This window comes from Halomonas sp. G15 (assembly GCF_021282295.1).
GTDB classification, from domain to species: Bacteria; Pseudomonadota; Gammaproteobacteria; order Pseudomonadales; family Halomonadaceae; genus Halomonas; species Halomonas alimentaria.
The window spans coordinates 1-57,671 of the sequence record NZ_JAJSPA010000022.1 but is presented as its reverse complement, the minus strand read 5'-3'; the positions used below and the strand labels follow the sequence as shown (position 1 = coordinate 57,671).

Below are 57,671 nucleotides of genomic sequence, written 5' to 3'. Positions count from 1 at the left end.
ATCCGGGCGCAGGGCGCGGCGCTGGGCTTCCAACGGCAGCCTGCCGTGCAGTTCCATCACGGCAAGCTCAGGCGCCCGGCCGGCGAGCTCCCGGGCCAGCCGGTGAATCTCCGCCACCCCGGGCAGGATCACCAGGGCATCGCCTGCCTGCGCCGTCATGGCCTCGAGCAGCGCCCGGGCCTGCTGGGGGGCGGTGTCGTCGCGGGCATTGAGGGCGCGGTGGCGAGTCTCGACGGGGTAGCTGCGCCCGGGGCAGTCAATCACCGGGGTCGCCTCCCCCAGCACCCCGAGCAGGGCCTCGACATCCAGGGTCGCCGACATCACCAGCAGGCGCAGGTCGTCGCGCACCGACTGGGCATCAAGCGCCAGCGCGAGGCCCAGGTCCGCCTCCAGGCTGCGCTCGTGGAACTCGTCGAAGAGGATGCCGGCCACGCCTTCGAGCAGTGGATCCTCCTGGAGCATCCGTGTCAGCACCCCCTGGGTGACCACCTCCAGGCGGGTGTGCGGGCCGACGCGACTCTCGCCGCGCATGCGGTAGCCGACGGTCTCCCCGACCCGCTCGCCCAGGCTCTCGGCCATGAAGCCGGCGGCCAGGCGCGCCGCTACCCGCCGCGGCTCCAGCAGCAGCAACCTCCCCTCGCGGGCCCATGGCGCCTCGAGCAGCGAAAGCGGCACCCGGGTGGTCTTGCCGGCGCCGGGTTCGGCCACCAGCAGCGCACGGGGATGATCGGCCAGGGCCGCCTGGATCGCGGGCAGACGGGACTCGATGGGGAGTGACATACGGCGCTTCAGTCGGTTGACGAGGCGCGCGGCCTGACGCCGCACCCCTTGAGGATCACCCGGGTCAAAAAGGCGGTGATCGACTCCACGTCGGCGTCGCTCAGCGACTCGCGGTCGGTGATGCCGAGCACCTGGGCCTCGAAGTCGGCGTAGTGCTGGGTGGCCGACCAGATCAGGAAGATCAGCCATACCGGATCCACCGGATCCATCAGGCCGCGCTCGGCCCACTGACGGAAGATCGCCGCGCGCGCCTGGACCCAGTCGCGCAGGTCGCCGCGCAGGTACTCCTGCAGGAAGGGGGCGCCACCCAGGATCTCGGCGGCGAACAGCCGCGAGCCTTCGGGGTGGCGCCGGGAGAGCTGCATCTTGCTGCGGATGAAGGCCTCCAGCACCTCGGCCGGGTCGTCGTCCACCGAGATGTCGTCGAGCAGGGCGTTCCAGCGCGCCATCATCCGCTCCAGCAGGCGAACGTAGAGGCCCCGCTTGCTGCCCATGTAGTAGAGCACATTGGACTTGGGCAGCCCCGCCTGCTCGGCGATGGTGGCCAGGCTGGCGCCTCGGTAGCCGTGGGCGGCGAAGACCCGCTCGGCAGCGGCCAGGATCTCGCGCTCGTTGCGCTCTCGGGTAGCGCCGTTGCCACCCTCCCCCCTGGGGTTCGCGGGGACATCGCCCTGGCTCATCAAGCGCCTCCTGGCCATATGAAAGGTTGCGGGGAGTTTGCCGCATGCCCCGGGACCTTGCAAAGCACCCATATCTGGACCATGCTGAGGTCATTCCTGACCGAATGGTCAAGATACTTCCCGAGACGAATCCCTGACGCGATCGACGGTCGCAACAACGAGTCGCAATCAAGAACAGAGACAACACGATGATCGACTTCCTGCTCAACGGGCAGCCCCGCCAGTGCGAGGCCTCGCCCGACACCAGCGTGCTCGAGCTCCTGCGCGACACCCTGGGCCAGACCGGCACCAAGGAGGGTTGCGCCTCCGGCGACTGCGGCGCCTGCACCGTGGCCATCGGCGAGCCCGATGCCGACGGCAAGACCCGCTACCACGCCGCCAACGCCTGCATCACGCCGGCCCAACAGCTACAGGGCCGTGCCCTGGTCACCGTGGAGGGGCTGGCCCAGGGCGAGACCCTGCACCCCGCCCAGGCGGCCATGGTCGAGCACCACGGCAGCCAGTGCGGCTTCTGCACCCCAGGCATCGTGATGTCGCTCTTCACCCTGCATGAAAGCCAGCGACGGGGAGATGGAGAGCGTCCGGCGCCCCTGACCCCGGAGCGTCTGGAGGCGGCGCTGGGCGGCAACCTCTGCCGCTGCACCGGCTACCGCCCGATCCGCGATGCGGCGCTGGCCATGGGCGACTATCCCGAGGCGCGCGCCGAGTGGCTCGACCTCGCCGTGGATGCCGCAGCCCCGCCGCAGGAGGCGGCGCCCGAGGCGGCCTTCGTCCAGCCCACGACCCTGGAGGCACTGGTCGCCGAGCGCCGCGCCCACCCCGAGGCGCCGCTCGTCGCCGGCGGCACCGACCTGTGGCTCGAGGTGACCCAGCGCCTTGCCCGCTTCCCGCGGGTGGTGGACGTCACCCGGGTGGCCGAGCTCGCTGCCCTCGAGGAAACCACACTCGCGGATGGCCGCGCCGGCTGGTGGATCGGCGGCGCGGTGACCTATGCGCGCCTGGAACCGCTGCTCGCCGAGCACTACCCGGCCTTCGCTCACCTGCTGCACCGGCTGGGCTCGGCCCAGGTGCGCAACCGCGGCACCCTGGGCGGCAACATCGCCAACGCTTCCCCCATCGGCGATACCCCGCCGGTGCTGCTCGCCCTGGGCGCGCGGCTATGGCTCGCCGGACCGAAGGGTGAACGCGAGCTGCCCCTGGACGACTTCTTCCTCGACTACAAGAAGACCGCACTGAACCAGGACAAGGAGTACGAAGGCGTGGTGATCCGCGCCATCTTCCTGCCCAGGCCAGAGGCGGGACGACACCTCAAGGTCTGGAAGCTCTCCAAGCGCCGCGAGGACGACATATCCGCGGTGCTCGGCGCCTTCGCCTGGCGCCTCGAGGAGGGCGTGCTGCGCGACGTGCGCCTCGCCTTCGGCGGCATGGCGGCGACCCCCAAGCGCGCCGCGGCCGCCGAGGTGGCCCTGGAGGGGCAGGCCCCCAGCGAGGCAGCCTTCGCGGCGGCCCGCGCCGCCCTGGCTGAGGAATTCCAGCCCATGAGCGATGTGCGCGGCAGCGCCGACTACCGCCGCCTCTCCGCCGCCAACCTGCTCGAACGCCTGCGCCTGGTGGTGACCGCCAGCGATCAGGACCCGACATCCACCAGCGCCCGGGAGGTGATGCTCGATGCGTACGCTCACTAGGCTTTCGACCCAGGCGCCCGAAGCCGCGCGGGCCAAGGCGCCCGATACTCGTCCCGGCGACCTCGATAGCGACGCCGCCGCGGCGCGCCGCGACCTCGAGGAGCGCATCCAGGGCTCGGGGCCGGTCGCCCGAGAGACCCTGGGCCAGGGTGGCGCCGGCAGCGCCCGTGCCCACGAAAGCGCCATCAAGCACGTCACCGGCCGGGCCGCCTATATCGACGATCTCAAGGTGCCGGCGGACTGCCTGCACCTGGCGCTCGCCCTCTCGCCGGTGGCTCATGGCCGCCTGACTCGCCTCGACCTCGACCGGGTCCGCGCCCTGCCCGGCGTGGTGGACGCCGTAGGCTTTCCCGACGTGCCCGGCCACACCGACATCGGGCCGGTCTTCCCCGGCGACCCGCTCTTCGTGGAGGAGGAGATCAGCTACGCCGGCCAGGTGCTCTTCGCGGTGGCCGCCGAGAGCCATCGCGCCGCCCGGGAAGCGGTGAAGGCGGCCCTTGATGCCGGTGTCGTGGAGGTCGACGAGCACCCGGCGAGCCTCGACCCGGTGGCCGCTACCGAGCGCGGCGAGTTCGTGCGCCCCACCCATGTCCAGGAGCGCGGCGACTGGGCGGCCAGCCTGGAGGACGCCGCCCTGACGGTGACCGGCGAGCAGTTCGTCGGCGGCCAGGAGCACTTCTATCTGGAGGGCCAGGCCTGCCTGGTCACCCCTACCGAGGACGAGGGCGTGGTGGTGCACACCTCCAACCAGCACCCCAGCGAGACCCAGAAGCTGGTGGCCGAGGTGCTGGGGGTGCCCCTGCATGCGGTCACCGTGGATGTGCGCCGCATGGGCGGCGGCTTCGGCGGCAAGGAGACCCAGGCCTCGCCCTGGGCCTGCATCGCCGCCCTGATCAGCCGACGCACCGGCCGTGCGGCCAAGCTGCGCCTGCCCCGCGGCGAGGACATGCGCGTCACCGGCAAGCGCCACCCCTTCCACAACCGCTACCGGCTGGGGGTGGACGCGCAGGGCGTGATCCAGGGCGGCGAGATCACCGTGATCGGTGACTGCGGCTACTCGCCGGACCTCTCGGATGCCATCGTCGACCGCGCCATGTTCCACGCCGACAACGCCTACTCCCTGGGCCAGGCGCGGGTCACCGGCCATCGGGCGCGTACCCATTTCGCCTCCAACACCGCCTTCCGCGGCTTCGGCGGCCCCCAGGGGATGATGGTGATCGAGGCGGCCATGGACGACATCGCCCGGCGCGTGGGCGAGGACCCGCTGACCATCCGCAAGCGCAACCTCTATCGCCAGGGTCGGGACGTTACCCACTATGGCCAGAGCGTGGAGCAGCTCGGCCTGCTGCATGAGCTGGTGGCGCGGCTGGAGGCGAGCAGCGACTACTGGACACGCCGCCGCGAGATCGCCGCCTTCAACGCCCAGAGCCCGGTGGTCAAGCGCGGCCTGGCGCTCACCCCGGTGAAGTTCGGCATCTCCTTCACCGCCCAGCACCTCAACCAGGCGGGCGCCCTGCTCCACGTCTATACCGACGGCAGCGTGCAGATCAACCACGGCGGCACCGAGATGGGCCAGGGCCTGCACACCAAGATCTGCCAGGTGGTGGCCCGGGAGCTGGGCCTCGACCTCGACGCCGTGCGCATCACCGCCACGCGCACCGACAAGGTGCCCAACACCTCGCCCACCGCGGCCTCCAGCGGCGCCGACCTCAACGGCATGGCCGCCCGGGACGCCTGCCTGAGGCTCAAGGAACGCCTGTTCGACTTCGCCGCCGAGCACTTTTATCAAGGGCATGCCCTCGACCGCGAAGGCATGCGCCTGGAGGATGGCCACCTGGTGGCGGGCTGGGGTGAGAGCGAGCGGCGCATCCCCTGGGGCGAGCTGGTGCAGACGGCCTATTTCGGGCGAGTCTCGCTCTCCGAGAAGGGCTTCTACGCCACGCCGCTGATCCACTATGACCGCCAGGCCGGCCAGGGGCGCCCCTTCTACTACTACGCCTTCGGCGCCGCGGTGGCCGAGGTGCGCGTGGACACCCTGAGCGGCGAGTACCGGGTGGAGGGAGTCGACATCCTCCACGACGTGGGCGACTCCCTCAATCCGGCCATCGACGTCGGCCAGGTGGAGGGCGGCTTCATCCAGGGCATGGGCTGGCTGACCAGCGAGGAACTTCGCTGGAACGAGGGCGGGCACCTGCTCTCCGACGGCCCCGCCACCTACAAGATCCCCACCTTCGGAGACCTGCCGCCGCGCTTCAACGTCGACCTGATGGAGGGCCACCCCAACTCCATGGCCAGCCTCTACCGCTCCAAGGCGGTGGGCGAGCCGCCCTTCATGCTGGCCATCTCGGTATGGTCGGCACTGCGCGACGCCCTGGCGAGCCTCACCGACTACCGCGAGTCGCCGCGGCTGGACACCCCGGCCACCCCGGAGCGGGTCTTGATGGCCGCCGAGGCGCTGCGCCGCCGCGGGGAGTCGACGCCATGAGCGCCCATGCCGAGAGCTGGCATGCCGCCCTGCACCGGCTGCAGCGCGAGGGGGTGCCCCACGCCCTGGCCACCCAGGTGACAAGCGCCGGTTCCACCCCGCGGGAGCCCGGGGCGCGGATGGTGATCACCGGGGATGCCGTCTTCGACACACTGGGTGGCGGCACCTTCGAGTGGCAGACCATCGAGGCGGCCCGGCAGCGCCTGGCCGCCGGCGAGCCCGGCATGAGCCTCGAGGCTTTCAGCCTCGGCGGGCGCAGCGGCCAGTGCTGCGGCGGCTTCGTCAACGTGCTGCTCGAGGTCTTCCCGGGCAGCCCCGTGACCCTGGCGCTGTTCGGCGCCGGCCACGTCGGCCGCGAGATAGTGCGCCTGGCCGAGCCCCTGGGCTGGCAGATCCTGTGGCACGACAGCCGCGATGACGCCTTCCCGGCCTGGGCCGACGAGATCCCGCGCCTGGAGTGCCGGCGCACCCCGGATCCAGCTGCCGCCGTGGCCGGGCTGCCCGCCGGCAGCCACGCCCTGGTGATGACCCACGACCACGCCGGGGACCGCGCCCTGATGGACGCCCTGCTGCGTCGAGACGACACGGCCTCGCTGGGCCTGATCGGATCGAAAAGCAAGTGGGCCAGCTTCCGTTCGCGGCTGTCAGACGCCGGCCATGACGCCGAGTCGCTGGCCCGGGTGCGCTGCCCGATCGGCATGTCGACAGGGGGGACGGGCGGCGACAAGAGCCCCTACGCCATCGCGCTTGCCACCCTCGCCGAGCTGCTGCCGCTGACCGCCAGCACCGATCGCCCCGACCAGCGCGGCCTGGACCCCGCCGTGCTGCGTGACCTGTTCTAGCCGGCGACCCCGAACGATCCACCGAGCCGCGACAACGATGGCCATCGGGCGCCGGGAATAGGCCGAAGAGGAGGTCATTTGCCAAGGATGGCAAATGTAGCGTCCAGGGAAGGATTCACAGCGCCTCCTCGAAGGCCTGTTGCCGGATGAGCCCGATGGCGGTAACAAACGAGCCCAAAAGATGACGAACAACGACTCGCGCGTGCTGCGCGCCGAACTGCTGAGCTTCGATGCCGACCCCGGCGACGACGATACCCCGGCACCGGGCAGCGTGCGCCACCACCCCGATGGCGCGGTGTGGATCGAGAACGGCCGACTCCGTGCCGTGGACGACTACGCCGCCCTGGCCCCCGACCTGCCGCAGGGCATCGAGGTAGTCGACCACCGCGGCAAGCTGATCACCCCCGGCTTTATCGACAGCCATGTCCACTACGTGCAGCTGGAGATCATCGCCTCCTACGGGCGCCAGCTGCTCGACTGGCTGAACGACTACACCTTCCCCGAGGAGCTGCGCTTCGCCGACCCGGACCATGCGGCGGCCCTCTCCGAGGCCTTCCTCGACGAGCTCCTGCGGGTCGGCACCACCACCGCCCAGGTTTTCTGCTCGAGCCACCCCGCCTCGGTAGACGCCTTTCTCGCGGCGAGCCACCGCCGCGGCCTCTGTATGCTGGCCGGCAAGGTCCTGATGGACCGCCATGCGCCTGCGGGGCTCACCGACGATGTCGTGGGCGGCATCCGCGACAGCGAGCGTCTGATCGGCGACTGGCACGGCAAGGGGCGCCTCGGCTACAGCCTGACCCCGCGTTTCGCCCCCACCTCCACCCGCGCGCAACTCGACGCCACCGGCGCGCTGCTGCGCAACGACGAGAGCCTCTGGCTGCAGACCCACCTCGCCGAGAACACCGGCGAGCTCGACTGGGTAGCCGAGCTCTTCCCCGGCAGCCGCGACTACCTCGAGGTCTACGAGCAGTCCGGCCTGGTGGGCCCGCGCAGCACCTTTGCCCACGGCATCCACCTCGACCAGGAGATGCGCGGCCGGCTCGCCGAGCGCGGCGCCAACCTCGCCTTCTGCCCCAGCTCCAACCTCTTCCTGGGGAGCGGCCTATTCGACCGCCAGGCCGCCCGGGAGATGGGGCTCAACGTCACCTACGCCAGCGACGTGGGGGGCGGCACCGACCTCTCGGGGCTCGCCACGCTCAAGGCCGCCTACCAGGTGGGCCAGCTGCGCGGCCAGCCTCTCACCGCCTGGCAGGGCCTCTATGGCCTGACCCTGGGTAACGCCCGGGCGCTCTCGCTGGATGACCGCATCGGCCGCCTGGCGCCGGGCATGGACGCCGACCTGGTGGTCCTCGACCCCGCCGCCACGCCGCTGCTGGCGCGGCGCACCGTGCGCAGCCGGAGCCTGGCCGAGACCCTCTTCGCGCTGATGATGATGGGCGACGACCGCAGCGTGGCCGAGACCTGGGCGGCCGGACGCCTACAGCACCGCCGCGACGACTGACTGACAAACTTCACTCACAACAACAACGGGTTCGACATGACAACCGAGACCTCCTCCCTGCCCGGCGAGGCGGCCACCGCCGCCTCAACCTCCGACGCCCCCTGGCTCGACCGCTTCTTCGGCGTGAGCCGACGCGGCTCCAGCCTCAGGACCGAGATCCTCGCCGGCATCGCCACCTTCCTGGCCTCGATGTACATCATCGTGGTCAACCCGGCGATCCTCTCCGAGGCGGGCATTCCCTTCTCCGCGGCGCTCTCCGCCACGGTGCTGATCAGCTTCATGAGCAGCCTGGCCATGGGCCTCTACGCCCGCAACCCCATCCTGGTGGCCCCGGGCATGGGCATGAACGCGCTGTTCACCTACACCCTGGTGCTGGGCGCCGGCCTCTCCTGGGAGGTGGCCCTGGGCTGCGTCTTCTGGTCCGGGGTGCTGTTCGCCCTGCTCGCGGTGTTCAATGTGCGCAAGGCGATCATCGAGGCGATTCCCGCCTCGCTACGCTACGCCATCACCTGAGCACGCCCCCTCCCACCACGCCGAAGGGCCGCCCGCGGGCGGCCCTTCGGCATTCAGGAGGCGTCGATCAGCGACGCTGCAGGGCCGCATCCACCAGCCGGAACAGCACCAGGGCGGCGAGCACGGCGACCACCAGCATCGGCAGTCGATAGTCCGCCCGGGTCAGGATCCACAGGTGAGTGGCACCCAGCGCCGCCGAGACGTAGACCAGGCGATGCAGCCAGTGCCAGGCGCGCTCCCCCATGACCTGACGCACTCGCCGGAAGGAGGTGAGCGCCAGCGGCACCAGCAGCACAAGGCCCACCACCCCATAGCGCACATAGGGCAGGTCCCACATGTCGTGCCAGATCCACTCCCAGGCCCAGTATTGTTCCAGCCCCATCCACGCCAGGGCGTGGGCGCAGAGCCAGGCGAAGGCCCATAGCCCCATCTGGCGTCGGGCGATCATGATGCCTACCCAGCCGGTGAGCCGGAAGGCGGGGCTGAAGGCGATGGTGGCCAGCAGCAGGACCAGGCCGGTGCGCCCGGTCAGGTGCACCACCGCCTCCTCGGGGACGACGCCGAGGTCATCCTGCCCCCAGCGCCAGGCGAGCCACAGCGCCGGCAGCAGGCCGGACGCCAGCACCAGCAGGCGGAACATCAGCACCGGGCCCTTGACGATCGACATGCGACTCCCCGTCGTCAGAAGTGCTCGTTCGGGTCCATACCGGCGTAGAGCCCGGCGACCTCCTCGGCATAGCCGTTGAACATCAGCGTCTCGCGCTTGCCGCGCTCGCCGATACGCCGCTCCCGCGCCTGGCTCCAGCGCGGGTGATCCACCTCGGGATTGACGTTGGCGTAGAAGCCATACTCCTCGGGGTTCTGCTCCATCCAGGCGCTCATCGGCCGCTCCTCGGTGAGGGTGATGCGCACCACCGACTTGATGCTCTTGAAGCCGTACTTCCAGGGCACCACCAGGCGGATCGGTGCGCCGTTCTGGTTGGGCATCACCTCGCCGTACATGCCTACCGCCAGCAGGGTAAGCGGATGCATCGCCTCGTCGATACGCAGCGCCTCGCGGTAGGGCCAGTCGAGGATCGAGCTCTTCTGGCCACGCAGGTTCTCGGGGTCATGGATCGACTCGAAGTGCACGTAGCGGGCCCGGGAGGTGGGAGCATGGCGCTTGAGCAGGTCGGCCAGCGGGAAGCCGACCCAGGGAATCACCATGGACCACGCCTCGACGCAGCGCAGTCGGTAGATGCGCTCCTCCAGGGTCTCACGCTTCAGCACATCCTCCAGCGCCAGGGTGCCGGGCTTGCCCACCTCGCCATCGATGGTGAGTGACCAGGGATCGGTAATCAGCTTGTGGGCATAGACCTCGGGATCACTCTTGCGGACCCCGAGCTCGTAGAAGTTGTTGTAGGCGGTGGCATCCTTGCGGGACGTAAGGGTCTCGCCACCGGCGAGTCCACGTGATGGCAGGTCACCCTCGAGCCTGTCGGCCAGGGCCTCCTGCCAGGCGTAGGCGCTGCTCGGCAGCAGCAGCCCCGGCGCCAACGCCACCGCCCCGAGGGCCGCCCCGCCCTGGATAAAGCGCCGTCGCTGGCGAAACAGCTCTCTTGGCGTCACCTCGGATTCGGCAATGGCGGGATAGCGGTAGCGGGCCATGGCATCTCTCCCATAGAAGGAATATCGCGCCAGCTTCCATGACCCGGCGTGACCGGTCCAGACGGCAATCCCTATCGGGGCAATTTCTTGATGCAGATCAAGCAACCCCCTTGTCCGACCGTTGTACTGGGTTGATTAGTATCAGGCCAGCTGCCTAACTGGCTGATAGAACGTTAAACATCGATTAACGGCTTCACTGCCTGACGGGTCATTACAGAAAGGGGAATCATCATGTACAACAAGCGCCTGCTGGCCACGGCCGTCACCATCGGTTCGGCCCTCGCCATCTCGACCCCGGCCCTGGCCGATGACGGCCTCGGCGACTATCGCGACCGCTTCGAACCGCTGCCGCACCTGCCGGCGATTCCGGCGGACAACTCCCTCACCGACGCCAAGGTGGAGCTCGGTAACATGCTGTTCTTCGAGCCACGCATCTCCTCCAGCGGGGTGATCAGCTGCGCCACTTGCCATAACCCGGCGCTGGGCTGGACCGACCGTATCCCGCGGGCCACCGGCCACGACGGCCAGATCGGCGAGCGCAACACCCCCACGGTGCTCAACTCCGGCTTCCTGGGCTCGCAGTTCTGGGATGGCCGCGAGCCGGACCTGGAGGGCCAGGCAGTCGGTCCCATCGAGGCCGACGTGGAGATGGCCATGGATCTGGATCAGGCCCTGGAGCGCCTGGAGGGGTTTGAGGTCTACGAGCAGAAGTTCGCCGCGGCCTTCCCGGACGATGAGGACCCGATCAGCGCCGATAACCTGGCCCACGCCATCGCCAGCTTCGAGCGCACCCTCAATACCCCGGACTCGCCCTTCGACCGTTACCTGCACGGCGATCTGGACGCCCTGAGCGACCAGCAGAAGGACGGCATGGTGGCCTTCGTGGACAACGGTTGCATCGCCTGCCACCGCGGCCCGGCGCTGACCGACAGTCAGTTCCACCGCATACAGGTACCCGGCTCCACCGATGTCGGCCGCTTCGACGTCACCGGCGAGGAGAGCGACCGCCATCGCTTCCGCACCCCGACCCTGCGCAACGTGGCAGTCACCTACCCCTACATGAACAACGGCGCCACCGAGACCCTCGAGGAGGCCGTGGCCATCATGGGTAAGGAGATGCTGGGTCGCGACTTCGAGGAGCAGACCATCGCCGACATCACCGCCTTCCTGCACAGCCTGACCGGCGAGCAGCCAGACTACGAGGTGCCGGCCCTGCCGTGACCCTGGCGCCGGGCTGTTGCGGCCCGGCCCTTGAGGAACATGGAATGCAACGCGGCCCCGAGGAGCTATCCCGGGGCCGCGTCGTGTTTCGCCACCGTGTTACACCACTCGTCGTGAGGTAGTGTGCGAGCCAGTGCCTACGCCTCGGCCAGCAGCCGGCGCAGCTCGTCGCGGCGCGCCTCGTCGACGAAGGCCGCCTCGATGGCGTTGCCGGCCAGACGGCGGAAGGTAGCCTCGTCCCAGCCGAAGGCACGCTGGCAGGCGAGGAAGTTCTCCAGCATGCCACCACCGAAGTAGGCCGGGTCATCGGAGTTGAGGGTGACATTGAGCCCCTCGGCGAGCAGGCGCGGCAGCGGATGATCCTCGAGGCGTTCGACCACCTTGAGGCGCACATTGGAAAGCGGGCAGACGGTGAGCACCGTCTGTTCGTCACGCAGCCGGGCGACCAGCTCGGGATCCTCCAGGCAGCGCACCCCATGGTCGATGCGACACACGCCGAGGTGGTCCAGCGCCCCACGGATATAGGCGGGAGGCCCCTCCTCGCCGGCATGGGCCACCCGCGGGATACCCAGGCACCGGGCCCGCTCGAATACCTCGGCAAACTTCTCCGGCGGGTTGCCCTGCTCGGCGCTGTCCAGCCCCACGGCGTCGAGCATCTCCCAGTAGGGGGCGGCCTCTTCCAGCACCTTGAGCGCCTCGTCGGCGTCGCGGTCGCGCAGGAAGGCCATGATCAGGGCGGTGGAGAGCCCCAGCTCCCGGGCGGCCTCACGCCGCGCCAGGGAGAGCCCCTCCATCACCACCTGAAGCTCGATGCCGCGTGCCAGATGCGCCTGGGGGTCGAAGTGCATCTCCACGTGGACCACCCCCTCGGCGTGGGCGCGGCGGAAGTAATCCATCGCCAGGTCATGGAAGTCCTGGGCGGTGTGCAGCACGCTCATGCCCTGATAGTAGAGGTCCAGGAAGGACTGCAGGTCCGAGAAGTCGTAGGCGGCGCGCACCTCCTCCACCGTGGCATAAGGCAGCGCGATCCCGTTGCGCTCGGCCAGGGCGAACATCAGCTCGGGCTCCAGCGAGCCCTCGATATGCAGGTGCAGCTCGGCCTTGGGCAGGCGGGTCAGGAAATCACGCATGGCTCGTCTCGCTCTCCTCGGGTCCTATCATCACATCCTGATAGAAAGCGGGCCGCCGCGCAAAGCCCCAGCCGTCAACGCCCTCTTGAGCGTATCAACGCCCTCATGGCAGCCGGCGCAGGGTCTCGGCCAGCGCCTCGCGCCGCCGCTCTCGCTCCTCCTCGGCGCCCTGGCGCTGATCCTCCAGCTCGGCAATGCGCTCCTCCTGGGCCTCGAGGTCGGCCAGGTAGCGCTGGCCGAGCTCATTGTCGGTGCCCACCGCCGCCAGGTTGTCGCGGATGCGAGCCTGGCCCTCTCCGGCCCGGCCCAGCCCCTGCTCGATACGCTCGAGTTCACGCTCCACCTCGGCCAGGGCCCGGCGACGCTCCAGCACCGCCTCCAGCTGCGCGGCGGTATCCCCCTCGGCGGCATCGCGCCACTCCACCAGTTGCGCCACTCCGGCATCGACCAGGGCCACGCTCTGGCGGCGAGTCAGCGTCTCCAGGGCCTCCACCTCGCCACTCTCGCCGGCGGCCAGGGTCAGTGCCAGGCGACGATGGTTCGGCGTGCTCTCGACCAGGGCGTCGGAGGCGAACTCCCACCCCTCGCGGCGCGGATGCTCGATCAGCACCTCACGGCTCTCGCGGGCATCGTTTTCCACGGCATAGCGGGTCAGGCGCCGGGACTGGTGGGTGACGCGCAGCGCGCCGTCGACGATCACCATTCGCTCGAGGCGCTCCTCGGGACGGGTGCTCTCCACCACCCGCACCTGGCGGTCGGCGGCAAAACTGGCCAGCCGCGACTCACCGGCCGGGATGCCAGGCAGGTTGACGTCCCCGACGTGGCCGACCCGCGCCTCGTAGACGGTCACCAGGCCGGGCGGAAGCCAGGCATCGGTGGTGTTCTCCAGGCGTACCGCAGCCACCGGATGGCGCTCACCGCGCTCGGGCTGGTAGAGCGACACACGCCGCGCGGGCACCTCGGCGTCGATATAGGGCAGCGACAGGGTGCGCCCGGCGGCGAGGTCGACCGCGTCGGGCAGCCGCCAGGTGGCGGCAGTCGCGCTCTCGACCACCTCGGGACGCGATGCCGGAGCCGCCGGCGCCGCCACGCTGCGGCTCACCGCCGCATCACCATAGGCCATCATGGATTCGGCCTTGGCACCCCCCAGGGAATCCATGGCACCCTCGTCGGGCCGCACCGGGGCGGTGGCATCGGCGCTGACCGGCACCTCCGGCCGGGACGCCCAGTAGCGCTCCAGCAGGCGCTGGGTCAGGGTCACCGGGGCGCCGCTGGAGAGGGTCAGGGCCACGTCATCCCAGTCGCTACCGCTGGCGTTCTCGACCACCGACCAGGCCTGCAGACGTGCGGCGTCATCGGCCTCGAGCAGAAGGCGGTAGGCGCTCTTCCATACCGGGGCGGCCACCACATAGGTCAGCGACACCTCGCGCTCGCCCTCGCCATCGAGCTCGATGGCGATGCGGCGCATCTCCTCGGTGCGTGCCCGACCGCTGACCTCGGCGGCCTCGCCCAGGCGTTCACGCAGGGCGCTATCCAGTACCTCCAGCCGCGCATCATCCCCCAGGCGCAACGTCGCCACGCCACCCTCGGCATCGAGCAGCGACAGGGTGCGTACGCGGTGCCCCTCCTCGTCGGGTTCGCTCTCCGCCACCCCCAGCACCAGCCCCTCGAGGCACTGACCACCGGAGCTGACCCGCACCTCCACGCCCTGCAGGGTCGCGGCCAGGCGGGCCACCGAACCCAGGTCATCGGGACCGAAGGGTAGCCGACGGAAGGTCTCCTCCAGGGTCGCCAGGCCGTCGAGGCTGAGGCCTCGGATGCGGCCACTCGGGTCCCGGACGACGAGGCTCTTGAGTACATCGTTGACCTGCTCGAGGGGCACCTCCAGGTAGAGGGTCCCGTCGCCGTCCAGGCGAGCGCTGCGCTGAACCTCGGCCAGGCCACCGGAGGAGAGGGTCACCGCCTCCACCGGCAGCTCCTCGGCCAGGACCGAGCCCAGTGGCCACACGGTGACCAGGGCGGCGGCGATGCGAAGCGTGGAGTGGCGGCGATCCCGCCGGGTGGCTGCGTCCCTGACACTCATGGTCGTCTCCTTGGGTAGGCCGATTCGAAAAAAACTGGTTCAGGTATAGCCTGCCAGCCGGCCTTCGACCAGCGTCAGGCGCCGATCGATCCCCGGCGGGTCGAAAGCCCCGTCATTCAGCTGGTGCACCAGGAAGATCACGCTGCGCCCAGCCAGCCAGGCATCCAGGCGCGGCTTGAGGCGTGCCACGGTGCCGGCATCCAGCCCGGCGAAGGGTTCGTCGAGCAGCACCAGGCCGGGGTCCAGCAGGTGCAATCTTGCCAGGGCGAGGCGCCGCGCCTGACCGCCGGAGAGGCGCCGGCCACCCTCGCCCACCCGTGTCGCAAGCCCTTCGGGAAGGGCCTCCGCCCAGGCCGCCAGCTCGACCCAGGCCAGCGCTGCCCACAGCTCGCCCTCCACCGCATCGGGCCTGGCCAGGCGCAGGTTGGCGGACAGGCTGTCATCGATCAGGTCGATGCGCTGGGTCAGCGCCGCCACGCGGCGACGCAGCTCGGCCTCGGGCCAGGCCGGGAGCGCCACCCCGCCCAGCCGGATGTCGCCGGCAGCGGGGGTGAGCTGGCGCAGCAGCAGCGTCGCCACGCTCGACTTGCCTGCCCCCGAGGCACCGCACAGCGCCAGCCTCTCGCCGGGCGCCAGGCGCAGCGAAAGCCCCTCGAGTGCCGCCAGGGGCGCCCCGGGATAGTGCAGCGAGACGCCTTGCACTGCGACCGAGAGGGGCCCGGAAGGTGGCGGCTCACCCGCCGTCGCTTCGGTCCTGTCTGCGGCCTGGCGCAGGCCGTTGAGCCTAGCTGCCGCGCCACGGGTGGCCCCCAGCCAGGTGAAAGCGGCGGGAAGCCCGGCCAGCGCCTCGCTCATGGCCAGCACCGCCAGGGGCATCATCACCGCCAGTGGCCCCGAGAGTGCCCCGGCCTGCCAGGCCATGGCGGCGAGCCAGAGCGCCGCGAGCGCCGCCGCCCCGACCAGCAGGACAGACAGGGCATTGCCCAGCGCCACCAGGGTGCCGAGCCGACGCTGGTCCCGGTAGAGCCCGGCCTCCAGGGTCTCGAGGCGCCGACGCTGAGCGTCCAGGGCTCCGTAGGCCTCGAGCTCCGCCAGCCCCTGCAGCTGTTCCACGAGGCGCCCTCTCAGCGCCTCGCGGTCCTCGACCTGGCGCCGGCTGGCGGCCATGCCCAGGCGCGCCTGGCCGACCACCAGCCAGGCCCAGCCGACCAGCAACAGACCACCCGCGGCGAGTCCCGCCGCCGGCGCCCACAGGGCGAGGAAGCCTGCCAGGCCGAGGATCGCCAGCAGCGCCACCGCGGCGGGTGCCAGCAGGCGCAGGAAGAGGCTGTCCAGGGCGTCGATATCGGCGGTCAGCCGGTTGAGCCAGTCGCTGGCGCGACGCTGCGCCAGGGCATGGGCGTCGAGGCCGGCGACCACAGCGAACAGTCGCCCGCGCAGGTCCGCGAGCAGGCGCAGCACCGTGTCGTGGTTGTAGAGCCGCTCCAGGTAGCGGGCCACAGTACGGGTCACCGCAAAGGTGCGGATGCCGCCCCCCGGCAGGTAGACATCCAGGCGCGCCGCCACGCCTGCGGCCAGCAGTAGCCCGGTCAGGCCGGTGGCGGTGATGAACCAGCCGGAGAGCGCCAGCAGGCCGATGGCGGAGACCAGGGTCAACGCCATCAACCCTGCCCCGCCAGACAGCCGTCCTCGATGGCGAGCCAGCATGGCCAGCCAGGGCGCGAGCTCGGCCAGCAGGCCTCGATGGCCCTCGCCGGGTCGACTCATGATGATGCTCCTGTGTCTGCCTCCAGTGCCAGGCACCGGTCGGCCAGCGCCATCAGCGCCGGATGGTGGGTGGCGATGACCAGGCAGCGGCCCTGCTCGGCGAGCTCGCCCAGCGCAGTGATGACCCGCGCCTCGGTCTCGGCGTCGAGGCTCGCCGTGGGCTCGTCGAGCAGCACCAGCGGGGCGTCGGAAAGGAAGATCCTGGCCAGTGCCAGGCGCTGGGCCTGCCCGCCGGAGAGCCCGGCGCCGCGCTCCCCCACGACGGTGGCCAGGCCTTCCGGCAGGCGTGCCAGCAACTCGCCCAGGCCAGCATGCTGCAACGCCGCGACCAGGCGGGTGTCGTCGGCCTCTGGGGCGGCCAGGCGCAGGTTGTCGGCCAGGCTGCCCTGGATCAGCAGCGGGCGCTGGTCCATCCAGGCGAAGGTCAGGCCCGGGGCCGTCCGCCTCCGCCCCTCGTTTGGGCCCAGGAAGCCGGCAAGCAGCTGCAGCAGCGTGGACTTCCCCCCGCCCGAGGGAGCGGTGACCGCCACCACCTCGCCGGGCACCAGCGTCAGGTCCAGGGGCCCAAGCACGCGGCCGCGTCCGGGGTAGTCGACGCAGGCGCCCTCGAGGCGCACCAGCTCCCCCGTCGGCGCCGGATCGGTCTCCTCGGACACGCCACGCAGCGCCTCGACATCCGCGTCGAGCAGCGCCACCAGGCCATCGGCCGCCCCCAGGGCCGCGGCACGGTCGTGATAGTGCTGGGAGAGCACGCGCAGCGGCTGGAAGAACTCCGGGGCGAGCAGCAGCACCAGCAGGCCGCTGTAGAGGGTCAGCTCGGGCGAGGGGCCATAGCCGATATAACCGAGCAGGCCGAAGCCGACATAGATCGCCACCACGGCGATGGCCACCGAAGCGAAGAACTCCAGCACCGCCGAGGAGAGGAAGGCCACGCGCAGGGTGCGCAGGCTGCGGCGGCGATAGTCATCGGCGGCGGCATGGACCTCGTCGGTCGCCTCCCGGGTGCGACCGAAGAGCTGCAGGGTGCTGACCGCCCGGACCCGGTCGATGAAGTGGCCGGAGAGCCGCGATACCGCCTCGAACTGCTCACGATTGAGGCGCTCGGCCCCCATGCCCACCAGGGCCATGAACAGGGGGATCAGCGGTGCCGAGAGCACCAGGAAGAGCGCCGCCAGCCAGTCGAGCCAGGCGACGACGGCGAGCACCAGCAGCGGCTGGATGACCGCGAGGAGACGCTGGGGGCGATAGCGCGCCACATAGCCGTCGAGGGCCTCCACCTGCTCGACCAGCTGGCTGGCCAGCGACGCCGAGTGGCGTGAGGCAAGCCCCGCCGGCCCCAGGCGCGCCAGATGGTCGAGCAGTTCGGCACGTACCCGATGACGCAGGGCCAGGCTGGCGGCGACTCCCAGGCGCTCCTGGGAGAACAGCGCCAGGCTGCGTACCCCCAGCAGCCCCAGCATGCCCAGCGCCAGGGGAGCCAGGTCGAAGACCGGCACCTCGGCGACTAGCAGTTCGCTGACGAAGCGGGCGAGCAGCGCCAGCTGCCCCAGGGTCGCCAGGGTGGCGGCCATCCCGGCGGCGACCGCCAGGCCGAGGCGAACACGCTCCGCGGCGGCATGCGCGGCCAGCCACCGGGACGCGTCCCCGGTGGCATTGCGGCGACCGGCCACCGCCTAGTGGTAGCCGTCGCCGGGACGGACCTTGCCGCGGAACACCCAGTAGGTCCAGGCGGTGTAGGCCAGGACGATGGGGATCACGAAGAGCACGCCGATCAGCAGGAAGAGCTGCGACTCGGGCGCCGAGGCGGCATCCCAGATCGTGTAGTTGGGAGGCACGATCACCGGCCACTTGCTGGCCACCAGGCCCAGGTAGGTGAAGATGAACAGCCCCAGGGTGGCGATGAACGGCTGGCCCTCCTGGCGACGGTAGACCGCCATCACCAGCCAGGCGGCACAGGCCAGAGCCAGGGTCGGCAGAATCCAGATCAGGTGGATATGGTTGAACCAGCGCTCGAACACCGCGGGGTCCACCAGCGGCGTCCAGAAACTGATCATGGCGAAGGCGGATAGCACCGCCAGCAGCAGGGCCGGGGTGATGCGATAGGCCCAGCGCTGCACCTCGCCTTCCGACTTGAGGATCAGCCAGGTGGCACCGAGCAGCGCATAGCCCGTCATCAGGCTGATGCCGGTGAGCACCGCGAAGGGGGTCAGCCAGTCGAGGGCACCGCCTACGAACACGAAGTCCTCCACCGGGAAGCCCTCGATATAGGCACCCACCACGGCCCCCTGGGCGAAGGCGGCCACCGCGGAGCCCCAGCAGAAGGCGCGGTTCCACCACACCCGGTTGCGCCGCGACTTGAAGCGGAACTCGAAGGCGATGCCGCGGAAGATCAGCCCGGCCAGCATCAGGAAGACCCCGATATAGAGCGCCGGCAGGTAGACCGAATAGACCAGCGGGAAGGCGCCCAGCAGGCCGGCCCCACCCAGCACCAGCCAGGTCTCGTTGCCGTCCCACACCGGGGCCACGGAGTTCATCATTACGTCCCGGGCCTCCTCGTTCGGCGCGAAGGGATAGAGGATGCCGAGGCCGAGGTCGAAGCCATCCATGAGCACATACATGATCACGCCGAAGCCGATGATCAGCGCCCAGATCACGGAGAGGTCGAAGGATTCCATGTCACTGCCTCCAGGTCGGTGCCGCATCGTCATCGAAGCGGGCGTTGGCTGCCGAGAAGGGACGCTTGGCGTGATGGGCCTCGCCGGAATCATCCCCAGATTCGGGCAACATGCCCTGGCGTACCACGCGGGTCAGGTAATAGAGGCCGCAGGCGAACACCACGGCGTAGACCGCCATGTAGCCGAGCAGGGTGAACAGCGCCATGCCGCCGGTAAGAGACGGAGTCACGCCCTCGGCATGGGTCATGACACCGTAGACCAGCCAGGGGGCGCGTCCGGTCTCGGTGACAAACCAGCCGGCCAGCACCGCGACGAAGGGCGTCACGCTCATCAAGCGCAGCGCCTGCAGGAAGCCGCGATGCTGATAGACGCGGCCTCCGCGGCGCAGCCACAGACCGACCAGGGCGACACCGATCATCAAGAAGCCCAGCCCCACCATGACCCGGAAGGACCAGAACACCAGCCACACCGGCGGCTGCTCCTCCGGCGGCACCTCGCTGATGCCCGGCACCTCGCCATCGGCATGGTGGGTCAGGATCAGGCTCGCCAGGCTGGGGATGCCGATCTCGAACCGGTTGCCCTGGGCCAGCTGGTCGGGCCAGGCGGCCAGCAGCAGCGGCACGTTGGGCCCGGTCTCCCAGTTGCCCTCCATGGCGGCCACCTTGGTGGGCTGGTGCTCCAGGGTGTTGAGGCCGTGGAAGTCGCCGATCACCGCCTGGGCGGGAGTCAGTATCAGCAGCAGCCACAGGCACATGGAGAGCGCCCGGCGGTTGGCCTCGACGTCACGGCCGATCAGCAGATACCAGGCGCTGACACCCGCCACCACGAAGCCACCGGTGACGAACGACGCCATCACCTTGTGCGAGAAGCGCCACGGGAAGGAGGGATTGAAGATCGCCGCCGCCCAGTCGGTGATATGAAAGCGGCCATCGATCAGTTCGGCACCGGCCGGAGTCTGCATCCAGCTGTTGGCGGAGAGGATCCAGAACGAGGAGATGAAGGTGCCCAGCGCCACCATGATCGAGGCGAACAGGTGCACCCCCTGGGGCACCTTGCCGCGACCGAACAGCAGCACCCCGAGGAAGGCCGCCTCCAGGAAGAAGGCCGTGACCACCTCGTAGCTGAGCATCGGCCCCATGAAGTTGGCGGTGGCATAGGAGAAGTTGCTCCAGTTGGTGCCGAACTGGAAGGACATCACGATGCCCGACACCACCCCCATGCCGAACACCACGGCGAAGACCCGCGTCCAGAACAGCGCCAGGCGGTCCCAGGCGGGATTTTCGGTCTTGTAGAAGAGGCCGTTGAGCACGGCGATATAGGACGCCAGGCCGATGGTGAACACCGGGAAGATGGCGTGGAAGGAGACCACGAAGGCGAATTGCAATCGCGACAGCAGGAGAGGATCCAATTCCATGACGCTTGCCTCGTTACGCAGGTAACTCGAGAAGGTCGCAAGGGATGCGGATGCGCCGCTGGCGCATTGTGCTTCGGGAACCGACAGCCGCCGGTACCGTGACGCATTCCTCCTGGACACCAAGGGGACAGGCAAAGCCTAGCAGGCCCGAGGGAAATGAGGAGGTGCTCCTTAAATAACCCGGACAGCTAAGCTTATTCCTTTCCCAAGACCAGCATACGCCTATTCGCCACTGACCGGACAGCGCTGGCAACGCTTTCCGGGGTGTCTCGTTGTCGCAGCCTGCCTCAGCCGGCACTGCCGCTGATCACCAGGTTCACCATCCAGCCGGTGTAGGCGATGAACATCGAGAGCAGCACCGCCCCCTCATAGCGGTTGATGCGTCCTTCGCGCCCCCGCCAGCCCATGGCGAACACGGCAAGCAGGACCGTCATGACGGTCATCAGGCTCCAGTCGCGCAACAGCACCTCACTGCCCACTTCGATGGGATGGATCACCGCCGCGAGGCCCACCACGCCCAGGGTGTTGAAGAGGTTGGAGCCGACCACGTTGCCCAGCACAAGGTCGTGCTCACGGCGACGCAGCGCGCTGATCGATGAGGCGAGTTCGGGCAGCGAGGTGCCCACCGCCACCACGGTCAGGCCGATGATCAGGTCGCTGACCCCGAAGCCCTGGGCGATGGCCACGGCCCCCCACACCAGCACGCGCGAGCTGATCACCAGCAGCACCAGGCCGACGCCGGTCCAGATCAGGCCGACCTTCAGGCTCATGGGGTGGACCTGCAGGCTCTCCTCGGTCTCGGCGGCCAGCGGGTCCGCGCCCTCGCCACGAGCCCGCCAGATGCTGACACCCATGAAGGCGGCCAGCAGCACCAGCAGCAGCCCCCCCTCCAGGCGACCGATCATGCCTCCCCACATCAGCAGTGCCGAGAGCAGCGTCACCGCCCCCAGCACCGGCAGTTCGCGACGCACCACCGAGGAGTGCACCGCCAGCGGTGAGACCAACGCCACCAGGCCGAGGATCAGGCCGATGTTGGCGATATTGGAGCCGTAGGCGTTGCCCAGCGCCAGGCCGGGATTGCCCTGCCCCGCCGCCAGCGCCGAGACCACCAGCTCAGGCGCGGAGGTGCCGAAGCCGATCACCAACATGCCGATCAGCAGGGGGGAGAGCCCCAGGCGCGCGGAGGTCGCCGCCGCACCATCGACGAAGCGCTCGGCGCTCCACACCAGCAGGACAAGGCCTGCCACTACCGCCACTGCGGGTAGGATCATCGTCTCGTTCCCGTTACATTCAGGTTTGCATGTTGGAATATGGTAGTGCCCGCGGGGACGTGTCACACTTTCCACCTGCCCACGGCCCGGCGAGTGTACGCCGGCGCCCGGCATCGAGTGAAGCCGAGCCCCTGGAGAGACGACGCCCCTTGGCCACGCCCCCGCTGCGCATCCGCCACCGCCTGACCTCCCCGCAGCTGCTGCAGGGCGAAGCGCCGCGGATCGAACGCACACCGCCGGAGAGTCGCGCGCGACGACGCCTGCGCGCCTGCGAGGAGTGCGACTGGGTGGTGGCACTACCGCCACTGCGTCCCGGCGAGAAGGCCGACTGCCCGCGCTGTGGGCATACCCTGGTCAAGCGCCATTTTCGCCCCGCCCAGCGCAGCATGGCCCTGGCCCTGGCGGCCCTCATGGCGCTGGGGCTGGCGCTCGCCTTCCCCTTCCTCAGCTTCAGCGTCGGCGGCATCGGCAATCGGATCGAGCTGAGCCAGACCGCCACTACCCTGATCGGCTTCCACCAGCCGGTGGTGGGTGGCGCCGTGATCATGACCATCGTGGTGCTGCCGGCGGTCTACCTTGCCGGGGTGATCTGGCTGCAGCTGGGCCTGCTGCGCGACGACCCGCTCCCGGCCAGTCGCACCATCGCCCGTTCGCTTGCCCACCTCAATCCCTGGATGATGGCCGATGTCTTCATCATTGGTGCCCTGGTCAGCCTGATCAAGATTGCCGGGATGGCCGACATCGACCTTGGGGTGTCGTTCTGGTCATTCTGCGCCTTTGCCCTGCTGCTGCTGATGACCACCCAGTCGCTGGATGCCGACTGGATGTGGTTCTCCCTGGCCGGTGAACCCCGTGCCCCGGAGGGCACCCGAACCGGGGAGACCGCCGCCCCCCAGCGACTCTCCGGCTGCCACACCTGTGGCCTGATCGGCCGCCTGGATGCCGACGGCCATGGCCGCTGTGACCGCTGTGGCGAGGCGCTGCATGCCCGCCACCCCCATAGCGTGCAGCGGACCTGGGCACTACTTGCCGGCGCCTCGATCATGTATATCCCGGCCAATGTCTATCCCATCATGACCACCACCAGCCTGGGCCAGAGCTCACCCTCCACCATCGTCGGCGGGGTGGTGGAGCTGATCCAGATGGGCTCCTGGCCGGTGGCCGTGATCATCTTCATCGCCAGCGTGATCGTACCGGTGGGCAAGCTGGTGGCCCTGGCCTGGCTGTGCCTGGTGGTTCGCCGCAGCAACGAGCTCAATGCGGCCACCCGCACCCGGCTCTACCGGCTCACCGAGTTCATCGGTCGCTGGTCGATGATCGATGTCTTCGTGGTCGCCATCCTGGTGGCACTGATACGCGCAGGCTCACTGATGTCCATCGAACCGGGGCCCGCCGCCCTGGCCTTCGGCGCCGTGGTGGTGATCACCATGGTGGCCGCCATGACCTTCGATCCGCGCCTGCTCTGGGACAGCCCGCTGCCGCGCAGCGAGCGATCGCCACGCACGTCCGCCCCCGATGGGCGACACCCGGAAGGAAACTCTGGATGAGTGAAGACACACCGCGTCACGACGACGCCTCCGACACCCTCGACCGCGCCAGGGCCACGCCCCAGGCGCGCTTCTCGCCGATCTGGATCGTGCCCATCGTGGCGCTGCTGATCGGTGCCTGGCTGGTATGGGACAACTACCGCAGCCGCGGCCCGCAGATCACCCTGACCATCGGCAACGCCGAGGGCATCGAGGCCGGCAGCACCCTGATCAAGACCCGCAACGTGGAGGTGGGCCGGGTCGAACAGGTGCACCTCTCCGAGGACCTCTCCACGGCGGTGATCACCGCGCGCATGGGCCCTGGCAACGAGGCGATGCTGGTCGAGGACAGCCAGTTCTGGGTGGTCAAGCCGCGTGTCGGTCGCGAGGGCATCAGCGGGCTGGGTACCGTGCTATCCGGCGCCTATCTCCAGCTGCAGCCAGGCGAGAGCGAGATCGAGTCCCGCGAGTTCGAGGTCAGCGACCAGCCCCCGGTGGCACCGGCCGGCGCCGCGGGCCTGCGCATCAACCTGATCAGCCAGCTGGGCAACTCGCTGCGTGTCGGCGACCCGGTCACCTACCAGGGCTACACCGTGGGCCGCGTCGAGGAGGCCACCTTCGACGCCACGACCCGTCGCATGCAGCATCGCGTGTTCATCGAGGCGCCCTACGACAGCCTGGTCACCGAGAGCACCCGCTTCTGGTCGGCCAGCGGCATCGACCTGCGCCTGGATTCCGAGGGCTTCCGGGTCAACGTCGAATCCTTCGAGGCCCTGCTGGGTGGTGGCGTCACCTTCGGCGTGCCCGAGGACCTGCCACTGGGCGGCACGGTGGAGGCCGACACCACCTTCAACCTCTACCCGGACGAGGACACCGCGCGCCAGGGTACCTTCAACCGTTACCTGGAGTTCGTGCTGCTGGTCGACGATTCGGTGCGCGGCCTCTCCAAGGGCGCTCCGGTGGAGTTCCGCGGGGTCCGCGTGGGCACCGTGGCCGCCGTGCCCTGGAACTTCACCGCCGAGCAGCCCACCGGTCGCGGGGGCTTCGCCATCCCGGTACTGATCCGCATCGAACCCCAGCGCCTGGGCATCGAGAATCAGGAGGTCGACATCGAGGAGTGGCGGGAGCGCTATGACCGCTTCTTCGAGCTGGGCCTGCGTGCCACCCTCAAGAGCGGCAACCTGCTGACCGGGGCGCTGTTCGTGGACCTCAACTTCCACCGCGACCTGGAGGACGACTACGCGCCGCTGACCTTCGCCGAACAGCGTGTCTTCCCCACCACCTCCGGCGGCTTCGCGCTGATCGAATCCCAGGTCACCGACCTGCTGGCCAAGCTCAACGACCTGGAGGTGGAGCCGCTGCTCGAGGGCCTGGATCGCAACCTGGCCGCCTCCCAGGCAATGCTCGAGGAGGTACGCAGCCTCTCCACCTCGTTGCGCGAAGTGGTCGAGGATCCCGGCACGCGACAGATGCCGGCCAACCTCAACGCCACCCTGACCGAGCTGCGCGGCACCCTGGAGGGCCTCTCGCCCGAATCCGCGGCCTATCAGGAGCTGGTCGGCGCCGTGGAGCGTCTGGAGCGGCTGATGCGCGACCTGCAGCCGGTGGCCCGGACGCTCTCCGACAATCCACGCGCCCTGCTCTTCGACAGCCTCGATGCCGAGGATCCGCTGCCCCGCGCACCGCGCAACGACTGAGCACAAGGAGACCAGGCGATGAAAGCAAGACGATGGATCGGCGTTACCCTGATGACGGTGCTGCTGGGCGGCGCCCTGGGGGGCTGCGCCAGCAGCACGCCGGCACCCGAGCGCTACACCCTGCCCGCCACTCCGATTCAGGACGCGGCCGGCGCCGAGGCGCGCCACCAGCTGCTGCTGGCGTCACCGCGGCTCGCCCATTACCTGGACGTGGATGGCATCGTCATGCAGGTCGACGACATCACCCTGGTGGAGGCCCGTGGGCACCAGTGGGCCGAGGCCCTGGGCCGCCAGCTGCAGCGTGCCCTGCGCGACCGCCTGGCGAATCGCCTGCCCGATACCCGGGTCATGCTCGAGGAGCCCGGGAGTCGTGAGGCCCAGGCGCTGCGCCTGGCACTGGAGATCGACCGCTTCCAGGGTCGCCATGATGGCCTGGCGGTGATCGGCGGGCGCTTCCGTCTGTATGCCCCCGATGGGAGCCTGCTCGCCATGCACAGCCTGGACGTGGAGAGCGTCCTTGCGGCCGACGGCTATCCGGCGCTGGTGCGCGCCCTGGGCCGAGGCTGGGACGAGGTGGCCGAGCGGCTTGCCGAGGTCATTGAGCAGGAGCGCCGGCAAGAGTAGCTGCGCTGTGGCCAGCGATCTGGCATAATGGCGCTCGCGGCACATCAGCGAGTCCCTCCTGCCGCGCCCTGACCCCCGAATTTTTATACGCCCCGGCCCGGGACTGGTCACGCGCGACTGCGTGACACGGCCGCGGCGTTCTGCGGAGACCGCATGACCTTTTCCGACCTCGGCCTGCGTGCCGAACTGCTGAGTGCCGTCGAGGCACAAGGCTATACCACCCCGACCCCGATCCAGCTCAAGGCGATTCCCGCCGTGCTCAAGGGCGGCGACCTTCTCGCCAGCGCCCAGACAGGGACCGGCAAGACTGCCGGCTTCACCCTGCCGATGCTGCAGCGCCTGGCCGACGGCCCGCGCCCCGGCAAGCGCCAGGTGCGCGCCCTGGTGCTGACACCGACCCGTGAGCTTGCCGCCCAGGTGGGCGAGAGCGTGGCCGACTATGGGCGCCACCTGACGCTGAAGAGCCACGTGATCTTCGGCGGCGTGGGCCAGCAGCCCCAGGTGGACGCGATTCGTCCGGGCCTGGATGTGCTGGTCGCCACCCCGGGACGGCTGCTCGATCTGCAGCAGCAGAAGCACGTCGACCTGTCGAAGGTCGAGATCCTGGTGCTCGACGAAGCCGATCGCATGCTCGACATGGGCTTCATTCACGACATCAAGAAGATCCTGCGCGTGCTGCCCGAGAAGCGCCAGAACCTGCTGTTCTCGGCGACCTTCTCCAACGAGATCCAGTCGCTGGCGAACAAGCTGCTCGACGATCCCGAGATGATCGAGGTCGCCCGCCGCAACACCACCGCCGAGCTCGTCGACCAGGCGATCTATCGCGTCGACCGCGAGAAGAAGCGCGAGCTGCTGGCCCACCTGATCACCGAGCACGACTGGCACCAGGTACTGGTCTTCACGCGTACCAAGCACGGCGCCAACCGCCTGGCCGAACAGCTCTCCAAGCAGGAGATTCCGGCCATGGCGATCCATGGCAACAAGAGCCAGTCCGCGCGCACCAAGGCGCTGGCCGCCTTCAAGACCGGTGACCTGCAGGTGCTGGTGGCCACCGACATCGCCGCCCGCGGCCTGGATATCGAGGAGCTGCCCCATGTGGTCAACTTCGAGCTGCCCAACGTCGCCGAGGACTATGTGCACCGCATCGGCCGCACCGGCCGCGCCGGCAGCGAAGGCCAGGCGGTCTCGCTGGTCTGCGTCGACGAGCACGGCCTGCTCAAGGGCATCGAGCGGCTGATCAAGCGCGACCTGGAGAAGCGCATCGAGCCCGGCTTCGAGCCCGACCCCAATGCCAAACCCGAACCCATCGAGAACGGCCGCAATCGTCGCGGAGGTGGCGGTGGCCGCGGCGGCAATGGCCAGAAGCGCGGTGACGCCGGCCAGAACCGGGGGCAGGGGCAGCGCCGTGGTGGCGAGCAGCCCACCGCCACTCGGCGGCGTCGGCGCGGTGGTGGCGGCGGTCGCCAGCAGGCCTGACGCCGTACTGGCAGACAGCATCGCAATATGCGAATGTAGCCCGTTTCCCCCACCAAGCGTCACGCCACCATGCTGAAACGACTCTTCGGCAAGCAGCCCATCGAGGTCTGGGTCATCAAGCAGGTCGACAGCGACCTGCTTCACCTGTGCGGGCGCGCCACCCTGCCCGCCAAGCCCAGCCGCAAGGCGGTGCTGGCAGCGCTGGCCGAATCCGGAACCGGGTACCAGGGCCCCGTCACCATGCTGGCGGGCGGAGCCGTGCTCAATGCCCGGCTCTTCCAGGCCCTGGTGCCGATCGACGAACTGCAGCTGCTCCCCGATGGCCAGGCGCGCTGGCGGGGGCGCGACTGGCAGCTCGCCCAGGCTCCCCAGCGATGCTGGACCTATGAGGGCCGTCTGGTGGCCAGGCCGGACCCGCTGGGCGGTACAGGCGCCCTGGTCAGCGCCGAGGATGTCTCCGGCATCCGCCGCCAGGCGGAGCAGGAGGCACCCCGCCGGCCTGGGGAAGTAGTCTTTCGCCCCGAGAACCGCACCGAGGATCACCCGCTGATCGCCTCCCGTGATGAGGGGGCGCCGCGTGCCCCACGCCCCAAGCCCGGCTGGGAGCGCCGCGACGATGATGGCTGAGCGCACACCCAAGGCCAGCCTGGCCCTGTTCATTGCCCTGATGGTGCTGGTGGGACTCAACCTGCGCCCCGCCCTCTCTTCCCTGGCGCCGGTACTGACCCGCATCCAGCAGGAGACCGGGCTCTCGCCGCTGGCCATCGGCGCCCTCACCACCCTTCCCGTGCTCTGCCTGGGGCTGTTCGCCCCTCTGGCCCCCTGGCTGGCCAAGCGCCTCGGGCCCGAGCGGGCCCTGGCCGCCGGCCTGATGCTGCTGGCCGCAGGCCTGCTGCTGCGCGGCGTGCCGCTGATCACCACCCTGTTCATCGGCACCCTGATGGTCGGCGCCGCCATCGGCGTGGCCGGTACCCTGCTGCCGGCCCTGGTCAAGCGCGAACTCCCCGCCGGGGCCGACCTGATGACCGGTGTCTATACCATGGCGCTGTGCCTGGGCGGCGCCCTGGGGGCGGGGCTGAGCATTCCCCTGGCCGACTGGCTGGGCGCCTGGCACCTGGGGCTGGCCAGCTGGTCGCTGCTGGCCCTCATCGCCCTGCTGGCTTGGCTGGCGTTGGCTCCCCGCCGTGACGAGGCGGCGCTGCCCGGGGGCGGCGGCTCGATGCGCTCGGTGCTGGGCCAGCCCCTGGCCTGGCAGGTCATGCTGCTGATGGGGCTGCAGTCGTCGCTGGCCTATATCGTCTTCGGCTGGCTGCCCACCCTACTGGTGGCCCGCGGCTATGGCGAGGCCGAGGCGGGCTGGATGATGGGTGCCTCGGTGATGGTACAGTTGCCCGCCGCCCTCGCCGCGCCCTGGCTGGCGCGCCTGGGTCGGGACCAGCGGCCTGCCCTGCTCTGCGTGCTGACCCTGAGCGCCACGGGATTCTGGCTGCTGCTCCAGGCCACGCCCTCGCTGCGCTGGCTCGGCGTGATCCTCCTCGGTCTGGGCCAGGGAGGCAGTTTCAGCCTGGCGCTGACGCTGATCGTGCTGCGCACCGGCAACTCGCGCCTGGCCGGCAAGCTCTCCGGGCTGGCCCAGGGCGGTGGCTACACACTGGCCGCCATGGGCCCACTGGGCGTGGGCGTGATGCTCCAGTTCGGCCTGGGCCTCACCGCCATCACCAGCGTGCTGGTAACGATCTGCGCCCTCGCCGCCGGCTTCGCGCTGTACGCCGGCCGCAACCGCCGCCTGGAGATCGACGACGGCGGGCAGGTAGTGACCCGCTGATTGCACGCCGCCTGCACCGGGTCAATGCCGGAATGCCGCCCCACCGCTAGACTGTGGGCAGTGCATCGCCAGGAGGGCCCGCAATGGATGACGGCAAGGAGATCGCCCTGGAGGCCCGCGGGCTGACCCGCCGCTATCGCATGGGCGAGGTCACCATCCAGGCCCTGCGCGGCGTGGACATGACCCTCTATCATGGCGAGTTGCTGGTATTGCTGGGCGCCTCGGGTTCCGGCAAGTCCACCCTGCTCAATATCCTGGGCGGCCTCGACAGCGCCAGCGAGGGCGAGGTGCGCCATATCGATCGTCACGGCCACGCCCAGGATCTCGGCCGCGCCAGCCAGCGTGAGCTCACCCGCTATCGTCGCCACCATGTCGGCTTCGTGTTCCAGTTCTACAACCTCATCTCGAGCCTCACCGCCCGCGAGAACGTGGCCATCGTCACCGAGATCGCCCGTGACCCCATGCCCCCCGAGACTGCCCTGGCCCTGGTGGGGCTGGCCGAGCGACTCGACCACTTTCCCTCCCAGCTCTCCGGTGGCGAACAGCAGCGAGTGGCCATCGCCCGGGCCGTGGCCAAGCAGCCCGAGCTGCTGCTGTGTGACGAGCCCACCGGCGCCCTGGACTTCCGCACCGGCATACGCGTCCTCGAGGTGCTCGAGACGATCAACCGCGAGACCGGTGCCGCGGTGGCGATCATCACCCACAACGAGGTGATCGGCGAGATGGCCGACCGGGTGATCCACCTGCGCGACGGCAGGGTCGACGAGATCCAGGCCAATGCCCGTCGCCGCCCCGCCTGCGAGCTGCGCTGGTGAGCCCATGACCCGCACCCTGGACCGCAAGCTGCTGCGCGACCTGTGGCGCCTCAAGGGCCAGGCACTGGCGATCGCCGTGGTGATCGCCGGCGGCGTGATGACCCTGATCCTAGCCGTGACCACACTGGACGCGCTCTCCGGTGCCCGGGACCGCTTCTACGCCAGTCACCACTTCGCCGAGGTGTTTGCCGACGTGAAGCGCGCGCCGCTCGGCCTGGTCGAGCGCCTCCAGGAGATCGAGGGGGTCAACCTGATCGAGCCTCGGGTGCAGGCCGCCATGCGTCTTTCGCTGGCCGGCTTCCGGGACCCCATCCGCGGCCTGGCACTGTCGATCCCCGACGGTCGCCAGCCACTGCTCAACCGTCTCCACCTGATCGCCGGTAGCCTGCCCGAGGCGGGCCGCGACGTCCAGGCGGTGGTCTCGGACGCCTTCGCCGAGGCCCACGGCCTGGTGCCGGGCGACCGCCTGGAGGCGATCATCAACGGGCGCCGTGTTCCTCTCAGGCTCACGGGCATCGCCCTGAGCCCGGAGTTCCTCTACCAGGTCGCCCCCAGCGACCTGATGCCCGACTATCGACGCTACGCCGTGCTGTGGATGAACCGCCGCGCCCTGGCCAACGCCCACGGCATGCAGGGCGCCTTCAACCGCCTCAGCCTGACCCTGCAGGCCGGTGCCCACCGCGAGGAGGTGATCGATGCCCTGGACCTGGTCCTGGCCCGCTACGGCGGCACCGGTGCCTGGAGCCGGGATGAGCAGCCCTCCCACCGCTTCATCGAGGAGGAGCTCGCCCAGCAACGCATCCAGGCCACGGTGCTGCCGGCGATCTTTCTCTCCGTGTCCGCCTTCCTGCTCAACGTGGTGATGGGCCGCCTGATCCAGACCCAGCGCGAGCAGGTCGCCGTGCTCAAGGCCTTCGGCTATCACGACCGTGAACTGGCTCGCCACTTCGCCCTGCTGGCCGGGGCGATCGTGCTGCTCGGCTGGGCGCTCGGGGTGGCGCTTGGCGCCTGGGCCGCGAGCGGCCTGGCCGCCATCTATCGCGACTATTTCCACTTCCCCGAGATGCCCTTCCGGATACCCGCCTGGGCGCTGCTCCTGTCGCTGGCCATCGTCAGCCTGGCCGCGCTGCTCGGCACCTAGCGGGCGGTGTGGCGAGCGGTACGCCGCCCGCCCGCCGAGGCCATGCGCCCCCCGGCACCGCAGCGCTTCCGTCGCACCTGGCTCGAGCGCCTGCTGCCCGGGGCGCTGCTCGGCCACGCGGGGCGTATCGTGCTGCGCAACCTCGGCCGCCATCCCGCCAAGGCGAGCCTCTCGGTCACCGGCATCGCCCTCTCCGTGGCGCTGCTGATGATGGGGGCCTATCAGCTCGATGCGGTGGAGGCGATGATCGACCAGCAGTATCGTCAGGTGCTGCGCATGGACGTGGAGCTGACCTTCAACGAGCCGACATCGACCCGGGCCCTGGGGGAGCTGCGCCATCTGCCGGGCGTGCTGGCGGTGGAGGGCTGGCGCCGGGTCCCGGTAACGCTGATACACGGCCATCGCCTCCTCCATCGCCTTCGGTGTGGTCTACAACGATGCCCGCATCGCCCTTGCCGAACGGGCACGGGAGCTGGCCACCCTGCGGGTGCTGGGCTATACCCGAGTGGAGGTGGCCCGCATCCTGCTCGGCGAGATCGCCCTGGTGACGCTGGTCGCCATTCCACCGGGCTGGGCCCTCGGGATTGTCTTCAGCCGCCTGCTCAACCAGGCCTTCAGCAACGACATGTTCCGCATCCCGCTGGTCCTCACCCCCCAGGCATTCGGCATCGCCGCCGGTGGCGTGCTGGTGGCATCGCTGCTGGTCGGTATCATGCTGGTACGTCGCCTGAACCGGCTGAACATGGTCAGCTCGCTCAAGGCGTCAGCTTAATCGGGGAGAACCGCGATGAGACCGTCACACCACTGGATTCGCCGCCTGGCCTGGGGCCTGGCCGCCCTCGGCCTGCTGCTCCTGCTGGCCTGGGCGCTGCGCCCGGCGCCGGTGGCGGTGAGCGTGGCCCGGGTCGAGGTCGCGCCCTTCGTCGAGTCGGTGACCGAGGAGGGGCGCACCCGGCTGCGCGATACCTGGAACGTCTCGGTACCCATCGCCGGCTACCTGCAGCGGGTGACTCTCGAGGTCGGCGACGCGGTGGAGCGGGGACAGGTCCTGTTTCGCCTCGAGCCCAGCCCCGCCCCGGCACTCGATCCACGCTCGCGCCAGCAGGCCGAGGACGCCCTGCATGTCGCCGAGGCGCGGCTGCGCGCCGCCCAGGCCAACCTGGAAACGGCCCGCGCCGAGCGACGCTTCACCGAGGCCGAGTTCGAGCGCTACCAGACACTGCACCGGCGCAACCTGGTCTCCGGCACCGACCTGGATCAGCGGCGCAGCCAGCGCGACCGCCAGCGTGCCGTGGAGCGCTCCGCCACCTCCAGCGTTGAGGCGGCTCGCTTCGAGGTAGAGAGCGCCCGGGCCGTCCTGGCGATGGACAGCGGCCAGCGCGGCGACATCGAGCATCCCGAGCTCGAGTTGCGCTCGCCCATCGAGGGCACGGTGCTGAGCCGCTACCGCTGCTGCGAGGGGAGCGTGGCCGCCGGTGACCCGATACTCGAGCTCGGCAGCCTGGATACCCTGGAGGTGCAGGTGGACCTGCTCTCCATGGACGCGGTCAGGATACGTCCCGACATGCCGGTGCGCCTCACCGGCTGGGGCGGCGAGGCTCCCCTCACGGGTCGGGTGTGGCGCATCGAGCCCGCCGGCTTCACCCGGGTCTCGGCGCTGGGCGTCGACGAGCAGCGAGTGCCGGTAATCGTGGATTTCGCCACGCAGAGTGCTCCCGCCGAACTGGGCCTGGGCAGCGGCTTCCGGGTCGATGCCGAATTCCTGATCTGGCAGGCCGATGAAGTGCTGCAGCTGCCTACCAGCGCGCTGTTCCGCGCCGATGGCCAGTGGTCCGTGTTCCGCATCGCGGATGGGCGTGCCCGGCGCGTCGCGGTAACGCCGGGGCGGCGCAGCGGGCTGGTCACCCAGGTGTTGGCAGGCGTGGAGGCCGGGGACCGCGTGATCGTGCACCCCGGTGAGCGGGTCGAGGATGGCATCCGGGTGGCAGTGGCACCATGACGGCCGGTGGGGTGGCAGCGTGGGGTTGTGACGCCACGGTCACCGGGTATCATTGAGCGCTGCCATCGCCCCGGAGCCGCCCATGACCGCCCCCGTATCCGACCCTTCTCGACCCCTGCTGGTGATCTACACCGGCGGCACCCTGGGCATGCGCGAGACGCCCGAGGGGCTGGCGCCGGGCGGCGATATCGCCGAGCGGCTCGCGCACGCCCTGGAGCAGCTGCCACCAGGGCCTGGTGCCGGTTTGCCACCCTACCGGCTGCTCGCCTTCGACGCGCCCATCGACTCCAGCGCCGCCACCCCCCGCGACTGGTCGCGGCTGGCCGGGGTGATCGCCGCGCGCTACCGCGACCACGCCGGCATCGTGGTGCTCCACGGCACCGACACCCTGGCCTGGAGCGCGGCCAGCCTCGCCTATCAGCTGCAGGGCATCGACCGCCCGGTGGTGCTTACCGGCGCCATGCAGCCCCTGGAAGCGCCCGGCAGTGATGCCGCGGAGAACGTGGCCCTGGCGCTGCGCTTCGCCGCCAACCCGGCGCTCCAGGAGGTCGCCATCGCCTTCGACGGCAGGCTGCTGCGCGGCGTGCGAGCCCGAAAGTGGCATACCCGCGACGCGGCGGCCTTCACCAGCCCCAACTATCCGCTGCTCGGCGAGCGGGTCGGCAGCGATGCCGTGCTCTATCCGGGACGCGGCCTACAGCGGCAGCAGCGCGGCGCGCCACGCTTCGAGCTGCCCGACTACGCCCCCCTGTGCGATGGCGGGGTAGCCCGGATCGCCCTATGGCCCGGCATTACCGCCCGCCAGCTGGCGGCGTGGCTGGACGACTCCCACCTCAAGGGGGCCCTGCTCGAGGTATGGGGTGGCGGCAATATCCCCGAGGACCCGGCCCTGCTGGGGGTCCTGGCCAGGGCCAGCGGCGAGGGCAAGCTGCTGGTCGCCATCAGTCAGTGCCCGCATGGCGCCATCAGCCCCGGCGACTACGCCGCCGGCCAGGGTCTCAAGGCGGCCGGGGTGATCTCGGGGGATGCCATGACGCCCGAGGCGGCCCTGACCAAGCTGGTCCATCTGCTCGCGCAGCCACTCGCCGATGTCGAGCGGCGGCGGCGCTTCCTCTCTCCCCTGGTGGGCGAGCGATTGTAGCGGAAAGCCAAACGTTGACGCCGGTCAGGCAACAGGCGCGCAGAGCGGCTATGGTGGGAAGGGCATTCCCCGCGGTCGCCACTCAGGTACCGCCCCTGGCCAACGCAAGGAGCACCGTCATGGAACACCCCGACCATCCCTTCACCGAACTCTTCGAGCAGCTTGGGCTCGCCTCCGAGCCCGAGGCGATCAAGCGCTTCATCGATCGTCATGCCCCGATCCCGGAGGATATCGCCCTGCCCGACGCCCCCTGCTGGAACGAGGGCCAGGCGGAGTTCCTGCGCGAGGCGATCGAGGAGGATGCCGACTGGGCCGAGGTGGTCGACCATCTGAACACCTCGCTGCGCAAGGGCTGACGCCCTTTCAGGTCCCGGTATCAATGCAACGAGCCCGCCCCTTTTCGAGGGGTGGGCTCGTTGTTGTCTCGGCTGACGGCCGGGCCTTGCGGGCCTAGTAGAGCACGTCGCGGATCACCCGGTAGATGACCTCGTTGGCGGCATCGACGAGGATCGCATCGGGGCCGACGCGGCGCCACTCGTAGCCCTCGTAGTACGGCAGGTCACGCAGTGCGCGCTCGTCGAAGCGCTTGGCGATCCCCGGGGGCAGCGGCTTGCCACGCTCCAGGTTCATGCGAATGCCGGGCGGCAGACCCGCACGTTCATCCTCGCGAACCCAGTCGCGGCGTTCCCCGAATAGGCGACGCAAGTCACGCTCGTCGATGATCGGCCTGTCGCGGTCGCGATAGTCGCGGCGGTCATCGTAATCGCGGCGTTCACCGAAGTCCCTACGGTCATCGCGGTCGCGACGCTTGTCGTAGTCGCGGCGCTCGCGGTCACGATAGTCATCGTCACGACGCTCGCGGTAGGACTCCTCGCGACGCTCGCGAGTTTCCCGGGTCTCCTGCTGCTGTTTCTGCTTCTGCTGGCCAGGGGGGCCCTTGCGCTGTTCCTGGCCCTGGCCACGGCCAGGGTTGTCGGCGGGCTGGGCCAGCGCCGGGCCGGCTGCCAGCAGCAGTGCCAGGCCGGATGCGGCCAGGGCCGCGCGCAGATCGATTCGCTTGCTCATGAGAACCTCCGGTTCCATGGGTGGATGACGATAGCCTAGTCCCCAATCATGCAGCCGGCATGGATTCCGCTGTCGCCACCCAGCGACAGACCGAGACAGAAGACCCGCACCGGGGTCAGTCGAGGTCGCGCATCAGCAGCGCGAACTCGATACGCTCGGGGGCGATCGCCTCACCGGGCACCGGGATGCGCACCACGTGGCCGGAACCGGGGGCGGCGCCCACGGATTCGCCGCGCCGGTTCTCGATATGCTCGAGGGTGAAGCGGCGATTGCCGCCGGGCAGCATCAGCTCCATGCTGTCTCCCGCCTCGAAGCGGTTCTTGACGTCGATCTCGAGCACGCCGCGGTCGGGGTCGTAGCCGATCACCTCGCCGACGAACTGCTGGTGCACTCCCACGGAGTTGCCGCGCTCGTAGTTCTGGTACTCGTCGTGGACATGACGGCGATAGAAGCCCTCCGTATAGCCACGATTGGCCAGGTTGTCGAGCTCGTCCATCAGGCGCATGTCGAAGGGACGGCCGGCCACGGCGTCGTCGATGGCACGGCGATAGACCTGGGCGGTGCGCGCCACATAGTAGTGGGACTTGGTGCGCCCCTCGATCTTCAGCGAGGTGACGCCCATCTCGGTGAGCCTCGGCACGTGCTGGACGGCGCGCAGGTCCTTGGAGTTCATGATGTAGGTGCCGTGCTCGTCCTCGAAGATCGGCATCAGCTCGCCGGGGCGGGTGGCATCCTCGATCAGCGCCGAAAGCTCGTCCTGGCCCTCCACTCCACCGGCGGTGGCGGTGCTGTGGCGAGTGCCGCCGCCGCCGGAGGCGATCAGTCCACCCTGGGCGCCTCCCTCTCCCGGGGTCCACAGGCCGCTGGCGGCGTGCGCCGCGGCCGAGTTGGCCGGGACCAGGTCGCCGGTCTCGTCATGGGCCGCGGCCACGGTGTTGTACTGCCAGCGACAGGCGTTGGTGCAGGTGCCCTGGTTGGGATCGCGATGGTTGAAGTAGCCCGACAACAGGCAGCGCCCGGAGTAGGCGATGCACAGCGCGCCATGGACGAAGGTCTCGATCTCGAGGTCGGGACACTCGGCACGGATCTCGGCGATCTCTTCAAGTGACAGCTCACGCGAGAGGATGATGCGGCTGATGCCCTGCTGTTGCCAGAAACGGGCCGCCGCCCAGTTGACTACATTGGACTGCACCGAGAGGTGGATCACCTGCTCGGGCCAGCGCTCGCGGATCATCATGATCAGGCCCGGGTCGGACATGATCAGCGCATCCGGGCCGGCCTCGATCACCGGCTCCATGTCACGCAGGTAGGTCTTCAGCTTGCTGTTGTGCGGCGCGATATTCGAGGCCACATAGAACTGCTTGCCCCGCTCATGGGCATAGGCGATGCCCTTGTGCAGGTTGTCGATCTTGAAGTCGTTATTGCGCACGCGCAGCGAGTAGCGCGGCTGGCCGGCATAGACGGCATCGGCGCCATAGGCGAAGGCGTAGCGCATGTTCTTGAACGTCCCCGCCGGGGAGAGCAGTTCGGGAGCTTGCATGTGGGATCACCGTTGTCAGGACGATGGCGCCCGGGGGCGCAGGGAATGAAGGGGTGCGGATTATAGCAGCGACGCGGGCCACCCTGCAGCGAGTCGGGAGCTGATGTAGGATGGCGCCTTCACGACCCACCTGCGCAGGGCTGGTGCATCAGATGAGCAACGACGATTGTCGCCCGGGCTGTGGCGCCTGCTGCATTGCCCCCTCGATCTCCTCGCCGATTCCCGGCATGCCGAACGGCAAGCCGGCGGGAGTGCGCTGCGTGCAGCTCGACGACGCCAACCTCTGCCGGCTGTTCGGCGATCCGCGCCGTCCGGTGGTCTGCGCTCGCTTCGAGTTCGACGGCGAGCTGTGTGGCAACCACCGCGACCAGGCGCTCGAGCGCATCGCCGCCCTGGAGCTGGCGACCGACTAGGCGATCCGGTCGAAGCGCTGAAGGGTCTGCAACAGCTCCCTGACGCGCTCGGCAGAGAGCTCGTACTCCGCCATCAGCGCCTCGAGACGCTGCTCGAAATCCTCACCAGACTCGGCCAGTGCGACCTCCTCCTCCGCCGCCGCTGGCTGCCTGGTTTCGAGTTCGGCGGGTGGCTCGGCCGCTGGAGAAGAGTCCAGCTCGCGTAGTGCCTCGGCGAAGGCGTCGTCGAGTTCCCGGAACTGGCGAAGCTTATCGCGCTCGCCCATGGCGTTGCGTGGTGTGTGATGTTTCATGCCTGATCGTCGTGTAGCGGGCGAACGGGAAGAGCGCGCGGCACGTCCGCCCGAGTGGGGAAACCGCGATTATACCCCTCTTCACCGCTATCGCTAAGGCCACCCTCCCCCTCTCCAGGATTACCCGGGAATTACGCCCTTGATCCAGACTGTGACCGGGAACAGTGAAACTATGCAACAGCGCGCAAAAGTGTATTCCAAACTTGCCTTTGTTGTTGCTTAGAACGCATAAAGGAATCAGGCGCGACTCGCGACCACGCCCCGGAATGTGAGGCCCCAGCAACGGCCTCGCAAAAAGAGGGCCGAACCACGCCCGGATGGGATCATCGCAAGGAACAGGGCCAGACAATGTTCAATGAAATTGTGCGAGCAGAGATCTGGCTGCAGGACACCCTGGAGAGCCAGGAAAGCATAGCAGCGCTGGCCGAGAGACTGGGCTACTCCACCTCCCAGGTCAGGCGGCGTTTCCGCCAGTACTTCGGCATGTCACCCAGCGCCTATCGAGAGTCCCTGCGTCTCGAAAAGGCCGGCAGGTTGCTGGTCCATACGCCCCTCGGCATTCGGGAAGTCGCCAGGCGCAGCGGCTACACCAACCACTCGGCCTTCAGTCGCGCCTTCTTGCGCCGCTTCCGCTGCACCCCGCGGGAACACCGCCAGTCGGGACGCAGGGCACTGGCAAAGGCGGCCAGCGAAGCAGGCGGGGAGCTTTCACCACGCATACAGCGAATAGCGCCTTGTTCGGCAGTGGTCGCACGCCAGTATGAGCCGGGCGCCGCCCTCCCTGCACCGGACAGCTGGCACGAGAGCCTCAACGGCTATCAGCTGCCCTTGCCGGGCGCCCCCGAACGGGCAGCGGCGATCATGCTGCTGTATGCCATGGGTCCCGAGGCCGCGCTACCCAGGCGCGATATCGGGGTGCTGGTGGATGGCCGGGCGGCAGACTCGCTGGCAATTCCGCCGTCGCTGCGACTGCTCCAGCTGCCAGAGGCACGGGTTGCCTGCCTCGACCTTCCCGACCCCGCCCGGCTCGAGCCCATGCTGGCGGGCGTGTTGGCAACGCTGCCTGAGATGTCCGAGCACTACAGTGGCGAGCCGATACGCCTGGTAAAGAGTGACGCGGGGGTCGAACTCCAGTTGCCCCTGCTCGAGACAGGCTGACCGGGCTCGGCGAGACTGCAACGATAAAACGGCGCCCCGAAGGCGCCGTTTTTTCATGCTCGCCGGACTGCAAATCACAATCCGGTACCGAGTCGATAACTCCGAGCTTACTCTTCGACACGCACCAGCCAGGACTCGACGGTATCGGAACCGAACTCGTCCTTCCAGGCCTTGAGTGTCTTCTGGTTGCCACCGCGAGTCTCGACGACTTCACCGGTGTTGGGATTCTTGTAGATCTTCAACTTGCGCTTGCGGCGCGTGCCGGTGGCGGAGGAAGCCGCCGCTTTCGGGGCTGAGGCCGCCGGCTTGGGGTCGAGCAGCGCGATGACGTCCGCGGCACTCTTGTCGTACTCCTTCATCAGCGTTTCCAGCTTGTCCTTGAACTCGAGCTCGCTCTGGAGACGCTTGTCGTTCTGCAGCTTGTCCAGGTTGGACTGGAGTTCCTTCAGCTGCTGTTCCATCTGCATGTATTCGTTAAGAAGTGACATCTAGTGTTTTCCTTGATGCGGGTTTGGCGGGAAACAACGGGGAAGCATTATGTGTGGTAATAACGTCTTATTGCAATAGTCTGGGCGAGTTATCCGATTGAAGCAAGTTGTCGCACTTTATAAGGGCGATAACATTTCATGGAGTCCACCGGATGAGTTGCCAAGCAACCCGAGGAAGTTGAACTCCTGGGCACCGACGCCGTGAATGTCGTCTGGACGATTTACTGAATCCAGAGTTCACCCAACAGCCGAACAGCAAAGGGGCCCGCCGATGCCGCAAGGTGACTTCGCATATGTGCCCCCTAAAAAAAACCGCCGCCCCGAAGGGCGGCGGTTCTTGTCCGTCGGAAGCGTGCTTCCGATCAGTCCTGACCCATCTGCTGCTTGATCAGGTCGCCGATGGTGGTCGGGCCACCGCTCTCGGGCGCCTCTTCACGCAGCTTCTTCAGGTTCTGACGAGTGTCGTCCTGATCCTTGGCCTTGATGGAGAGGTTGATCTGACGGTTCTTGCGATCGACACCGATGATGCGGGCCTCGACGCTGTCGCCTTCGTTCAGGACGTTGCGAGCATCCTCGACGCGGTCGGCGCTGATCTCGGAGGCCTTGAGCACGGCAACGACATCGGTAGCCAGCTCGACCTGGGCCTGCTTGGCATCGACCTCGACCACGCGGCCGGTGACGATGGAGCCCTTGTCGTTGACCGCCAGGAACTCGGAGACCGGATCGGTATCGAGTTGCTTGATGCCCAGCGAGATGCGCTCACGCTCCGGATCGATGGAGAGGATCACGGCCTCGGCCTCGTCACCCTTCTTGAACTGGCGAACCGCTTCTTCGCCGGTATCGGTCCAGGAGATGTCGGAGAGGTGAACCAGACCGTCGATGCCGCCTTCCAGGCCGATGAAGATGCCGAAGTCGGTGATCGACTTGATGGTGCCGGCAACACGATCGCCCTTGTTGTAGGTGGCGCTGAAGGTCTCCCAGGGATTGGCGGTGCACTGCTTGATACCCAGGGAGATACGACGACGCTCCTCGTCAATATCCAGGACCATGACGTCCACATCGTCGCCGACCTGGACGACCTTGGACGGATGGATGTTCTTGTTGGTCCAGTCCATTTCGGAGACGTGGACCAGACCCTCGACACCCTCTTCCAGCTCGGCGAAGCAGCCGTAGTCGGTGAGGTTGGTGACGGTGGCGTGAACCTTGGTGCCTTCCGGGTAACGATCCTTGATGTTGACCCAGGGATCTTCGCCCAGCTGCTTCAGGCCCAGGGAGACGCGGTTGCGCTCGCGGTCGAACTTGAGCACCTTGACGGTGATCTCGTCGCCCACGGCCACGATCTCGCTGGGATGCTTGATGCGCTTCCAGGCCATGTCGGTGATGTGCAGCAGGCCATCGACGCCGCCCAGGTCGACGAAGGCGCCGTAGTCGGTGAGGTTCTTGACGATACCGACGATCTGCTGGCCTTCCTGCAGGGTGGCGAGCAGGGCCTCACGCTCGGCGCTGTTCTCGGCCTCGAGCACGGCGCGACGGGAAACGACAACGTTGTTGCGCTTCGGGTCGAGCTTGATGACCTTGAAGTCGAGTTCCTTGTTCTCGAGGTGCGTGGTGTCGCGCACCGGACGCACGTCGACCAGGGAACCCGGCAGGAAGGCACGGATGGAGTCGACGTCGACGGTGAAGCCGCCCTTGACCTTGCCGTTGATCACGCCCTTGACGATCTCGTCCTTCTCGAAGGCGGCTTCCAGCACCTTCCACGCTTCGGCGCGCTTGGCCTTCTCGCGGGAGAGGCGGGTCTCGCCGAAACCGTCCTCGACGGCTTCCAGGGCGACGTGCACTTCGTCGCCAATGGCGATGGCCAGTTCGCCGTTCTCGTCACGGAACTGGGCCGAGGGGATCTGACCTTCGGACTTCAGGCCGGCATTGACGGTGACCCAGTCACCCTCGATGTCGACGACGGTAGCCACGACGATGGCGCCGGGCTCCATGTTGATGTCCTGGAGAGACTGTTCAAAAAGTTCAGCAAAGCTTTCGCTCATGATGTTCCTACGTGATCAACGTTAAAGTGCGGCGGAGCCGCTTCCTCCGCACCACCAGCGAGTGCGGGCCTTATTCACCAAACCCCCGGAGATGTTGGCGCTGGTTCGACCTGGCTCGGCTCTCGGCTAACGGTGCCGAGCCACGTCATCACATGCTGCCGGAGGCGCCGCAAGGGAGTTTCAGGCGTCGGGGAGCAGACCGCGTTGGGTCAGGAGCTCCGTCAGCCGATCCACCACTTCCGGTATCGTCAGGCGCGTGGTATCAAGCGTGATGGCGTCATCGGCCGGCTTGAGTGGCGCCACGCTGCGCTGCATATCGCGGGCGTCGCGCGCCTGAATCTCCTTCAAAAGACTCGATAGACTAGCATCCACCCCGGCCTCTCGCAACTGGCGCTGGCGGCGATGGGCGCGTTCCTCGGCACTCGCGGTGAGAAAGATCTTCAGCGGCGCCTCCGTGAATACCACCGTGCCCATGTCACGCCCGTCGGCCACCAGCCCGGGGGGCTTGCGGAAGTCACGCTGGCGGCTCAGCAGCGCCTCGCGCACCGCGGGCAGTGCGGCGACCCGCGAGGCGGCGTCGCCCACCTGCTCGGTGCGGATGGTGGTGGTGGCGTCATCGCCCTCGAGCAGCACCCGGGTGGAGTCGGCCTCGGCCACGAACACCACATCGAGACCGCGCGCCACCTCGGCGAGCCGCGCCTCATCCTCCAAGGACACGCCGTGCTTGCCGGCGGCCAGGGCGGTCAGGCGATAGAGGGCGCCGGAGTCCAGCAGGTGCCAGCCCAGCCGCTCGGCGACCAGGCGACTGATGGTGCCCTTGCCGGCACCGCCGGGGCCATCGATGGCCAGCACCGGTGCCTGGGTCCGGAATTCACTCATGCGCCCTCCTCGCTCGACTCTTCCTGCAGTGTCAGACCCACCTTGCGCGCCAGGTCGACGAACCCGGGGAAGGAGGTGGCAACGTTGGCGCAGTCATCGATGATGATCTCCCCACTGGCACGCAGGGCGGCGATGGCAAACGCCATGGCGATGCGGTGATCCTCGAGGCTGTCGATGCGCCCGCCGCCATAGCTTGGCGAAGAGTCGTTGGCGCCCTCGACATTGTCACCGCCCACGATATCGATACCGTCCGGGTAGAGGCTGTGCTCGACGCCGATGGCGGCCAGTCCGTCGGCCATGGCCTGCAGCCGGTCGGACTCCTTGACCCGCAGCTCCTCGGCACCACGCAGTCGGGTAGTGCCCTCGGCGTTGGCCGCGGCGATAAACAGCGCCGGGAACTCGTCGATGGCCAGCGGCACCTGATCCACCGGGATCTCGATGCCCTTGAGGGGAGCGTAGCGGATATGCAGGTCGGCCACCGGCTCGCCGCCCACCTCACGCTCGTTCGTCAGGCGCAGGTCGGCCCCCATGAGCTGGAGGATATTGATCACCCCGATGCGGGTCGGATTGATGCCGACATGCTCCAGCACCAGGTCGGAGCCGGGGGTGATCGCCGCCGCCACCAGGAAGAAGGTGGCCGAGGAGATATCGCTGGGCACGTCGATGGGGGCCGCGGTGAGCTTGCCGCCACCTTCGAGCCAGCAGGTATCGTCCTCACGATGCACCGCGTAGCCGAACCCGGTCAGCATGCGCTCGGTATGATCCCGGGTCGGTGCCGGCTCGCGCACGCGGGTCTCGCCCTCGGCGTAGAGGCCGGCGAGCAGCAGGCAGGACTTCACTTGGGCGCTGGCCATGGGCATGTCGTAGGTGATGCCCTTGAGCGCACGGCCGCCATGGAGATGCAGCGGCGGGCGGCCGCCCTCGGCGGTGTCGATCTCGGCACCCATCAGGCGCAGCGGATCGGCCACCCGGTTCATGGGGCGCTTGGTCAGCGAGGTGTCGCCGGTCAGCTCGGTATCGAAGGCCTGGCCGGCCAGCAGCCCGGCAAACAGGCGCATGGCGGTGCCGGCATTGCCCACATAGAGGGGGCCGGAGGGCGCCTTGAGGCCGTGCATGCCCACACCGTGGACGGTCACGCGGCCCTGGTGGGGGCCCTCGATGGCCACGCCCATCTCGCGGAACGCCTGCAGGGTCGCCAGGCTGTCCTCGCCCTCCAGGAAGCCCTTGATCTCGGTGACCCCCTCGGCCAGGGCGCCGAGCATGATGGAGCGGTGGGAGATCGACTTGTCGCCGGGGACGCGGATGCGTCCGACCACGGCGCCGCCGGGGCTCACCCGGTAGCGCAGCTTGCCTTGCTGTTGCATCTGGTATTCCGCCTGATAACTGGTCTTATTGAGCAGGGATTCGAAGTAGTGCCGGGCGTGGCTGGCGCGATCGAAGGTCGCCAGCATGGCATCGCCATCGCCGCGCTCCACGGCGCCACGCAGCCGCGCCACACCGGCCTCGAAGTCGTCGAGGGAGGCGAGCACGGCATCGCGGTTGGCGGTGAAGATATCGCGCCACATCACCGGATCGCTTCCGGCGATACGGGTGAAGTCGCGAAAGCCCCCGGCGGCGTAACGGAAGATCTCGAGGCGCTCGTCCTGGCGGGCCAGGGTATCCACCAGCGAGAAGGCCAGCAGGTGCGGCAGGTGACTGGTACGGGCCAGCACCTGGTCATGGCGCGCCACGTCCATCTCCAGCACCTCGGCGCCGCACGCCGCCCACAGGGCGCGCACGCGGGCAAGCGCCGCCGGGTCGGTATCCGGCTCGGGCGTGAGGATCACCTTGTGGTCGACATAGAGCTCGGGATTGGCCGCCGCCACGCCACTCTTCTCGGAGCCGGCGATGGGATGGCCGAGCACCAGGGTCGGCGGCACGCGGCCGAAGGCGGCGATAGCGCAGTCGCGGATGGCGGCCTTGGTGCTACCCACATCGGTGATCACCACCTCGGGAGCGGCGCGCCCGAGCAGGCCGGCGAGCTCGCTCATCACGCCGCGCATGGCCAGCACCGGCACCGCCAGCACCACCAGGCTGACGCCGTCGATGACGTTCTCGAGGCGCGTGTCGCCGCCGTCGATCAGGCCCATCTCGATGCCGCGGGCGATCTCGTCCGGGTCGGGGCCACAAGAGAGAATGGTGCCCCGAAACCCGGCGGCGCGCAGGGCCGCGGCCAGGGAGCCGCCGATCAGGCCGAGCCCGACGATCAGGATGCGGGACTCGGTGACCGGCTGTTTCACCAGTGATGCCATGCCTCAGAGCACGCCGACGGGGTAGGAGCCCAGCACCTTGACCTCGGCGGCACGCAGGCGCACCTCCTCCAGCACCGCGGCGACACGGGGCTCGTCGCGGTGGCCCTTGAAGTCGATGAAGAACACATAGTTCCACACGCCGCTGCGCGAGGGGCGGGTCTCCAGGCGGGTCATGTCGATCTGGTGGCGATGGAACGGCTCCAGCAGGTCGTGCAGGGCACCCGGCTGGTTGCGCATGGCCACCACGATGGAGGTCTTGTCCTCGCCGGACATCGGCACGTCCTGGTTGCCGATGATCAAAAAGCGCGTGGAGTTGTCCGGGCGATCCTCGATCTTCTCGGCGAGCCGGGTGAGGCCGTAGAGCTTGGCCGACATGTCACCGGCGATGGCCGCGCTGTGCCACTCGGTCTTGACCAGGCGCGCCGCCTCGGCATTGGAGGAGACCGGCACCCGCTCGGCCTGGGGATAGTGGGCGTCGAGCCACTTGCGGCACTGGGCGAAGGACTGCGGATGCGAGTAGATGCGCGAGACCTTGTCCTGGCGGGTGGTCTCGCTCACCAGCAGGTGATGGTGGATGCGCAGCACCACCTCGCCGCAGATGCGCAGGCCGGAGTCCATGAAGGAGTCCAGGGTGTGGTTGATCACTCCCTCGGTGGAGTTCTCCACCGGCACCACGCCGTAGTTGACCGCGCCGGCCTCGACCTCGCGGAACACCTCGTCGATGGCGGCCATGGGCAAACTGACCGCGCTCTCGCCGAAGTGCTTGAGGGTGGCCTGCTGGGTGAAGGTGCCCTCCGGCCCCAGGTAGGCGACCTTGATGGGCTGTTCCAGGGCCAGGCAGGCGGACATGATCTCGCGGAACAGCCGCGCCACCTCTTCGCTATCCAGCGGCCCCTTGTTGAGCGCCATGATCCGGCGAAGCACCTGGGCTTCCCGCTCGGGGCGATAGAATACCGCCCCGGCGTCGGCGGCGGTCTTGGCCTGGGCGACCCGCTGGGCGCACTCGGCGCGCTCGTTCATCAGCGTCAGCAGCTGGCTGTCCAGGTCGTCGATGCGGTCACGCAGCGCATCGAGATCGATGGGGGTGTCACTCATGGTTTTATCAGCCCCTTCTGTTTTCGAAATCGGCCATGAAGTCGATCAGCGCATCCACGGCGGCCTCGGGCACGGCGTTGTAGAGGCTCGCGCGCATGCCCCCCACGCTGCGGTGACCCTTGAGGTTCAACAGCCCGGCCTGCTCGGCCTCGGCGAGGAACGGCTTGTCCAGGCGCTCGTCGGCAAGCACGAAGGGCACGTTCATGCGTGAGCGGTTGACCGGCGCGATAGGGTTCGAGTAGAGGGCGCTGGCGTCGATGGCCGTGTAGAGCTTGGCGGCCTTGCGGGCGTTGATCGCCTCCATGGCCGAGAGCCCACCGATATCATCTTTAAGCCACTCGAACACCAGCCCCGCCAGGTACCAGCTATAGGTGGCCGGGGTGTTGACCATGGAGCCGGCCTCGGCCAGGGCCTTGTAGCCGAACAGCGAAGGCATGTCGGGCCGCGCGCGGTCGAGCAGGTCATCACGCACGATCACCACCACCAGGCCGGCCGGGCCGATGTTCTTCTGGGCACCGGCATAGATGATGCCGAACTGCGAGACATCCAGCGGGCCGGAAAGGATCGACGAGGACATGTCGCAGACCAGCGGCACCTCGCTGCCGTCCGGCCGGCGCGGCCCGCCACCTTCACTGCCGGGAATATAGTCAAAGGCCAGGCCGCCGATGGTCTCGTTGGCGGTGTAGTGCAGGTAGGCGGCGTCACCGGAGAGCTCGAGCTGCTCCGGGCGCGGCACCGCGGTATTGCCGTCGGCTTCGCTCGACGCCGCTACCCGGACGTCACCGAACAGGTGGCGCGCCTCGGCGATGGCCTTGCGGCTCCAGATGCCGGTATCGACGAAGTTGGCGCTGCCTCCCTGACCGAGCAGGTTGTAGGGCACCGCGGCGAACTGCTGGGTCGCCCCACCCTGGGTGAAGAGCACCTTGTAGTTGGCGGGGATGGCCAGCAGCTCGCGCAGATCCGCCTCGGCCTTCTCGGCAATGGCGACATACTCCGGGGAGCGGTGGCTCATCTCCATCACCGAGAGGCCATGGCCGCGGTAGTCGAGCATCTCGTCGCGGGCCCGCTCCAGCACCACGGTGGGCAGCGCCGCGGGACCGGCGCAGAAGTTGTGGTGGCGAATGGGGGACAGACCCCCATTTCCGTTACTCCCCATCGTGCTGATCTCCGTTATTTTCATCGAAATGGGGGTCTGTCCCCGATTCCTCCGATTCCTCGGGCTCGTCGATACGCACCGTCTTGACCAGCTTCTCGTCGTTGCCCAGGCGAATCAGCATCACGCCCTGGGTGTTGCGCGAGGTGATCGAGACCTCGTCGACGCGGGTCCGCACCAGGGTGCCGCGGTCGGTGATCAGCATCATCTCGTCGGAGGAGTAGACCTGCATGGCGGCAACCAGCGAGCCGTTTCGCTCACTGGTCTGCATGGCGATGACACCCTGGCCGCCGCGGCCGCGCAGCGGGAACTCCTCCAGGCGGGTGCGCTTGCCGTAGCCGTTCTCGGAGGCGGTGAGGATATAGATCTGGCCGCCATTGGCGTGCTCGATGGCGGCGCCCTCCTCGCCCTCCGCTTCCACGTCGGCCTCGGCATCGATCTGCTGGCTCTGAGGGATGATCAGGCTGATCACCTCGGCATCATCGAGCAGGCGCATGCCGCGTACGCCGCGGGCGGTGCGGCCCATGGCACGCACATTGCCCTCCTCGAAGCGGATCGCCTTGCCGTTGGAGGAGAGCAGCATGACGTGGTCGGAGCCCGAAGTGATGGCGGCGCCGATCAGGCGATCGCCCTCCTCGAGGTCGATGGCGATCAGGCCCACGCTGCGTGGCCGCGAGAACTGCTCGAGGCTGGTGCGCTTCACCGTGCCGCGAGCGGTGGCGAAGAAGATGTAGTTGTCCGGGTCATAGTGGCGCACCGGCAGGATGGCGTTGATCGCCTCGCCCTCGTCCAGCGGCAGCATGTTGACCAGCGGCTTGCCCCGCGAGCCACGGCTGGCCGCCGGCATCTCGTAGACCTTGAGCCAGTAGACCTTACCGCGGTTGGAGAACAGCAGCACGGTATCGTGGGTGGAAGCCACCAGCAGGTGCTCGATGACGTCCTCGTCCTTCATGGCGGTGGCCGACTTGCCGCGACCACCGCGGCGCTGGGCCTGGTAGTCGGAGAGCGGCTGGGTCTTGGCGTAGCCGGTGCGCGACACCGTGACCACCATGTCCTCCTCGGCGATCAGGTCCTCCATGGAGAGGTCGAGGTGGCTGGCCTGGATCTCGGTCTTGCGCGGATTGCCGAACTGGTCGCGCACCGCGATCAGCTCCTCGCGGATCACCTCGAGCAGGCGCTCGGCGGAGGCCAGGATCGCCATCAGCTCGGCGATCTTCTCGAGGATGCCCAGGTACTCGTCGAGCAGCTTCTCGGTCTCCAGCCCGGTCAGGCGGTGCAGGCGCAGTTCGAGGATGGCCTGAGCCTGGGCCGGCGACAGGCGATACTGGCTGCCGGCCTGGTCGAGGCCGAAGCCCTCCTCGAGGTCCTCGGGCTTGCAGGAGGTGGCCCCGGCCCGCTCGAGCATGCCGGTGACCTGCCCCGGCGGCCAGGTGCGGGCGAGCAGCTTCTCCTTGGCCTCGGCGGCGTTGGGCGAGCCCTTGATCAGCTCGATGACCTCGTCGATGTTGGAGATCGCGACGGTGAGGCCCTCGAGGATATGACCGCGCTCACGAGCCTTGCGCAGCTCATAGAGGGTGCGCCGGGTGACCACTTCGCGGCGGTGGCGAATGAACGCCTCGAGGATCTCCTTGAGATTGAGGATCTTCGGCTGGCCGTTGTCGATGGCGACCATGTTGATGCCGAAGACGGTCTGCAGCTGGGTCTGGGCGAAGAGGTTGTTGACTACCACCTCGCCGGATTCGCCGCGCTTGACCTCGATCACCACCCGCAGGCCGTCCTTGTCGGACTCGTCGCGCAGCTCGGCGATGCCCTCGATCTTCTTCTCCTTGACCAGCTCGGCGATCTTCTCGATCAGACGCGCCTTGTTCACCTGGTAGGGAAGCTCGTTGACGATGATATGGTCGCGGCCACTCTTGTCGTCATGCTCGATGGTATGGCAGGCACGCACATAGATGCGCCCGCGGCCGGTGCGGTACGCCTCGAGGATGCCGGCACGGCCGTTGATGATGCCACCGGTGGGGAAGTCGGGCCCGGGGATATGCTCCATCAGGTCATCGACGGAGAGGGTGTAGTCGTCGATCAGCGCCAGGCAGGCGTTGATGATCTCGCCCATGTTGTGAGGCGGGATATTGGTCGCCATGCCCACGGCGATGCCCGAGGAGCCGTTGATCAGCAGGTTGGGGACCTTGGTGGGCAGCACCTCGGGGATGCGCTCGGTACCGTCGTAGTTGTCGACCCAGTCGACGGTCTCCTTCTCCAGGTCGGCCAGCAGTTCGTGGGCCAGGCGCGACATGCGCACCTCGGTGTAACGCATGGCCGCGGCGCTGTCGCCGTCGATGGAACCGAAGTTGCCCTGGCCATCGACCAGCACGTGGCGCATGGAGAAGTCCTGGGCCATGCGCACGATGGTGTCGTAGACGGCACTGTCACCGTGGGGGTGATACTTACCGATGACATCGCCCACCACACGGGCGGACTTCTTGTAGGGCTTGTTCCAGTCGTTGCCGAGCTCGTGCATGGCGAACAGCACACGCCGGTGAACCGGCTTGAGGCCATCGCGCACATCCGGCAGCGCCCGGCCGATGATCACGCTCATCGCGTAATCGAGGTACGACTGCTTCAGTTCGTCCTCGATGTTGACTGGCAGAATCTCTCTGGCGATGTCACCCATGGGTCGTCGAATCCTTTGCACTGCAGGAGGTTGGCCGCCCGCCGTGGCGTTGCCTGGGGCGCCATAACAGCCTCACATCATACCACTCCGGCACGGGCAAAGGGAGTTGGCTGTGCCAGCCAGGACCCACCGGTCTACTCCAGCACGAGGGGGGCCAGCAGGTCATGCAGCTCGCCCTCGATGGGGATGGCACGATTGGCGGCCACATCGAGCAGCACGAAGGTGATGGTGGCGCGACTCACCAGCGCATCGTCGCTCCGCCGGTAGATCTCCTGGGCCATGCGTGCACTGCGCCTGCCCAGCTCGCAGATCCGGCTGGCGATCTCGAGATCATCGCCGGCCACCGCCGCGGCGCAGTAGTCGATATTGACGTTCACCGCCACGAAGGCCACGTCGCCTCGCTGCAGGCGACGAAACAGCTCGGGCCGGTCGTCGAAGTAAGCCCAGCGTCCCTCCTCCAGAAACTCCAGGTAGCGGGCGTTGTTGACGTGGCCATAGCCATCGAGGTGGTAGCCGCGGACGCGCAGCGAGGTTCGAGAGATTCGGCTATCCATGGGGGAGCTCTCCTGCCGGGGGAAAGCCTCGATTCTAGGCACCGATTCGCCTCAACTTCAAACAATCGTTTTACGCCTCTCCGGCGATCGACGCTGGTACCCCTGCGCCCCTTCGGTAATAATGGCAGCCCTTTTCTCCGGGAAAAATGCTTCATGTGGTTCAAGCACTTACACCTTTATCGACTGCACGACGCGCCCGAGCTGGACGCCGCCACCCTGGAAGAGGCCCTGGCCGAGCAGGCCGCCCGTCCGCTGGGTGGCCAGGATCCCCGCCGCCTGGGCTGGACCTTCCCCGGTGGTCGTGCCGACACTGCTCGCCTGCACGAGCTGCAGGGGCAGCGCCTGCTTAGCGCGCTGCGCCAGGAACGCCTGCTGCCCGCCAGCGTGGTCAAGGAGGAGGTCGATGAGCGCGCCGCCGAGGTGGAGACGCGCGAGGGGCGCAAGCTGCGCCGCCAGGAGAAGATCGCCATCAAGGAGCAGGTGGTCGAGGAGCTACTGCCGCGTGCCTTCGTGCGCAGCCAGAAGATCGACCTATGGTGGGACACCCGGCGCCGGCTGATCGGTATCAACGCCAGTTCGCGCACCCGCGCCGAGGAGCTCCTCGACCTGCTGCGCGAGACCCTGGGCAGCCTCAAGGTCACCCCGCTGGCGACCCAGGTGATGCCCATGCGTGCCATGACCCAGTGGCTTACCGACCCCGCCTCGCGCCCCGCCGACCTGGTGATGGGCGACCAGGTGGAGCTCAAGGCCAAGGGCGACGACGGCGTGCTGCGGGCCCGCCAGGTGGACCTCGACAGCGACGAGATCCAGCAGTTGCTGGAGAGCGGACGCCAGGCCAGCAAGCTGGCCGTGGAGGTCGAGGGGCGGCTAAGCTTCGTGCTGCATGACGACCTGGCACTGAAGTCGCTGCGCTTCGGCGACGCCCTGATCGACGAGGCCAACGCCACCGACGACGGTGACGACGCCCTGCTGCGCCTGGATACCGACTTCGTGCTGATGGCCCAGGCCCTGGGCGAGAACACCGAGCGCCTTATCGCCTGGCTAGGCGGCGAGGCCGGCACCGCAAGCGACGCTTGAGCACCATGACCGACAATCGACCCGACAGCGACGCCCAGGACCCCTGGGCCGAGATCCGCCCCTACAACGACGACGAGGTCGCCGGGGTACTGGCGCGGCTGACCCATGAGCCGGAACTGCTCGACGCCCTGACCCGTTTTCGCCTGCCACGACTCTCGCGCGTCATGCCGGGCCTCTCGCGCACCCTGGCCAGCCTGGCGCTGCGCCGGCAGGCGCGCGGCGTGGCGAGCGTCAGGGACTTCCAGCAGCGCATCGCCGGCTATATGGAGCGGATGATTCGCACCTCTACCGACGCGTTCGAGACCGAGGGCCTGGATGCCCTGAACGACGATACCGCCTACCTGTTCATCGGCAACCACCGCGATATCTCGCTGGACCCGGCCTTCGTCAACTACGCCCTCTACCTGGCCGGACGCAATACGGTGCGCATCGCCATCGGCGACAACCTGCTCAAGAAGCCCTATGTCACCGACCTGATGCGCTTGAACAAGAGCTTCATCGTGCCGCGCAGCGCCCGTGGCAAGCGCGCGATGCTTGCCGCCTACCAGAAGCTCTCCAGTTATATCCGCCACTCCATCACCGCCGACAACCACTCGATCTGGATGGCCCAGCGTGAGGGGCGCGCCAAGGATGGCATCGACCGCACCGACCCGGCGATCATCAAGATGATGACCATGGCGCGCCGTACCGAGGATCGCCAGGCGAGTCTGGGCGAGGCGATCGCCGAGCTGCGACTGGTGCCGGTGGCGATCAGCTACGAGTACGACCCCTGCGACGTGCAGAAGGCCCGCGAACTGCATGCGCTGCACTCCAGCGGCGCCTACGAGAAAGGGCAGTACGAGGATATCCAGTCCATCGTCGCCGGCATCACCGGCCACAAGGGTCGCGTCATGCTCAGCTTCGGGACGCCGCTGGACGCCTCCTTCGGCGCACCGGATGCCGTCGCCGCCGAGATCGACCGCCAGGTGCTCGAGGGCTATCACCTCTTCCCCAGCCACTACCTGGCGCTGGAGACGCTGGGCGAGGCCCCCGATCTGGTCGACCAGAGCGAGGTCACCGACGCCGACCGCGCCCGCTTCCAGGCCCGCCTGCAACAGGTGCCGGCCGAGCTGCGCGACTGGTGGCTGGCCCAGTACGCCAACCCGGTACTCAACAAGGCAGGCCGCGCACCCTACGATCCTGCTGCCGAGCAGGACGAGCAGGACCAACAAGCCGACTGAGCCCCGTCACGGGGCTCGCAATGCCGTGTCCGGCCACCTAGACTTCAGCAAACACTGATCCACCCTTCGAGCCCTTCATGTCAGCCGCCCTGCCCGCCTCGCACCGCCCGCTCGCCTCGCCGGCGCGTCGCCGCTTCCTGGCGGGGCTGGGCGGCATGGCGCTGGCCGCGGGCCTGGGCCTGCGGATCCCGGCCGTCGACGCCAATCTCGATCCCTCCCGGTTGCGCCAGAGCATGCAGCGCCTGTATGGCCAGAGCGGCGTGGCCGTGCTCGAGGAGTGGTTCACGCTCCTCGACCGCCTGGCGGGCGCCGACTTGCAGAGCCAGCTCAAGGGGGTCAACGACTTCTTCAACCGGCGGGTGCGTTGGGTGGACGACGACAAGAACTGGGGCCCGGTGGATCACTGGGCCACGCCGCTGGAGACGCTGGGCCAGGGCAAGGGCGACTGCGAGGACTACTCCATCGCCAAGTACGTCACCCTCAAGCAGCTCGGGGTGCCGGGCAACCAGCTGCGCATGATCTATGTAAAGGCGCGTATCGGCCGCAGCAGCATCACCCAGGCGCACATGGTGCTGGGCTGGTACGAGACACCTTCGGCCCAGCCGCTGGTGCTCGACAACCTGGTGCCGTCGATCACCCCCGCCGAGCAGCGCACCGACCTCGACCCGGTCTTCAGCTTCAACAGCCAGGGGCTCTGGGCCGGTGGCAGCAGCCAGTCCCGCGCTGACCCGCTGGCTCGGCTCTCGCGCTGGCGCGGGGTCATCGACCGCATGCGTGACCAGGGATTCATCTGAACCGGGTGCCACACCCGTGGGGAGAACAACGACCATGTCGCTTATCAAGCAGCTCTGGCTCACCGTCATCATACTGCTGCTGCTCGCCTTCGGTGGCAGCCTGTTCATTGGCGTGACCACCAGCCGTGGCTACATCGAGCAGGAAGTCGAGATCAAGAACCGCGACAACGCCAACGCCCTGGCGCTGACCATGAGCCAGATGGAGAAGGACCCGGTCACCATCGGCCTGCTGCTGGCGGCGCAGTTCGATACCGGCCACTACCGGCGCATCGAGCTGCGCGACCCCGGGGGCGAGATCATCGACCTGCGCGAGGGTCCCGAGGAGGTCGCCGACGTGCCGGGCTGGTTCGTTGATCTGGTCAGCTTCGAGGTGCCCGCCGGCCGCGCGGTGATCCAGGATCGCTGGAACCAGTACGGCACCCTCACCCTGGAGAGCCAGCACAGCTTCGCCTATCGCTCGCTGTGGCGGAGCACCCTGGAACTCATCGGCTGGTTCGCCCTGGCCGGCGTGATCAGCCTGGCGCTCGCGGCCTGGATCGTGCGCACCATCCGCCGCCCGTTGCGCCAAGTGGTCGAACAGGCCCGGGACATCGGCGACCGTCGCTTCACCACCTCCCCCGAACCGCGAACCCGTGAGCTCAAGGAGGTGGTGCAGGCCATGAACCAGCTCTCCGGCTCGGTGGCCGAGATGCTCGGCCGCGAGAGCGAGCGCCTCGACCTGCTGCGCAAGCGCCTGCAGCACGACCCGGTCTCCGGCGTGCTCAACCGCGAGGCCTTCATGCATCAGCTGCGCATCATGCTGGAGAGCAACAACCGCCGTGCCACTGGCACCCTGCTGATGGTACGCGTCGCGCAGCTGGGCGAGGTCAGCGAACACCTCGGCCATGCCGAGACCGACAGGCTGCTGCACGCCCTGGCCCAGAGCCTCGAGCAGCTCGGCGATATCCGCGGCGAGGGCATCGCCGGGCGCCTCTCCGGCACCGACTTCGCGTTGCTGGTGCCGGCCAACACCGATACCAATGTCATCGGCCAGGAGCTGACCCAGCGGCTGGCCGCACTCAAGCAGGATCATCACGGAATCCGACTCGGGCTGCCCTCGGCGCTGATCGCCTACGCCCAGGGCGACCGCCCGCGCGCCCTGCTGGCGAGCCTCGACGGCGCGCTCTCCACCGCCGAGCACCGTGGCGACCTCGCCCAGCTGGTGGCCGAGGGGCAACAGCGCCTGCCGCTCTACCAGAGCCATACCGAATGGCGCCAGGCCCTGACCCAGGCACTGGAGGACGGCATCTACCTCGGCCGCTTCCCGGTGCTCGACGCCGAGGGCAAGCTGCTGCACCTCGAGTGCCCCTCGCGCCTGCGTCTCAAGGGGGAGTGGCGGCCGGCCGGCATCTTCATGCCGTGGATCTCGCGGCTCGGCCTGGATGCCCGCCTCGATTTGGCGGTGGCCCGGGAGACGCTGCGCGAGATCAACCGTCACGGCAAGCCACTCGGCATCAACCTCTCCCCCGCCTCGGTGCACGACGGCCGCTTCGTGATGGACTTGAGCGGACTGCTGCAGGGCAATCGCGAGGCCGCCCGCCAGCTGTGGATCGAGGTCCCCGAGGCCATGGTGATCCACGACCTGGAGAGCTTCCGCAGCCTGTGCCGCCAGCTGCAGCCCTTCGGCTGCAAGCTCGGCCTCGAGCATGTCGGTCGCGAGTTCCGCCGTATCTCCGACCTCAAGGACCTGGGGCTCGCCTACCTCAAGATCGACGCCTCGCTGGTCAAGGGCATCGCCGAGAGCCCCGAACGCCAGACCCTGCTGCGCGGCATGGCCACCCTCTGCCACTCCATCGGCATCCTGGCCATCGCCGAGGGCGTCGACAGCCTGCAGGAGTCCGAGCTGGTCCACGAGCTCGGCATCGACGGCGTCACCGGCCCCGGTATCCGCCAGCTCGACCGACCCGGCGGCTGAACACAGGCCACATAACGAGAAGCGCCGCCTGGCAAACAAGCCAGGCGGCGCTTTTCGTTGTGGGAGGCCGGGTCCCCCGGGCGAATGGCGCCGACAGACGCCCCGACAGTGGCTTTCGAACGAGACTCAGATCACCCCGCTCTCCTCATCCTCCGAGTCCACCAGCCGCAGGCCATTGAGCCGACGACGCAACGACTGGCGCTCCATCACCTTCTCCTGGGCCGCATCCGGCAGCTCGGTGAAGCTGATCACCCCCTTGTCCATCAGCAGCTCGATCACGTCCTCCAGCACCCGCACGAAGGCGAGGTCCGTCGCCTGGAAGTAAGCACGTCCCTGATTCGCCTCCCCTTCCGTCAAGAACGCCAAGAGCTCCGGCGAATCCGCCGCCAGGTACTCCTCGCATGCTTGGGTCTTCTCCCGGCTGACCAGCTCGATGCGACCGTCACCGTCGCGCTTGATGTACATGGCTCGCTCCCATTCCCTCGGCATTTCACGGCAGGATAGCAAACTACCCTGCCCGGCGAACCGGACAGGGCAAAGGGTGATCACTCGTGGGTTACTGGTCGATGTTGAGCTGACCGCTATCGATCATCTGCTGGATCAGGTCGGCACTGTCGCTGACATCTCCACCAAAATCGGCGAATGATTTGCCCTCCAGGGTGATCGTCTGATCGGCGTTACCCTTGTCGCCGGCCAACGAGCCATTAGAGCTGATATACAAAACGACGTTGCCGCTGTCTTCTTCAGCGAAGATATAGTCGCTAATATCGTGATTCTCCTCATCCTGCAGGAGATCAGCGAGATCCAGGCGGTCGGCATCCGGCTCGTCTGTGTCGCCGAACTGACCGTCCTCCGTATCGCCGACCACGGTAAAGTCCCTGACGATATCTTCGGCGGGGGCGCCAACGTCACCTTCATCGCCAAACTCCCAGGCAAAGGTATCGGCCCCCGCACCACCAATCAGGATATCGTCGCCGGCCCCGCCAATCAGAGTGTCGTCCCCTCCTTGATCCTGAGGCAGCACCAACGACTCGTGATTATCCTTCAGATAATCCAGCACCTGATCGTTCGTCGGTACCTGACCAAGCTCAGCCTCGAGCTTATCCAGGATGCCCTGGAAGCCCTCGCCAGGTTGATCGGGATGCTCCACGGCATCGCCGAACAAGATATCCTCACCATCGCCGCCACGAAGCACATCGTCACCGACCTCGGCTGGCACCTGTTGCGTGCTGCCGCCCTCGAGGACGTTGTCGAGCTCTTCGGCCGTGTCGATTAGCGATGGCTCTCCAACCGGACCGACCACCAGGTTTGGTGCAATGAGTTTGATATCATCAACATCCAGATCAGACAAACCAGAACTGCTATTATCCTCAACCCGGAACACGATCCTATATGTACCGGAGGAGAGCTCATCACTGGTAATACTGGTTCCCGAACCGGTTCTTTCTAATGTTTCAAATCCGCCGACATCCTCCCATTGCGGACCGGAATCATTTTTCCTCTGCAGCTTCCAACCAAACGAATCACTGCTAGATGAATCATAAGTACGATAAACAAACTCCACCTGACTACCATCGACATCGACGTCAAAGGCGTCGCTAGCAACAGTAGTCGCTGCATTCCCATAACCATCCCACACTGTCAGGTAATTTCCGTAATACCTCCCCGCACCACCACTAGAATCACTCCCCGGAAGCTTACTCCAGCTATTAGAGTGATCGAGCGGATCGTTCGAGCCAAAGAAGTCAGCCAAAGTAGTTTCCGATACACCAAGCTGAGCGGTACCTTGCCCCACAACCTCGGTATTATCGAAGAACTTGAGATACTCCTCGTTGACGTTATTGCTGCCCAAACCGATCCCATAAACGGTGCTGATCTCCGACAGCGGTCCGAAGGCATCGATAGTGTTCTGCAAATTACCCACACTGGTTTGCAAACCGCTGCCATCTCTTGTGGGCTCACCCGATGCATCGAGATGGTAGGTCGGATCACCATCCGTCAGGAAGAACGTCAGGTTCTCATAGTCATTCTGCTGGCCGTCAAACCACTGCTTGGCCTCTAGGAAGGCCGCCTCGTAGTTGGTACCACCATCGGCATCCAGATCGTCGATCGCCGACTCGATCGTGCTCAATGCCCCATCGGTGTTGGTAATGTCATTCAGCGTCAGCAGCGTCTCGGCATTCGTCTCGAAGCTGACGATCTGCAGATTGACGGAGCCGTCATGATTGACGAGCTGGCCTGCCAATTTCTTGAGAGCATCCTTCAGCAGTGACAGCTGATTGGCAATGCTTCCCGATGAATCAACCACCAGTGATACATTGTAGTCTTGTCCGGGGGTGATAGTGGTTTTATTGCCACCGACATCACCCACGAGCACATCGTTTCCGCCCTCTGTGGTTCGGGTATTATCCTCATTGCTACCGACATACAACTCATCCGGAACTTCAGTAAGCTCAATTGAGTTCTCCTCACCGTCGCTGGTGATAGTGCCGGTGATATTGCCGTCATCCATATCACCATCGGCATCGGTGATGATCACCGGCAGATCCAACCCAACGTCAGCCGGGGTGATTTCGGTGTAGCTCACGTCACCGCCGACACGGTAATCCACATCTCCGGCAAGGAACTCAACCGAGGCAATGGCAAGGCCCGAAGCGTCCCCCTCCCAGGTGACATCTGATGAATCAATGTCAATAAGGGAAGGCTGACTCGGGTTGTTGGGGTCGATATCAACAGAAGCCGTGCCTGCCGTACCATCGACGGCAGTGAAGAGAAGGTCAATAGTGGTTGCCGCGCCACCTTTTGTGTTGACAGCAATAGAAAAGCTGCTGACACCCGCCACGACAGAGTTGGCCAGAGCATCATCGACATCGGTCTGATTATTCAACGCCCCCGAGGCATTGATATTATCGTAGAAGTAGAGTAACTATTCAGGTGGCTGCGGATGGGGTATCGCCAACCAGCTGATTTTTCTGGCATAGTGCACAGCATCATTCGGCACACCTATGCGGTGATATGACCATCAGCGATATCAACGTCGACGAGGCCC

General features: G+C 67.8%; 47 protein-coding genes and 1 pseudogene (1 of these 48 running past the window's edge). 24 read left to right on the top strand and 24 right to left on the bottom strand.

Translation table 11 applies throughout. The features are described 5' to 3' along the window. Both hrpB and LWH48_RS11630 read right to left on the bottom strand, forming a co-directional pair. Window positions 1–780 carry part of the coding region annotated (hrpB, locus tag LWH48_RS11635; protein WP_232912707.1) for an ATP-dependent helicase HrpB on the bottom strand (this coding region is incomplete at its 3' end). The annotated region extends 948 nt beyond the left edge of the window, so 780 of the 1,728 annotated nt are shown. Window positions 781–788: 8 nt separating this feature from the next. Further along, window positions 789–1,460, bottom strand: a complete 672-nt coding sequence (locus LWH48_RS11630) for a TetR/AcrR family transcriptional regulator (protein WP_232912706.1) — start codon at window positions 1,458–1,460, stop codon at window positions 789–791. 188 nt (window positions 1,461–1,648) lie between these two features. Between LWH48_RS11630 and xdhA the strand changes: the two genes are divergently transcribed. From xdhA to LWH48_RS11605, 5 genes and pseudogenes are all read left to right on the top strand, one after another. Next, complete coding sequence (gene xdhA, locus LWH48_RS11625) at window positions 1,649–3,145, top strand: xanthine dehydrogenase small subunit (protein ID WP_232912705.1); 1,497 nt, start codon at window positions 1,649–1,651, stop codon at window positions 3,143–3,145. After that, the gene (xdhB, locus tag LWH48_RS11620; protein ID WP_232912704.1) at window positions 3,129–5,630 is read left to right on the top strand and encodes a xanthine dehydrogenase molybdopterin binding subunit; all 2,502 of its coding nucleotides are present in this window, start codon (window positions 3,129–3,131) and stop codon (window positions 5,628–5,630) included. Before xdhA ends, xdhB begins: the two co-directional genes overlap by 17 nt. Next, complete coding sequence (gene xdhC / locus LWH48_RS11615; RefSeq protein ID WP_232912703.1) at window positions 5,627–6,472, top strand: xanthine dehydrogenase accessory protein XdhC; 846 nt, start codon at window positions 5,627–5,629, stop codon at window positions 6,470–6,472. The genes xdhB and xdhC overlap by 4 nt, the downstream gene beginning before the upstream one ends. A gap of 181 nt (window positions 6,473–6,653) precedes the next feature. Then, entirely contained in the window at window positions 6,654–7,973 is a 1,320-nt protein-coding gene (guaD, locus tag LWH48_RS11610; protein ID WP_232912702.1) for a guanine deaminase, read from the top strand. Window positions 7,974–8,009: 36 nt separating this feature from the next. After that, window positions 8,010–8,483 (top strand): annotated as a pseudogene (locus LWH48_RS11605) (solute carrier family 23 protein); the annotation flags it as partial. Window positions 8,484–8,553: 70 nt separating this feature from the next. Here the strand turns inward: LWH48_RS11605 and LWH48_RS11600 are convergent. Further along, window positions 8,554–9,153: a sulfite oxidase heme-binding subunit YedZ gene (locus tag LWH48_RS11600; protein ID WP_232912701.1), complete on the bottom strand. Its 600-nt coding sequence runs from the start codon at window positions 9,151–9,153 to the stop codon at window positions 8,554–8,556. 14 nt (window positions 9,154–9,167) lie between these two features. Beyond that, on the bottom strand, window positions 9,168–10,133 hold the full coding sequence (gene msrP / locus LWH48_RS11595; protein WP_232912700.1) for a protein-methionine-sulfoxide reductase catalytic subunit MsrP: 966 nt from the start codon (window positions 10,131–10,133) through the stop codon (window positions 9,168–9,170). 231 nt (window positions 10,134–10,364) lie between these two features. Here msrP and LWH48_RS11590 point away from each other — a divergent pair, with 231 nt between their 5' ends. Further along, on the top strand, window positions 10,365–11,354 hold the full coding sequence (locus LWH48_RS11590) for a cytochrome-c peroxidase (RefSeq protein ID WP_161432294.1): 990 nt from the start codon (window positions 10,365–10,367) through the stop codon (window positions 11,352–11,354). Between the two features lie 137 nt (window positions 11,355–11,491). Here LWH48_RS11590 and LWH48_RS11585 read toward each other — a convergent pair whose 3' ends face one another. The 7 genes from LWH48_RS11585 to LWH48_RS11555 form a co-directional block, all read right to left on the bottom strand. After that, window positions 11,492–12,484, bottom strand: a complete 993-nt coding sequence (locus LWH48_RS11585) for an adenosine deaminase (RefSeq protein WP_232912699.1) — start codon at window positions 12,482–12,484, stop codon at window positions 11,492–11,494. A 103-nt stretch (window positions 12,485–12,587) separates the two neighbouring features. Further along, window positions 12,588–14,567 carry a DUF4139 domain-containing protein gene (locus tag LWH48_RS11580; protein WP_232912698.1) on the bottom strand — a complete coding sequence of 660 codons (1,980 nt, stop codon included), beginning with the start codon at window positions 14,565–14,567 and terminating at the stop codon, window positions 12,588–12,590. A 39-nt stretch (window positions 14,568–14,606) separates the two neighbouring features. Further along, window positions 14,607–16,334 (bottom strand): thiol reductant ABC exporter subunit CydC, encoded by a 1,728-nt coding sequence (gene cydC, locus LWH48_RS11575; protein WP_232912697.1) that lies wholly within the window; start codon window positions 16,332–16,334, stop codon window positions 14,607–14,609. Beyond that, on the bottom strand, window positions 16,331–18,004 hold the full coding sequence (cydD, locus tag LWH48_RS11570) for a thiol reductant ABC exporter subunit CydD (RefSeq protein WP_232912696.1): 1,674 nt from the start codon (window positions 18,002–18,004) through the stop codon (window positions 16,331–16,333). The genes cydC and cydD overlap by 4 nt, the downstream gene beginning before the upstream one ends. Window positions 18,005–18,007: 3 nt before the next feature. Next, the gene (cydB, locus tag LWH48_RS11565) at window positions 18,008–19,009 is read right to left on the bottom strand and encodes a cytochrome d ubiquinol oxidase subunit II (RefSeq protein ID WP_232912695.1); all 1,002 of its coding nucleotides are present in this window, start codon (window positions 19,007–19,009) and stop codon (window positions 18,008–18,010) included. 1 nt (window position 19,010) lies between these two features. Further along, on the bottom strand, window positions 19,011–20,423 hold the full coding sequence (locus tag LWH48_RS11560) for a cytochrome ubiquinol oxidase subunit I (protein WP_232912694.1): 1,413 nt from the start codon (window positions 20,421–20,423) through the stop codon (window positions 19,011–19,013). A 287-nt stretch (window positions 20,424–20,710) separates the two neighbouring features. Continuing rightward, entirely contained in the window at window positions 20,711–21,694 is a 984-nt protein-coding gene (locus LWH48_RS11555; RefSeq protein WP_232912693.1) for a calcium/sodium antiporter, read from the bottom strand. A gap of 197 nt (window positions 21,695–21,891) precedes the next feature. On the opposite strand from LWH48_RS11555, the gene LWH48_RS11550 reads away from it, so the two are divergent. The 12 genes from LWH48_RS11550 (at window position 21,892) to LWH48_RS11495 (ending at window position 34,294) form a co-directional block, all read left to right on the top strand. After that, window positions 21,892–23,241, top strand: coding sequence for a PqiA/YebS family transporter subunit (locus LWH48_RS11550; protein ID WP_232912708.1), 1,350 nt, complete (start codon window positions 21,892–21,894; stop codon window positions 23,239–23,241). Then, window positions 23,238–24,917 (top strand): intermembrane transport protein PqiB, encoded by a 1,680-nt coding sequence (gene pqiB / locus LWH48_RS11545; RefSeq protein ID WP_232912692.1) that lies wholly within the window; start codon window positions 23,238–23,240, stop codon window positions 24,915–24,917. The genes LWH48_RS11550 and pqiB overlap by 4 nt, the downstream gene beginning before the upstream one ends. Window positions 24,918–24,935: 18 nt before the next feature. Further along, window positions 24,936–25,541, top strand: a complete 606-nt coding sequence (locus LWH48_RS11540; protein WP_232912691.1) for a PqiC family protein — start codon at window positions 24,936–24,938, stop codon at window positions 25,539–25,541. 153 nt (window positions 25,542–25,694) lie between these two features. Beyond that, the gene (locus LWH48_RS11535; RefSeq protein WP_232912690.1) at window positions 25,695–27,017 is read left to right on the top strand and encodes a DEAD/DEAH box helicase; all 1,323 of its coding nucleotides are present in this window, start codon (window positions 25,695–25,697) and stop codon (window positions 27,015–27,017) included. A gap of 69 nt (window positions 27,018–27,086) precedes the next feature. Further along, window positions 27,087–27,644 (top strand): hypothetical protein, encoded by a 558-nt coding sequence (locus LWH48_RS11530; RefSeq protein ID WP_232912689.1) that lies wholly within the window; start codon window positions 27,087–27,089, stop codon window positions 27,642–27,644. Further along, entirely contained in the window at window positions 27,637–28,842 is a 1,206-nt protein-coding gene (locus LWH48_RS11525) for an MFS transporter (RefSeq protein ID WP_232912688.1), read from the top strand. The genes LWH48_RS11530 and LWH48_RS11525 overlap by 8 nt, the downstream gene beginning before the upstream one ends. 83 nt (window positions 28,843–28,925) lie before the next feature. Further along, complete coding sequence (locus LWH48_RS11520; protein ID WP_232912687.1) at window positions 28,926–29,657, top strand: ABC transporter ATP-binding protein; 732 nt, start codon at window positions 28,926–28,928, stop codon at window positions 29,655–29,657. A gap of 4 nt (window positions 29,658–29,661) precedes the next feature. After that, window positions 29,662–30,798, top strand: a complete 1,137-nt coding sequence (locus LWH48_RS11515; RefSeq protein WP_232912686.1) for an ABC transporter permease — start codon at window positions 29,662–29,664, stop codon at window positions 30,796–30,798. A gap of 424 nt (window positions 30,799–31,222) precedes the next feature. Beyond that, the gene (locus LWH48_RS11510) at window positions 31,223–31,570 is read left to right on the top strand and encodes an ABC transporter permease (RefSeq protein WP_232912685.1); all 348 of its coding nucleotides are present in this window, start codon (window positions 31,223–31,225) and stop codon (window positions 31,568–31,570) included. A 15-nt stretch (window positions 31,571–31,585) separates the two neighbouring features. Continuing rightward, entirely contained in the window at window positions 31,586–32,797 is a 1,212-nt protein-coding gene (locus LWH48_RS11505; RefSeq protein ID WP_232912684.1) for an efflux RND transporter periplasmic adaptor subunit, read from the top strand. An 82-nt stretch (window positions 32,798–32,879) separates the two neighbouring features. Continuing rightward, window positions 32,880–33,938, top strand: coding sequence for an asparaginase (locus LWH48_RS11500; RefSeq protein ID WP_232912683.1), 1,059 nt, complete (start codon window positions 32,880–32,882; stop codon window positions 33,936–33,938). 119 nt (window positions 33,939–34,057) lie between these two features. Next, complete coding sequence (locus LWH48_RS11495) at window positions 34,058–34,294, top strand: DUF2789 domain-containing protein (protein ID WP_161429873.1); 237 nt, start codon at window positions 34,058–34,060, stop codon at window positions 34,292–34,294. Window positions 34,295–34,388: 94 nt separating this feature from the next. On the opposite strand, the gene LWH48_RS11490 is transcribed toward LWH48_RS11495, so the two are convergent. Beyond that, the gene (locus LWH48_RS11490) at window positions 34,389–35,003 is read right to left on the bottom strand and encodes an anti-virulence regulator CigR family protein (protein WP_232912682.1); all 615 of its coding nucleotides are present in this window, start codon (window positions 35,001–35,003) and stop codon (window positions 34,389–34,391) included. 115 nt (window positions 35,004–35,118) lie between these two features. Further along, window positions 35,119–36,543: a prephenate-dependent tRNA uridine(34) hydroxylase TrhP gene (gene trhP / locus LWH48_RS11485; RefSeq protein WP_232912681.1), complete on the bottom strand. Its 1,425-nt coding sequence runs from the start codon at window positions 36,541–36,543 to the stop codon at window positions 35,119–35,121. Window positions 36,544–36,695: 152 nt separating this feature from the next. On the opposite strand from trhP, the gene LWH48_RS11480 reads away from it, so the two are divergent. Continuing rightward, window positions 36,696–36,956 (top strand): YkgJ family cysteine cluster protein, encoded by a 261-nt coding sequence (locus LWH48_RS11480; protein WP_232912680.1) that lies wholly within the window; start codon window positions 36,696–36,698, stop codon window positions 36,954–36,956. On the opposite strand, the gene LWH48_RS11475 is transcribed toward LWH48_RS11480, so the two are convergent. Then, window positions 36,953–37,249, bottom strand: a complete 297-nt coding sequence (locus LWH48_RS11475) for a hypothetical protein (RefSeq protein WP_232912679.1) — start codon at window positions 37,247–37,249, stop codon at window positions 36,953–36,955. The two genes, LWH48_RS11480 and LWH48_RS11475, sit on opposite strands and share 4 nt — an antisense overlap. A gap of 348 nt (window positions 37,250–37,597) precedes the next feature. Between LWH48_RS11475 and LWH48_RS11470 the strand changes: the two genes are divergently transcribed. Beyond that, window positions 37,598–38,407, top strand: a complete 810-nt coding sequence (locus tag LWH48_RS11470; RefSeq protein WP_232912678.1) for a helix-turn-helix domain-containing protein — start codon at window positions 37,598–37,600, stop codon at window positions 38,405–38,407. A 107-nt stretch (window positions 38,408–38,514) separates the two neighbouring features. On the opposite strand, the gene LWH48_RS11465 is transcribed toward LWH48_RS11470, so the two are convergent. From LWH48_RS11465 to LWH48_RS11430, 8 genes are all read right to left on the bottom strand, one after another. Beyond that, on the bottom strand, window positions 38,515–38,895 hold the full coding sequence (locus LWH48_RS11465; protein ID WP_161429880.1) for a histone-like nucleoid-structuring protein, MvaT/MvaU family: 381 nt from the start codon (window positions 38,893–38,895) through the stop codon (window positions 38,515–38,517). A 362-nt stretch (window positions 38,896–39,257) separates the two neighbouring features. Beyond that, window positions 39,258–40,934 (bottom strand): 30S ribosomal protein S1, encoded by a 1,677-nt coding sequence (gene rpsA / locus LWH48_RS11460; protein WP_161429881.1) that lies wholly within the window; start codon window positions 40,932–40,934, stop codon window positions 39,258–39,260. 180 nt (window positions 40,935–41,114) lie between these two features. Beyond that, window positions 41,115–41,813 (bottom strand): (d)CMP kinase, encoded by a 699-nt coding sequence (cmk, locus tag LWH48_RS11455; RefSeq protein ID WP_232912677.1) that lies wholly within the window; start codon window positions 41,811–41,813, stop codon window positions 41,115–41,117. Continuing rightward, on the bottom strand, window positions 41,810–44,104 hold the full coding sequence (locus tag LWH48_RS11450) for a bifunctional prephenate dehydrogenase/3-phosphoshikimate 1-carboxyvinyltransferase (RefSeq protein ID WP_232912676.1): 2,295 nt from the start codon (window positions 44,102–44,104) through the stop codon (window positions 41,810–41,812). Before LWH48_RS11450 ends, cmk begins: the two co-directional genes overlap by 4 nt. A 3-nt stretch (window positions 44,105–44,107) precedes the next feature. After that, complete coding sequence (gene pheA, locus LWH48_RS11445) at window positions 44,108–45,199, bottom strand: prephenate dehydratase (RefSeq protein WP_232912675.1); 1,092 nt, start codon at window positions 45,197–45,199, stop codon at window positions 44,108–44,110. A 7-nt stretch (window positions 45,200–45,206) separates the two neighbouring features. Further along, entirely contained in the window at window positions 45,207–46,355 is a 1,149-nt protein-coding gene (gene serC / locus LWH48_RS11440; RefSeq protein WP_232912674.1) for a 3-phosphoserine/phosphohydroxythreonine transaminase, read from the bottom strand. After that, the gene (gene gyrA, locus LWH48_RS11435) at window positions 46,345–49,023 is read right to left on the bottom strand and encodes a DNA gyrase subunit A (protein ID WP_232912673.1); all 2,679 of its coding nucleotides are present in this window, start codon (window positions 49,021–49,023) and stop codon (window positions 46,345–46,347) included. The genes serC and gyrA overlap by 11 nt, the downstream gene beginning before the upstream one ends. 134 nt (window positions 49,024–49,157) lie before the next feature. After that, window positions 49,158–49,577, bottom strand: a complete 420-nt coding sequence (locus tag LWH48_RS11430) for an acyl-CoA thioesterase (RefSeq protein ID WP_232912672.1) — start codon at window positions 49,575–49,577, stop codon at window positions 49,158–49,160. Window positions 49,578–49,730: 153 nt separating this feature from the next. On the opposite strand from LWH48_RS11430, the gene LWH48_RS11425 reads away from it, so the two are divergent. The 4 genes from LWH48_RS11425 to LWH48_RS11410 all read left to right on the top strand — a co-directional run bounded on the left by LWH48_RS11425 (window position 49,731) and on the right by LWH48_RS11410 (window position 54,622). Then, the gene (locus tag LWH48_RS11425; RefSeq protein ID WP_232912671.1) at window positions 49,731–50,654 is read left to right on the top strand and encodes a recombination-associated protein RdgC; all 924 of its coding nucleotides are present in this window, start codon (window positions 49,731–49,733) and stop codon (window positions 50,652–50,654) included. 5 nt (window positions 50,655–50,659) lie between these two features. Then, window positions 50,660–51,874 (top strand): 1-acyl-sn-glycerol-3-phosphate acyltransferase, encoded by a 1,215-nt coding sequence (locus LWH48_RS11420; protein ID WP_232912670.1) that lies wholly within the window; start codon window positions 50,660–50,662, stop codon window positions 51,872–51,874. A 77-nt stretch (window positions 51,875–51,951) separates the two neighbouring features. Continuing rightward, window positions 51,952–52,668, top strand: coding sequence for a transglutaminase-like cysteine peptidase (locus LWH48_RS11415; protein ID WP_232912669.1), 717 nt, complete (start codon window positions 51,952–51,954; stop codon window positions 52,666–52,668). 34 nt (window positions 52,669–52,702) lie between these two features. Beyond that, entirely contained in the window at window positions 52,703–54,622 is a 1,920-nt protein-coding gene (locus tag LWH48_RS11410; protein ID WP_232912668.1) for a bifunctional diguanylate cyclase/phosphodiesterase, read from the top strand. 126 nt (window positions 54,623–54,748) lie between these two features. Here LWH48_RS11410 and LWH48_RS11405 read toward each other — a convergent pair whose 3' ends face one another. Together LWH48_RS11405 and LWH48_RS11400 are read right to left on the bottom strand one after the other, a co-directional pair. After that, on the bottom strand, window positions 54,749–55,087 hold the full coding sequence (locus LWH48_RS11405) for a tryptophan synthase subunit beta like protein (protein WP_232912667.1): 339 nt from the start codon (window positions 55,085–55,087) through the stop codon (window positions 54,749–54,751). A gap of 91 nt (window positions 55,088–55,178) precedes the next feature. Continuing rightward, window positions 55,179–57,509, bottom strand: coding sequence for a VWA domain-containing protein (locus tag LWH48_RS11400; protein WP_232912666.1), 2,331 nt, complete (start codon window positions 57,507–57,509; stop codon window positions 55,179–55,181). Window positions 57,510–57,671: the final 162 nt, after the last annotated feature.

Coding starts and splice junctions, on each gene's coding strand:
- LWH48_RS11540 (WP_232912691.1), top strand. CDS start 24,936: ATGAAAGCAAGACGATGGATCGGCGTTACCCTGATGACGGTGCTGCTG.
- trhP (WP_232912681.1), bottom strand. CDS start 36,543: ATGCAAGCTCCCGAACTGCTCTCCCCGGCGGGGACGTTCAAGAACATG.
- pheA (WP_232912675.1), bottom strand. CDS start 45,199: ATGAGTGACACCCCCATCGATCTCGATGCGCTGCGTGACCGCATCGAC.
- LWH48_RS11530 (WP_232912689.1), top strand. CDS start 27,087: ATGCTGAAACGACTCTTCGGCAAGCAGCCCATCGAGGTCTGGGTCATC.
- LWH48_RS11580 (WP_232912698.1), bottom strand. CDS start 14,567: ATGAGTGTCAGGGACGCAGCCACCCGGCGGGATCGCCGCCACTCCACG.
- LWH48_RS11410 (WP_232912668.1), top strand. CDS start 52,703: ATGTCGCTTATCAAGCAGCTCTGGCTCACCGTCATCATACTGCTGCTG.
- LWH48_RS11535 (WP_232912690.1), top strand. CDS start 25,695: ATGACCTTTTCCGACCTCGGCCTGCGTGCCGAACTGCTGAGTGCCGTC.
- LWH48_RS11425 (WP_232912671.1), top strand. CDS start 49,731: ATGTGGTTCAAGCACTTACACCTTTATCGACTGCACGACGCGCCCGAG.
- LWH48_RS11520 (WP_232912687.1), top strand. CDS start 28,926: ATGGATGACGGCAAGGAGATCGCCCTGGAGGCCCGCGGGCTGACCCGC.
- LWH48_RS11560 (WP_232912694.1), bottom strand. CDS start 20,423: ATGGAATTGGATCCTCTCCTGCTGTCGCGATTGCAATTCGCCTTCGTG.
- LWH48_RS11630 (WP_232912706.1), bottom strand. CDS start 1,460: ATGAGCCAGGGCGATGTCCCCGCGAACCCCAGGGGGGAGGGTGGCAAC.
- rpsA (WP_161429881.1), bottom strand. CDS start 40,934: ATGAGCGAAAGCTTTGCTGAACTTTTTGAACAGTCTCTCCAGGACATC.
- LWH48_RS11420 (WP_232912670.1), top strand. CDS start 50,660: ATGACCGACAATCGACCCGACAGCGACGCCCAGGACCCCTGGGCCGAG.
- LWH48_RS11415 (WP_232912669.1), top strand. CDS start 51,952: ATGTCAGCCGCCCTGCCCGCCTCGCACCGCCCGCTCGCCTCGCCGGCG.
- xdhA (WP_232912705.1), top strand. CDS start 1,649: ATGATCGACTTCCTGCTCAACGGGCAGCCCCGCCAGTGCGAGGCCTCG.
- LWH48_RS11405 (WP_232912667.1), bottom strand. CDS start 55,087: ATGTACATCAAGCGCGACGGTGACGGTCGCATCGAGCTGGTCAGCCGG.
- LWH48_RS11450 (WP_232912676.1), bottom strand. CDS start 44,104: ATGGCATCACTGGTGAAACAGCCGGTCACCGAGTCCCGCATCCTGATC.
- cydB (WP_232912695.1), bottom strand. CDS start 19,009: ATGGAATCCTTCGACCTCTCCGTGATCTGGGCGCTGATCATCGGCTTC.
- LWH48_RS11465 (WP_161429880.1), bottom strand. CDS start 38,895: ATGTCACTTCTTAACGAATACATGCAGATGGAACAGCAGCTGAAGGAA.
- LWH48_RS11555 (WP_232912693.1), bottom strand. CDS start 21,694: ATGATCCTACCCGCAGTGGCGGTAGTGGCAGGCCTTGTCCTGCTGGTG.
- gyrA (WP_232912673.1), bottom strand. CDS start 49,023: ATGGGTGACATCGCCAGAGAGATTCTGCCAGTCAACATCGAGGACGAA.
- LWH48_RS11515 (WP_232912686.1), top strand. CDS start 29,662: ATGACCCGCACCCTGGACCGCAAGCTGCTGCGCGACCTGTGGCGCCTC.
- xdhB (WP_232912704.1), top strand. CDS start 3,129: ATGCGTACGCTCACTAGGCTTTCGACCCAGGCGCCCGAAGCCGCGCGG.
- cmk (WP_232912677.1), bottom strand. CDS start 41,813: ATGAGTGAATTCCGGACCCAGGCACCGGTGCTGGCCATCGATGGCCCC.
- LWH48_RS11470 (WP_232912678.1), top strand. CDS start 37,598: ATGTTCAATGAAATTGTGCGAGCAGAGATCTGGCTGCAGGACACCCTG.
- LWH48_RS11505 (WP_232912684.1), top strand. CDS start 31,586: ATGAGACCGTCACACCACTGGATTCGCCGCCTGGCCTGGGGCCTGGCC.
- LWH48_RS11495 (WP_161429873.1), top strand. CDS start 34,058: ATGGAACACCCCGACCATCCCTTCACCGAACTCTTCGAGCAGCTTGGG.
- LWH48_RS11480 (WP_232912680.1), top strand. CDS start 36,696: ATGAGCAACGACGATTGTCGCCCGGGCTGTGGCGCCTGCTGCATTGCC.
- LWH48_RS11475 (WP_232912679.1), bottom strand. CDS start 37,249: ATGAAACATCACACACCACGCAACGCCATGGGCGAGCGCGATAAGCTT.
- LWH48_RS11600 (WP_232912701.1), bottom strand. CDS start 9,153: ATGTCGATCGTCAAGGGCCCGGTGCTGATGTTCCGCCTGCTGGTGCTG.
- LWH48_RS11525 (WP_232912688.1), top strand. CDS start 27,637: ATGGCTGAGCGCACACCCAAGGCCAGCCTGGCCCTGTTCATTGCCCTG.
- guaD (WP_232912702.1), top strand. CDS start 6,654: ATGACGAACAACGACTCGCGCGTGCTGCGCGCCGAACTGCTGAGCTTC.
- LWH48_RS11490 (WP_232912682.1), bottom strand. CDS start 35,003: ATGAGCAAGCGAATCGATCTGCGCGCGGCCCTGGCCGCATCCGGCCTG.
- LWH48_RS11585 (WP_232912699.1), bottom strand. CDS start 12,484: ATGCGTGATTTCCTGACCCGCCTGCCCAAGGCCGAGCTGCACCTGCAT.
- cydC (WP_232912697.1), bottom strand. CDS start 16,334: ATGAGTCGACCCGGCGAGGGCCATCGAGGCCTGCTGGCCGAGCTCGCG.
- LWH48_RS11500 (WP_232912683.1), top strand. CDS start 32,880: ATGACCGCCCCCGTATCCGACCCTTCTCGACCCCTGCTGGTGATCTAC.
- LWH48_RS11430 (WP_232912672.1), bottom strand. CDS start 49,577: ATGGATAGCCGAATCTCTCGAACCTCGCTGCGCGTCCGCGGCTACCAC.
- LWH48_RS11590 (WP_161432294.1), top strand. CDS start 10,365: ATGTACAACAAGCGCCTGCTGGCCACGGCCGTCACCATCGGTTCGGCC.
- pqiB (WP_232912692.1), top strand. CDS start 23,238: ATGAGTGAAGACACACCGCGTCACGACGACGCCTCCGACACCCTCGAC.
- serC (WP_232912674.1), bottom strand. CDS start 46,355: ATGGGGAGTAACGGAAATGGGGGTCTGTCCCCCATTCGCCACCACAAC.
- msrP (WP_232912700.1), bottom strand. CDS start 10,133: ATGGCCCGCTACCGCTATCCCGCCATTGCCGAATCCGAGGTGACGCCA.
- xdhC (WP_232912703.1), top strand. CDS start 5,627: ATGAGCGCCCATGCCGAGAGCTGGCATGCCGCCCTGCACCGGCTGCAG.